This window comes from Micromonospora arida (genome assembly GCF_003857035.1).
Classification (GTDB): Bacteria; Actinomycetota; Actinomycetes; order Mycobacteriales; family Micromonosporaceae; genus Micromonospora; species Micromonospora arida.
Genome location: NZ_QGSY01000270.1, coordinates 1 through 45,349, shown reverse-complemented (window position 1 = coordinate 45,349; position 45,349 = coordinate 1). Strand labels below are relative to the sequence as shown.

At 72.6% G+C, this 45,349-nt stretch carries 41 protein-coding genes and 2 riboswitches; of the genes, 21 read left to right on the top strand and 20 right to left on the bottom strand.

Annotated features, from left to right (window positions below; genetic code table 11):
• Positions 1 to 147: 147 nt before the first annotated feature.
• The 5 genes from DLJ58_RS26835 to DLJ58_RS26815 all read left to right on the top strand — a co-directional run bounded on the left by DLJ58_RS26835 (position 148) and on the right by DLJ58_RS26815 (position 3,315).
• A complete protein-coding gene (locus DLJ58_RS26835; protein ID WP_124860414.1) occupies positions 148 to 786 on the top strand; it encodes a hypothetical protein in 639 nt (212 codons plus the stop codon).
• Entirely contained in the window at positions 783 to 1,178 is a 396-nt protein-coding gene (locus tag DLJ58_RS26830) for a phage holin family protein (RefSeq protein WP_124860412.1), read from the top strand. The genes DLJ58_RS26835 and DLJ58_RS26830 overlap by 4 nt, the downstream gene beginning before the upstream one ends.
• Positions 1,179 to 1,200: 22 nt before the next feature.
• Entirely contained in the window at positions 1,201 to 1,800 is a 600-nt protein-coding gene (locus DLJ58_RS26825; RefSeq protein ID WP_124860410.1) for a DUF3618 domain-containing protein, read from the top strand.
• Positions 1,769 to 2,656, top strand: coding sequence for a hypothetical protein (locus DLJ58_RS26820; RefSeq protein ID WP_124860408.1), 888 nt, complete (start codon positions 1,769 to 1,771; stop codon positions 2,654 to 2,656). Before DLJ58_RS26825 ends, DLJ58_RS26820 begins: the two co-directional genes overlap by 32 nt.
• A gap of 149 nt (positions 2,657 to 2,805) precedes the next feature.
• On the top strand, positions 2,806 to 3,315 hold the full coding sequence (locus DLJ58_RS26815) for a GNAT family N-acetyltransferase (protein ID WP_112674173.1): 510 nt from the start codon (positions 2,806 to 2,808) through the stop codon (positions 3,313 to 3,315).
• Positions 3,316 to 3,367: 52 nt separating this feature from the next.
• Here the strand turns inward: DLJ58_RS26815 and DLJ58_RS26810 are convergent, their stop codons facing one another.
• The 8 genes from DLJ58_RS26810 to DLJ58_RS26775 form a co-directional block, all read right to left on the bottom strand.
• On the bottom strand, positions 3,368 to 4,300 hold the full coding sequence (locus DLJ58_RS26810; protein WP_124860406.1) for an SMP-30/gluconolactonase/LRE family protein: 933 nt from the start codon (positions 4,298 to 4,300) through the stop codon (positions 3,368 to 3,370).
• A gap of 93 nt (positions 4,301 to 4,393) precedes the next feature.
• Positions 4,394 to 6,607 carry an AAA family ATPase gene (locus DLJ58_RS26805; RefSeq protein WP_124860404.1) on the bottom strand — a complete coding sequence of 738 codons (2,214 nt, stop codon included), beginning with the start codon at positions 6,605 to 6,607 and terminating at the stop codon, positions 4,394 to 4,396.
• A gap of 36 nt (positions 6,608 to 6,643) precedes the next feature.
• Positions 6,644 to 7,144, bottom strand: coding sequence for a hypothetical protein (locus DLJ58_RS26800; RefSeq protein WP_124860402.1), 501 nt, complete (start codon positions 7,142 to 7,144; stop codon positions 6,644 to 6,646).
• A gap of 38 nt (positions 7,145 to 7,182) precedes the next feature.
• Positions 7,183 to 7,938 (bottom strand): GTP-binding protein, encoded by a 756-nt coding sequence (locus DLJ58_RS26795; RefSeq protein WP_208741346.1) that lies wholly within the window; start codon positions 7,936 to 7,938, stop codon positions 7,183 to 7,185.
• Positions 7,916 to 8,404, bottom strand: coding sequence for a DUF742 domain-containing protein (locus DLJ58_RS26790; protein WP_124860400.1), 489 nt, complete (start codon positions 8,402 to 8,404; stop codon positions 7,916 to 7,918). The genes DLJ58_RS26795 and DLJ58_RS26790 overlap by 23 nt, the downstream gene beginning before the upstream one ends.
• A complete protein-coding gene (locus tag DLJ58_RS26785) occupies positions 8,401 to 8,874 on the bottom strand; it encodes a roadblock/LC7 domain-containing protein (protein WP_091402960.1) in 474 nt (157 codons plus the stop codon). The genes DLJ58_RS26790 and DLJ58_RS26785 overlap by 4 nt, the downstream gene beginning before the upstream one ends.
• Entirely contained in the window at positions 8,871 to 11,489 is a 2,619-nt protein-coding gene (locus DLJ58_RS26780; protein ID WP_124860398.1) for a sensor histidine kinase, read from the bottom strand. Before DLJ58_RS26780 ends, DLJ58_RS26785 begins: the two co-directional genes overlap by 4 nt.
• Positions 11,476 to 12,654, bottom strand: a complete 1,179-nt coding sequence (locus DLJ58_RS26775; RefSeq protein ID WP_124860396.1) for a hypothetical protein — start codon at positions 12,652 to 12,654, stop codon at positions 11,476 to 11,478. Before DLJ58_RS26775 ends, DLJ58_RS26780 begins: the two co-directional genes overlap by 14 nt.
• Positions 12,655 to 13,026: 372 nt before the next feature.
• On the opposite strand from DLJ58_RS26775, the gene DLJ58_RS26770 reads away from it, so the two are divergent.
• Together DLJ58_RS26770 and DLJ58_RS26765 are read left to right on the top strand one after the other, a co-directional pair.
• Positions 13,027 to 15,891, top strand: coding sequence for an alpha/beta fold hydrolase (locus DLJ58_RS26770; protein WP_124860394.1), 2,865 nt, complete (start codon positions 13,027 to 13,029; stop codon positions 15,889 to 15,891).
• On the top strand, positions 15,891 to 16,757 hold the full coding sequence (locus tag DLJ58_RS26765) for an ABC transporter permease (RefSeq protein ID WP_124860392.1): 867 nt from the start codon (positions 15,891 to 15,893) through the stop codon (positions 16,755 to 16,757). Before DLJ58_RS26770 ends, DLJ58_RS26765 begins: the two co-directional genes overlap by 1 nt.
• Here the strand turns inward: DLJ58_RS26765 and DLJ58_RS26760 are convergent.
• Positions 16,747 to 17,349 (bottom strand): DUF4232 domain-containing protein, encoded by a 603-nt coding sequence (locus tag DLJ58_RS26760; protein ID WP_167493741.1) that lies wholly within the window; start codon positions 17,347 to 17,349, stop codon positions 16,747 to 16,749. The two genes, DLJ58_RS26765 and DLJ58_RS26760, sit on opposite strands and share 11 nt — an antisense overlap.
• A gap of 289 nt (positions 17,350 to 17,638) precedes the next feature.
• On the opposite strand from DLJ58_RS26760, the gene DLJ58_RS26755 reads away from it, so the two are divergent.
• A complete protein-coding gene (locus tag DLJ58_RS26755; protein WP_124860388.1) occupies positions 17,639 to 18,094 on the top strand; it encodes a DoxX family protein in 456 nt (151 codons plus the stop codon).
• Between the two features lie 401 nt (positions 18,095 to 18,495).
• Here the strand turns inward: DLJ58_RS26755 and DLJ58_RS26750 are convergent, their stop codons facing one another.
• Positions 18,496 to 18,801 carry an ArsR/SmtB family transcription factor gene (locus DLJ58_RS26750; RefSeq protein WP_124860386.1) on the bottom strand — a complete coding sequence of 102 codons (306 nt, stop codon included), beginning with the start codon at positions 18,799 to 18,801 and terminating at the stop codon, positions 18,496 to 18,498.
• A gap of 91 nt (positions 18,802 to 18,892) precedes the next feature.
• Between DLJ58_RS26750 and DLJ58_RS26745 the strand changes: the two genes are divergently transcribed.
• The 4 genes from DLJ58_RS26745 (at position 18,893) to paaN (ending at position 24,463) form a co-directional block, all read left to right on the top strand.
• Positions 18,893 to 19,855 (top strand): DMT family transporter, encoded by a 963-nt coding sequence (locus tag DLJ58_RS26745; protein ID WP_124860384.1) that lies wholly within the window; start codon positions 18,893 to 18,895, stop codon positions 19,853 to 19,855.
• Positions 19,856 to 19,923: 68 nt separating this feature from the next.
• A riboswitch (SAM riboswitch) is annotated at positions 19,924 to 20,059 on the top strand.
• 10 nt (positions 20,060 to 20,069) lie between these two features.
• Positions 20,070 to 21,356: a threonine synthase gene (thrC, locus tag DLJ58_RS26740; protein WP_124860382.1), complete on the top strand. Its 1,287-nt coding sequence runs from the start codon at positions 20,070 to 20,072 to the stop codon at positions 21,354 to 21,356.
• Between the two features lie 263 nt (positions 21,357 to 21,619).
• Positions 21,620 to 22,639 carry a GNAT family N-acetyltransferase gene (locus tag DLJ58_RS26735; protein WP_124860380.1) on the top strand — a complete coding sequence of 340 codons (1,020 nt, stop codon included), beginning with the start codon at positions 21,620 to 21,622 and terminating at the stop codon, positions 22,637 to 22,639.
• A gap of 150 nt (positions 22,640 to 22,789) precedes the next feature.
• A complete protein-coding gene (gene paaN, locus DLJ58_RS26730) occupies positions 22,790 to 24,463 on the top strand; it encodes a phenylacetic acid degradation protein PaaN (protein WP_208741344.1) in 1,674 nt (557 codons plus the stop codon).
• A 261-nt stretch (positions 24,464 to 24,724) separates the two neighbouring features.
• Here the strand turns inward: paaN and DLJ58_RS26725 are convergent, their stop codons facing one another.
• A complete protein-coding gene (locus tag DLJ58_RS26725; protein ID WP_124860376.1) occupies positions 24,725 to 25,255 on the bottom strand; it encodes a GNAT family N-acetyltransferase in 531 nt (176 codons plus the stop codon).
• Positions 25,256 to 25,579: 324 nt separating this feature from the next.
• Here DLJ58_RS26725 and DLJ58_RS26720 point away from each other — a divergent pair, with 324 nt between their 5' ends.
• From DLJ58_RS26720 to groL, 3 genes are all read left to right on the top strand, one after another.
• The gene (locus tag DLJ58_RS26720; RefSeq protein ID WP_091402914.1) at positions 25,580 to 25,783 is read left to right on the top strand and encodes a cold-shock protein; all 204 of its coding nucleotides are present in this window, start codon (positions 25,580 to 25,582) and stop codon (positions 25,781 to 25,783) included.
• A gap of 94 nt (positions 25,784 to 25,877) precedes the next feature.
• The gene (locus tag DLJ58_RS26715) at positions 25,878 to 27,029 is read left to right on the top strand and encodes a hypothetical protein (protein ID WP_124860374.1); all 1,152 of its coding nucleotides are present in this window, start codon (positions 25,878 to 25,880) and stop codon (positions 27,027 to 27,029) included.
• Between the two features lie 272 nt (positions 27,030 to 27,301).
• On the top strand, positions 27,302 to 28,924 hold the full coding sequence (groL, locus tag DLJ58_RS26710) for a chaperonin GroEL (RefSeq protein ID WP_124860372.1): 1,623 nt from the start codon (positions 27,302 to 27,304) through the stop codon (positions 28,922 to 28,924).
• Positions 28,925 to 28,980: 56 nt separating this feature from the next.
• Here groL and DLJ58_RS26705 read toward each other — a convergent pair whose 3' ends face one another.
• The 3 genes from DLJ58_RS26705 to DLJ58_RS26695 all read right to left on the bottom strand — a co-directional run bounded on the left by DLJ58_RS26705 (position 28,981) and on the right by DLJ58_RS26695 (position 32,916).
• Entirely contained in the window at positions 28,981 to 29,229 is a 249-nt protein-coding gene (locus DLJ58_RS26705; protein ID WP_124860370.1) for a hypothetical protein, read from the bottom strand.
• Between the two features lie 78 nt (positions 29,230 to 29,307).
• Entirely contained in the window at positions 29,308 to 30,243 is a 936-nt protein-coding gene (locus DLJ58_RS26700; RefSeq protein ID WP_124860368.1) for a GNAT family N-acetyltransferase, read from the bottom strand.
• Between the two features lie 69 nt (positions 30,244 to 30,312).
• Positions 30,313 to 32,916: a S8 family serine peptidase gene (locus tag DLJ58_RS26695; RefSeq protein WP_124860366.1), complete on the bottom strand. Its 2,604-nt coding sequence runs from the start codon at positions 32,914 to 32,916 to the stop codon at positions 30,313 to 30,315.
• 199 nt (positions 32,917 to 33,115) lie between these two features.
• Here DLJ58_RS26695 and DLJ58_RS26690 point away from each other — a divergent pair, with 199 nt between their 5' ends.
• Positions 33,116 to 34,981 (top strand): glycerol-3-phosphate dehydrogenase/oxidase, encoded by a 1,866-nt coding sequence (locus DLJ58_RS26690; RefSeq protein ID WP_124860364.1) that lies wholly within the window; start codon positions 33,116 to 33,118, stop codon positions 34,979 to 34,981.
• Between the two features lie 88 nt (positions 34,982 to 35,069).
• On the top strand, positions 35,070 to 35,606 hold the full coding sequence (locus tag DLJ58_RS26685) for a hypothetical protein (RefSeq protein ID WP_124860362.1): 537 nt from the start codon (positions 35,070 to 35,072) through the stop codon (positions 35,604 to 35,606).
• A gap of 10 nt (positions 35,607 to 35,616) precedes the next feature.
• Here the strand turns inward: DLJ58_RS26685 and DLJ58_RS26680 are convergent, their stop codons facing one another.
• Positions 35,617 to 37,017, bottom strand: coding sequence for an FAD-binding oxidoreductase (locus DLJ58_RS26680; RefSeq protein WP_124860360.1), 1,401 nt, complete (start codon positions 37,015 to 37,017; stop codon positions 35,617 to 35,619).
• Between the two features lie 68 nt (positions 37,018 to 37,085).
• Between DLJ58_RS26680 and DLJ58_RS26675 the strand changes: the two genes are divergently transcribed.
• Positions 37,086 to 37,370: a DUF4031 domain-containing protein gene (locus DLJ58_RS26675; RefSeq protein ID WP_124860358.1), complete on the top strand. Its 285-nt coding sequence runs from the start codon at positions 37,086 to 37,088 to the stop codon at positions 37,368 to 37,370.
• Here the strand turns inward: DLJ58_RS26675 and DLJ58_RS26670 are convergent.
• The gene (locus DLJ58_RS26670; protein ID WP_244219140.1) at positions 37,342 to 37,998 is read right to left on the bottom strand and encodes an HD domain-containing protein; all 657 of its coding nucleotides are present in this window, start codon (positions 37,996 to 37,998) and stop codon (positions 37,342 to 37,344) included. The two genes, DLJ58_RS26675 and DLJ58_RS26670, sit on opposite strands and share 29 nt — an antisense overlap.
• A 106-nt stretch (positions 37,999 to 38,104) precedes the next feature.
• Here DLJ58_RS26670 and DLJ58_RS26665 point away from each other — a divergent pair, with 106 nt between their 5' ends.
• The gene (locus tag DLJ58_RS26665) at positions 38,105 to 39,340 is read left to right on the top strand and encodes an FUSC family protein (protein ID WP_124860354.1); all 1,236 of its coding nucleotides are present in this window, start codon (positions 38,105 to 38,107) and stop codon (positions 39,338 to 39,340) included.
• 24 nt (positions 39,341 to 39,364) lie between these two features.
• On the opposite strand, the gene DLJ58_RS26660 is transcribed toward DLJ58_RS26665, so the two are convergent.
• Positions 39,365 to 40,633 carry an aminotransferase class V-fold PLP-dependent enzyme gene (locus DLJ58_RS26660; RefSeq protein WP_425271349.1) on the bottom strand — a complete coding sequence of 423 codons (1,269 nt, stop codon included), beginning with the start codon at positions 40,631 to 40,633 and terminating at the stop codon, positions 39,365 to 39,367.
• A gap of 46 nt (positions 40,634 to 40,679) precedes the next feature.
• Positions 40,680 to 40,800, bottom strand: a riboswitch (SAM riboswitch).
• A gap of 23 nt (positions 40,801 to 40,823) precedes the next feature.
• On the opposite strand from DLJ58_RS26660, the gene DLJ58_RS26655 reads away from it, so the two are divergent.
• Entirely contained in the window at positions 40,824 to 42,314 is a 1,491-nt protein-coding gene (locus tag DLJ58_RS26655) for a PrsW family intramembrane metalloprotease (RefSeq protein ID WP_124860352.1), read from the top strand.
• Positions 42,315 to 42,355: 41 nt separating this feature from the next.
• On the opposite strand, the gene DLJ58_RS34135 is transcribed toward DLJ58_RS26655, so the two are convergent.
• Both DLJ58_RS34135 and DLJ58_RS26650 read right to left on the bottom strand, forming a co-directional pair.
• On the bottom strand, positions 42,356 to 42,523 hold the full coding sequence (locus tag DLJ58_RS34135) for a hypothetical protein (protein WP_167337262.1): 168 nt from the start codon (positions 42,521 to 42,523) through the stop codon (positions 42,356 to 42,358).
• 93 nt (positions 42,524 to 42,616) lie between these two features.
• Complete coding sequence (locus tag DLJ58_RS26650) at positions 42,617 to 42,955, bottom strand: GroES family chaperonin (protein WP_091402887.1); 339 nt, start codon at positions 42,953 to 42,955, stop codon at positions 42,617 to 42,619.
• A gap of 105 nt (positions 42,956 to 43,060) precedes the next feature.
• On the opposite strand from DLJ58_RS26650, the gene DLJ58_RS26645 reads away from it, so the two are divergent.
• The gene (locus DLJ58_RS26645; RefSeq protein ID WP_244219139.1) at positions 43,061 to 44,425 is read left to right on the top strand and encodes an AI-2E family transporter; all 1,365 of its coding nucleotides are present in this window, start codon (positions 43,061 to 43,063) and stop codon (positions 44,423 to 44,425) included.
• A gap of 155 nt (positions 44,426 to 44,580) precedes the next feature.
• Here DLJ58_RS26645 and DLJ58_RS26640 read toward each other — a convergent pair.
• The coding region (locus tag DLJ58_RS26640; RefSeq protein ID WP_244219138.1) for an ATP-dependent DNA helicase at positions 44,581 to 45,349 on the bottom strand (769 nt) is incomplete at its 5' end.

Here is a 45,349-nt window from a genome sequence, read left to right as displayed (position 1 = left end):
GTCTTTGTCGGGGCAGAAAATGCAAGGTCGCGGAGGTGGTCGGCCGGCCGGGCGGGCCCGCCGCGGTCGCATGGGGGCTGGCCCGGCGGGTACGCGGGAGGCGTTCCGGGGTCGCACGCGACCTCGGGCCCAGGAAGGGAGCGGGGTATGACGGCAACGAACCAGAGCGGCAGAGGTCAGCAGGCCCGCCAGGAGGCCTCGCGCGTCGGCCAGCAGGCCGCGCAGGCCGGAGGTCAGGTCGCCCACACCGCAGCTGAACAGGGCGGGCAGGTGGCCGCAGAGGCGCGGCGACAGGCCCAGCAGTTGACCGGTGAGGCCACTGGGCAACTTCGGGACCAGGCGCAGACGCAGCAGCGGCGGGCCGCAGCGGGCCTGCGCGACCTGGGTCAGAACCTCAGTTCGATGGCCGAACGGGACGGCGATTCCGGGTTGGCCGGTCAGGTGGTACGCAAGGCGGCCGACGCCGCCCAGCATGCCGCCGGTTGGCTCGACGAGCGCGAACCCGGCGAGGTGCTCGACGAGGTCCGCACGTACGCGCGGCAGCACCCGACGACGTTCCTCGCGGGCGCGGCGGTGGCCGGGCTGCTGGTCGGACGGCTCACCCGTGGCCTGACCGCGCCGGCCTCGGGCAACGGTCGGTCCGCAAGCGCGTCCGGTGCCCCGTCATCCGCGCAGGGTGCACCGGCGGACGCCGGTCAGCAGCCGTACGTGGGTACGGCGCGGGCGCAGAACGTCTCGCCCTCCGGCGCACAGGCGCGGGACCTGCCCGGCGGGGTGGCACCGTGAGCGCCCCGGAGAAGGAGCGGACCCAGGCCTCGGTCGGCGAGCTGATCGGCGACGTGACCCGGGACATGTCCACTCTGGTGCGCAAGGAGGTCGAACTGGCCAAGGCCGAGCTGCGCGAGGAAGCCAGCCAGGCGGGCAAGGCCGGCGGGATGTTCGGCGCCGCGGGGCTGGCCGGGTTCCTGGCGGTGCTCTTCGTGTCGTACGCCGTCTGGTGGGGGCTTTCCAACACGATGGACCAGGGATGGGCGGCGCTGATCGTCGCGGTCCTCTGGGCCGCCGTGGCCGGTGGTCTCTTCATCAACGCCCGGACCCAGCTGAAGCGGGCTCGTGCGGTTCTGCCCCGGACGAAGCAGACTGCCCGGGAGCTACCGGACGCCCTGCGGGGTCGGTGAACGAGTCGGGAGGGAACAGGTCATGTCCACTGATCCGGATCGGATCCGGCGGGAGATCGAGACCACCCGCAACGAGTTGAGCAGTGACGTCGACGCGCTGACCGACAGGGTCAACCCGCGTCGGATCGCCGGTGACCGCGTCGGGCAGGCCCGCGGGGCGTTCACCCGAGCGAAGGAGAAGATGATGGGCAGCTCGAATCACCTTGGCCAGGAGGCTGGCCAACGGATGTCGCACGCGGCCGGTTCGGTACGCGACGAAACCCGTTCACTCGGGCAGCACTCCCGCGAGCAGGCTCAGGGCAACCCGATGGCCGCCGGCCTGGTCGCCTTCGGAGTCGGTCTGCTGGCCGCCTCACTGATCCCGCCGAGCGGGCGTGAACGGCAGCTCGCCGGGCGCGCGCGAAGCATGGTGAGTGAGCACTCCGGTGAGCTGCGCGAGCAGGCGAGCCGGGTCGGCCACCAGATGCAGGACAACCTGCGGGAGCCTGCGCAGCAGGCTGCGCAGTCGGTCCGGTCCAGCGCCCAACAGGGCGTGTCCGCGGTACGCGACCAGGGCCGTTCGGCCGCCGGTCAGGTGCAGGGGGAGACGCATGCGGCCGTCGACGACCTTCGACAGCGCTGATCGGATCGGTGCGCCGGGGCCGGTGTCGCTGATGCGGGTACGCTCCGCGTCCGCGTCGGCCCCGGGTCGGCCGGTCAACGAGGACCTGGTCTTCCGGTTCGGCCCGCTGGTCGGTGTCCTGGACGGCGCGACGGTGCCGGACGGCTTCGACACCGGCTGCGTGCACGGGCCCGAGTGGTACGTCCGGCACCTGGCCGCCCGGATCGGCGTCGCCGAGGCGGTACGCCCGGCTGCACGGCTGACCAGCAACCTGGCCGCGGCCATCCTCGCCGTACGCGCCGACCACGGCGGGCAGTGCGACCTCGACCATCCGGGCACCCCGTCCAGCACGGTCTGCCTCCTGCGGGACTGCGGCGACCAGGTGGACTACCTGGTGCTCTGCGACAGTCCGCTGGTCCTCGACGTCGGCGGGCAGGTCAGCGTGGTCACCGACAACCGGCTGGACGCGGCGATGGCGGAGCTGCGGGAGACCGTGGCCGTCGTGCCGGGCGGTGCGGCGGACCCGGTCACCCGGTTCCGGCACGCGGTGAGCGTCCAGCGGGAGCGGATGAACCGCACCCACGGCTACTGGGTGGCGGCCTCCGACCCGGACGCGGCCTTCCACGCGGTCACCGGGACCGTGCCCCGGCGCGGTCCGGGGGCGCTACGGCGGGCGGCGCTGCTCAGTGACGGCGCGTCCAGCGCGGTGGAGCAGTTCGCGCTCACCGACTGGGCCGGTCTGCTGGACCTGCTGAGCGTCGACGGTCCGGGCGCGTTGATCGACCGGGTGCGGGACGCCGAGCGCGACCACCCCGATCGGCTGCGCCGACACAAGTCCACCGACGACGCTTCGGTGGTGTTCTGCGAGTTCGGGTAGGCGTTTTGGTGCAGTGACACCCGGTCAGGTGACAACAGAGCGTGATGTGGAACACCCGGGCCGCCCGACCGGCCGGTACCGCTGTCCGGACCGCCAGTGGATGGCCAATGGGGTGGACTTCGGCCGATGAGGGCGGCAGACTGCGGCACGTGGCGGGTGCGGTCCGGCTGGAGCCGGTGGACGAACGGAACCTGGAGCCGTTGCTCTCCGTAGCGGCTGCGGAGGCGGAGCCGGGTGATGTGATGCCCCCGGTCGAGGCCCCCGCCGGCTGGTCGCTCGCCCGTCGCGAGGCGTTCCGCGAATTCCACCGGGCAAGCTTCGGCGGGCTGGACGGCCCGACCGGTTCGCAGATGTACGCCATCCTCGTCGGTGGCGAGGTGATGGGCATGGTCCGGATGACGCGCTGTGACGAGCCGCGCACGGTGGAGACCGGCATGTGGCTCGGCCGGTCCGCCCGCGGGCAGGGAATCGGCGCGGCTGCCTTACGGGAGCTGCTGAACGCCGCCGCTCGGGCGGGCATGCGGGCCGTGGTCGCCGAGACGACCCCGGACAACATCGGCGCGGTCGCCGTATTGCAGAAGTGTGGCGCGAAACTGCGCGAGGACGGCGGCAAGGTGCGCGCCGAAATCTGCCTCGATTCGACGCCGCCCGCTCTCTGAGCTGCCCGTCGGGGCCGGCGGCGACCACAGGGGTCGCCGCCGACCGCCTGGGTCAGGCCGGCAGCCGAACGATGTCGTAGTCGGTGCTCGGCGTCGACTCCACGTCGAACCGGCCGTTGACCACGTACAACGCCGAGCCGAGCAGGTCGCCGGTGGCCGGCGAACGCAGCTGCGGGCCGGTGATCTCCCGCTGCACCACTCCGGCGGTGTACCCGGCGTTCAGCCGGACCACCGCGATGACGTTGGTCAGGTTCCGGATCACGTAGAGGGTGCGTCCGCGCAGCACCAGTCCGTCGGCCCGTTCCACCGAGTAGCCCCCGAGGTCGACGAGGCGGCTGCCGCCGGTACGCGGGTCGACGCGTACGAGCTGACCGGTCAGCATCTGCGCGACCAGCAGATCGCCGTCCGGCAGTGCCACGATCCCGTTGTGGTAGACGTCCGGAGTGGCCGCCGGACCGCTGAGCTGCAGCACCCGGAAGGCGGTGGGGGCCGGAAGGCGACCACCCGGGCCCAGGGGCACCACGTACAGCACCTGCCGTGCGGAGTCGGTGAAGTAGACCGCTCGCTGGGTGATCACGAGGTCGTTGACGTAGCTGCCCGGCACATCGGTGAACTGGTAGTGGGCCAGCCTGGTGCCGGTGTCCGCGTCGTACACGCTCGCGCCCCCGCCGGAAAAGTCGGCGGTCCAGAGCCGGCCCTGCGGGTCGAGCTTGAGGCCCGCCTTGTCGGTGCCGGGTGTGCCGGGGATCAGCACCGAGCCGCGCCCGGTGCGTAAGTCACCCCGCCACACGGCACCGTCAAGAATGGACCCCACGAAGACGGTGGTGCCACGACCGATCGTCAGTCCTTCCGGAGTGAACCCGTTCGGCAGCGCGATCCGGGCGGGGAACGGCTTCGCCGGATGAGCCGCCGCCGGTGCACCAACCGAGACCAGGGTCGCCGCCGCAACGAGGGGGACGATGAGAAGAGAGAGCAGCTTGCGCAAGGAACACCACCTGACGTCGCAGTGGATAACTCCACTGAGGAATGTGACGCCTTAGGAACGTCCTGGGCGCGACGAAAGGTTGTGCTGGTCTGATCACTCCCGGCCGGCGGCGTACGCGGCCAGGCTGGCGACCTGGGCCGGGTCCAGCGACGGTCGTACCCGGGCCCGTGCGGTCGACACGTGCTCAGCGGTGACCGTGGCGGCGGCGAGCGACTCACGCATCGCGGCCAACGCCGCCTCGCGGATCAGCGCCGCGCAGTCCGCGGCGGAGAAGCCGGTCAGCTCGTCGCCGAGAGCCGGCAGGTCGACGTCCGGTGCCAGCGGCACCTGCCGGGACGCGGCCCGCAGGATCTCCGCGCGGGCGGGCCCGTCCGGCGGCGGCACGTAGACCAGCCGCTCCAATCGGCCCGGCCGCAGCAGCGCCGGGTCGACCAGGTCCGGCCGGTTCGTCGCACCGACCACCACCACGTTGCGCAGCGTCTCCACCCCGTCCAGCTCGGTGAGCAGGGCGGCCACCACCCGGTCCGTGGTGCCCCCGTCGGTGGCCTGGCCGCGTACCGGCGCCAGCGCGTCCACCTCGTCCAGGAAGATCAGCGTGGGGGCCGCCTCCCGGGCCCGACGGAACAGCTCGCGGACCGCGCGTTCGCTCTCACCGACCCACTTGGAGAGCAGTTCGGCCCCCTTGACCGACAGCACGTTGGCCCGTCCCGACCCGGCCAGTGCGGTGACCAGGTAGGTCTTGCCGCAGCCCGGCGGCCCGTAGAGCAGCACGCCGCGCGGCGGCTGCACGCCGAGCCGGGCGAAGGTGTCCGGGTAGGTCAGCGGCCACAGCACCGACTCGGTCAGCGTCTGCTTGACCTCGTCGAGGCCGCCCACGTCGTCCAGGGTCACCGAAGCCAGATCCAGGGTGGATGCCGCCATCGTGGTGGGCCGGACCACCTCCCGGGCGGCGGTGAAGTCGGCCATCGACACCGTCGGCGTCTCGGCGGACTTCTGCCGCAGCGCCGCGCGTACCCCGGCCTCCCGGACCAGCGCGGCCAGGTCCGCCGCGACGAACCCGGGGGTACGCGCGGCCACCTCGTCCAGCCGGACGTCGTCGGCCAGCGGCACCTGCCGGGTCAGCACGGTGAGCTGTTCGCGGCGCAGCGCCTGATCCGGGAGCGGGACGCTGATCCGCAGCGACAGCAGGTCGGGGGCGCGCAGTGCCGGGTCGACCGCCTCCGGCCGGCCGGTGGTGCAGACCACGGCGACGCCGGCGCGGATGCTCTCCGCGAGGACCTGACGGAACACCGTCGCCACCGGACCGGGATCGTCCGCGGGGGCGAGCGCCTCGACGTCGGTGACCAGCAGTACCGCCGGCCCTTCGGCCCGGGCCGCCGACGTCGCGACGCGCAACCGGTCGGCGGCGGCCGGACTGGCCAACGCGGCCACCTCCGGCGCCCAGAGCGGGTGGACGCGGGCACCGACCCGCGCGGCCACGGCCCGGACCAGCGCCGACTTCCCGGATCCCGCCGGGCCGACGAGCAACACCCCCAACGAGATGGTGGTGCCGAGTCGGCCCAGCACCTCCCGGTGGTGGAAGCCGAGGTCCAGCAGCTCGGTCAGCTCCTCGGCCTGGGCCCGCAGCCCGGGTAGCTCGTCCACGTCGGGCGCGTCCTCAGTCGGAACGGCGTCGGCGCTCCTACCCGGCCGGGTCGACGCGGCACCGACCGGGGCGGGCCCACCGTGGGTCGTCGCACCGTGCTCCCAGGCGACCGATGTGCCCATGGTGACCAGCGCGCCGGCCGCCGGCTCGACCGTTACCACGCTGAGCAGGGTGCTGGTCCAGGCGAAGCCGACGGTGTTGGCGAGGCTGCGTCGCGCCGCCTCGACCAGGCTGCGGACCGAGGCGTCCGGCAGCACGTCCTGCGGCAGCAGCGACACGTCGTCCCCTGCGGTGAGCACCTTGCCCAGCAGGGCGAGCCGGAGCATCTCCGGGCTGACCGCCGCGACGACCCCCACCGGCCCGGCCAGGACGACCCGGCTCGCCGAGACCAACGGCACCGGGCTCACCCGCACCTGACCGCCGTCGCGCAGACCCAGGTTGCCCAACGTCAGGTCGTCGGCGTACAGCAGGGCGCTGCTCGCGCCCGGCCCGGCCGCCGCCGCGATGCCGGCCGTCTCCCGGCGGCCGACAAGGCGGACCGGGTCGCCGGGGCGCAGCCCCAGCGCTGTCAGCGCCTCCGGGTGCAGGCGCACGATGCCCCGTCGGGCGTCCAGTGCCGCCGGCCGCAGGCTCGCCGTCAAGGTCAGGTCGGGTTGCGCCACTGCCCGACCGTAGCCGCCGGCAGCCAGCCCCGCCGGTCAGCGCCGCGGATCCAGCTCGTCCAACAGCGTCGGGTCGCGTCGGATCAGCTCGGCCAACCGGGCCGCCGGGTCCGGGGCCAACCCGTCCGGACCGGGTGCCCAGGCGGGCACCGTCCGCCCGGAGAGCGGCCAGGCCGGCGGGGGTTCCACCGGCGTCGGTGGGGGAACCGGGCCGACCGTGACGGTGGGCCCGTTCCAGGAGACCTGCATCGGGTACGTCCGCCCGGCGTGCTCCACCTGCACGGTCACCGCCAGCCCTGGGTGGGCCCCGACGACCTGGCGGATCGCCTCGGCCACCTCCTCGACCGGCCCCCATCCGGCCACCTCGCTCGGGGCCTCCACCCCGGCGTGCCGGCCGGGACGGGCGTTGCGGGTGTCGCCGCCGAGGCCGGGCGGGCTCGACGGTGCGGTGGTGTCGTCACGGTCGGCGGCCCGACGGCGCGACGCCTCCTCACGTCGGGCCAGCCGGGCCAGCGTCTCGTCCAGGTCGCCCCTCACCAGATCACCTCTTCCCGCCACGGCCGGAGCTGGTCGGCTCAGGCCCTCCTGTCCCGGGTAGCGCGGTCCAGCGCGCGGTCCAGGACGACCAGTAGTGCGTCCCGCACCGAGAGCCGGTCGCGGGCATCGAACTGCACCAGGGGCACATGATCACCGATGGCCAGCGCCCAACGGATCTCGCCGAGCTCCAGGGCCAGTCGCCCGTCGAAGGCGTTGACCCCGACGACGAACGGCAGCCCGGCCCGCTCGAAGAAGTCGATGGCCGGGAAGCAGTCGTCCAGCCGGGCGCTGTCCACCACCACCAGCGCGCCGAGCGCTCCCCGGGCCAGGTCGTCCCACATGAAGCCGAACCGGGTCTGCCCCGGCGTGCCGAACAGGTAGAGCTTCAGGCTGCGGTCGATCGTCACGCAGCCGAAATCCATCGCCACCGTGGTGGTGGTCTTGGTGGACCGGGCACCCGGGTCGTCCACGCCGATCCCGGCGGTGGTCATCTCGGCCTCGGTGGTCAGGGGCGCGATCTCGGAGATCGCACCCACGGTGGTGGTCTTGCCCACCCCGAACCCACCGGCCACCAGGATCTTGACCGGGATCGGCGGTGCGGCCGGCTTACCGGTCGGAGGGATCGACCCCGCACCGGACGAGGGCTGGTACGGAGGCGGTGCGGTCGGTGGTGGGCCCGCCCGCCCGACTATCGGCCCGGTGCCCGGGGACATGCCGTAACGGGCGGTGGCGCTGTTCGCGGCGACCCCGCCGAGCGGGGCGACCGGCCATTCAGGAGATCGCACGGAGTCCATCAATCACTCGCAGGATGAGATCGGGGTCGACAGCGTCGTCGGTGTCGGTCACGTGCACGTCCAGGTGCCCGGCGGCCCGTAGGTCGCCGACCAGGACCCGCGTCACGCCGAAGTGCAGTCGGGCACGGGCCGAGATCTCGGCCACCGAAATCGGCTCGGCGCAGAGCGCGATGATCGTCTGAAGTTCCGGTGCCAGCAGGGCGCCGGGTGGGCCGGCCCACCAGCCGCTGTCCATGCGGACGGTCACCTGGGTCTCCAGCCCGATCGCCGGGTCGGCACCCGCAACCCGCCCGGAGGTGAGCACGAACGGACGGGGACCGGCCGGCTGGTCCCCGTCCGGCTCCGGCTCGGGCAGCGCCGGTGTCGCCGCCGCGCCCACCCCGGCCGAGGGTGACGTGCGCAGGTACGGGCGGATCCGAACGCTCGGGTCCGGATCCGGATCCTCGCCGGCGACGTCGGGGGTCACTGCTGAACGGCGTTCTTCAACTCGACGATCAGTCGCGGGGTCAGGGCGCCACCGGCCCGCCCGGCGAAGAGCGTCATCTCGTACGCGACGGTGCCCAGGTTCGCCGAACGGTCGGCGACCACCCCGAGCACGGAACCGCTGCTGATCGCGCTGATCAGCAGGTAGCCGTCGGCCATGTCGACGATCACCCGGTTCAGGCCGCCGAGGGCGTACCAACTGGCGGCCCCACCGGCGAGGCTGGTCATCCCGGACACGACGGCGGCCAACCGCTCCGCGTTGGACCGATCCTTGATCGCTGACATGGCCATCAGCAGACCGTCCGAGGAGACCGCGATCGCCTCCAGGACCCCGGCGGTGCTGGAGGTGAAGGAGTCCAGCAGCCAGTTGAACGTACGGGCCTCCGGGCTGAGGTCCCCATTGGCGCTGGGCTGACTCTGGTCGACATTGTCGTGCAGGAAGGGGCTGGTCACCGTGATGATCCTTCTTCGTTCCGGTGGTCGGGGCTGACTTCGCGGAGAGCGCGGGCGACGCCCGCCTCGAACTCGCTGATGAGGTCGCGGACCTCGGCCGGGTCACCGAGGTGGGTGCTGGGCGGTTGGCAGGCCGGGGTGGCGGTGAGGTTCGCTCCCGGCACCCGCCGACTCAACCGGGGCCGCTCCGGTGCGGCATCGGTCGAGCCACCACCACGCGGCACCGTGGGGCCGGCGCCTCCCGGGGTGCTGGGCAGGTCGACGGTCGTGCCCAAGTCCACCACGGCCGCCCCGGCGCTGGCCGTCGGGTCGCTGGCCGTCCGCGCCGTCGCGCCGTCGAGGCGCGGCGCCACCTGCAGCTCGGCGCGGCGTACACCTGCTTGGAAGGCCTCCACCAGCGCGCGGGCGGCGGCGGGGTCCGCGCCGGTGGCGTCCACCGGCCGGGTCGTCGGGGCGGTGGCGTGCAGCGTGGCCCCGGGAACCCGCTGCCGTACCCGTGGCCCGCCCGGTTTGCCCACCGGTTCGGGGCTCTGGGGTTCGGGAACGGCCTGCTCCGGCTGGCCCCGACCGAACGCGTTCCAGGACGGGCCGGCGTCCAGGCTGCGGGTGGCCCGGCTCAGCAGGTCCGAGTCGAAGCGGGCCGGCACGGCGACGGCAACCGCACTGGGCAACGCTTCCTGCTCGGGCTTGGGCGTCGCCGTCGTACGCCGGTCCCGATCCGGCACCGCGGCGCGGGCCACGGTGACCCCTGCGCGGTCGGCGCGGCGCAGCACCAGCGACGTCGACGGGATCTCCAGCTGTGCGGTCACCCCTCCGCCGCCGGTGGCGGCCAGTGCGACCTGCCAGCCGTGCCGACGGGCCAACCGGCCCACCACGAAGAGACCGAGCACCTCGGTCGGGGCCAGGTCGAGCCGTTCCCGGCGGGTGAGCCGGGCGTTCTCCTCAGCCAGCCGTTGCTCGCTCATGCCGATGCCGTGGTCAACCACGGTGATCCGTGCGCCGAGGCCGGACGTCTCGGCGGCCACCAGCACCCGGGTGTGCGGCGGCGAGAAGACGGTGGCGTTCTCCATCAGCTCGGCCAGCGCCAGGACCAGGTCACCGACCACCGCCGGCGCGGCCGAGACGCCCGCCGGCACCTGCACCTCCACCCGGGTGTAGTCCTCGATCTCACCGAGCGCCAACCGGACCACGTCGGCCAGCGGCACCGGCGCGGTGTGCGCGTCGGCCCCGGCCGAGCCGGAGAGCACCACGAGGCTGCCGGCGTTGCGCCGCAACCGGCTGGAGATGTGGTCGAGTCGGTACAGGTGCTCCAGGCGGCCCGGGTCGGCCTCCTGCTGCTCCAGCCGGTCGATCAGCGCGATCTGCCGACCCACCAGGTTCTGGGTACGTCGTCCGACGTGGCCGAACATCTGCGCCACGTTGCGTCGGCCGGCGACCTGCCGCTCGACCAGTTGCGCCGCGGTGTTCTGCACCCGGTCGAAGGCCCGCGCCAGGTCGCCGATCTCGTCGTTGGCGCGGATGTCCACCGGCTCCAGCCGGACCGCTTGAGGTCTCTCCGCCTCGTCGTCGGTGACCCGGACCAGCTCCGCCTCGGCGACCCGGGCGACCCGGTCGGCCGAGCGGGTGAGTCGGGTCAGCGGTCGGGCCACCGTCCGCGCCACCGCCACGCTGAGCAGGACCACCAGCGTCAGGATCAACGCCGCCGCGGCACCGACCAGGTACGCGGCGGTCAGCGCGCGCCGCTGCTCGGCCGTCACCTCGGCGAGCACGTCGGCGACCAGCTTCTTCTCGACGAACTGACCGAGCCGGATCATCGTGCGGACGGCCGGGAAGAGCGCCTCCAACGACACGTCGCGGACCGCGGCCGCCGGGTCCCGGGCGCTCCTGACCAGGAAGTCGGGGCTGGTACGCGCGGCCACGGCGGCGTCGTTGAGCTGGGCCACAGTGAGCTGCTCGGGCGTGATCAGGCTGCGGTAGCGCGAGTTGTCGACCATGAGCGCGGCGATGCACGCCACATACCCGGCAGTGGTGTCCGGGGTGCCGATCGCCTTGACCAGCAGGCTCAGGGTGGCGCAGGCGCCCAGGCCCTCGTCGGCGCGGAGCAGCCCGTCGAGGGCGAGCACCTGCCGGCCCGCCCGTGTGTCGGTGTCCACTCCGACCACCAGCCGCAGTGACTCGATGATCCCCTTGTTGACCGGGCCGAACGCGTCTATCACCTGACCCGGGTTGGCGGCCCGGGCCAGGACGGCCGTGCGCAGGTCGATGAGGCCGGACACGCCGTCGAGGGCGCGGTCGACCTGGTCGGTCAGCGCGTCGCTCCGCGCCGCCCGGAGGTCGGCCACCCGGTCGTCCACGTCGGCGGACTTGAGGACCAGCTCACTGCGTTCGACCCGACCGAGCAGGAAACCGACGGAGAGGATGCGTTCCTGCTGGAGGTCCTGGACCAGGCTGCCGACCCGGCTGGCGAGCCGGACCCGTTCGGCGGTGTCGCCGGCCCGCTGTGCCGCGGTGACCCGGTCGAGCATCACCGGCACGGCCAGACCGACCATGCTGAGCAGCGGAATCACCACGAGCAGCGCGAGCTTGCCGCGGATCCGGAGCCTACCGAGCAGCATCGAACGCCCCCCACTGTGCGGTCTCCGGGTCACGGGCCGCACCGACCGGTTGCAGCGCACGCTGCTCGTCGGCCGGCGGCTGCCACGGGTCGCGGTGTGGTGGGGTGTCGGGACTCTCCGCGTGGGTCGCGGCCAGGGCGGCCCGACGCTGGGCCCGGCGAGCGGCGGCGACCAGCAACGCGGCCAGCCAGCCCAACAGCAGGACGGCGACGACACCCGCCCCGGCGGTCAGCCAGCGGTCCCGGTCGAGCCGGTCGATGCGCTCGGCCAGCACCGCGTCCAGTTCGGTGAGGATGACCGGCTGAAGTTGGCGGGCGGAGCGGTGCGAGTTGAGCGCTGCGGCACTCAACTGGCCGGGGTTGACCACGCCGGTTTCCTTGCCCGGCAGGGAGTACGCGGAAAGCGCCTCCACCGAGCGCTGGTAGGTGTCCAGCGGGGTCAGAACGTTGGCACCGAGGTCGGTGCTCTCGGAACCGTCCACGGCCGAGCGAAGGTTGTCGACGAGATCGGTGGCGGGGGCCAGGGCGGACACCCGCAGGCCGGTCAGCTCCAGCAGGCCGCGCGGTTGCTCGGCGGCCGGCCGGCGGGAGACCAGCGTGGCCAGGTCGGCCAGCCGGCCGGCGGCCACCACCGCCTCGGGCAGTTCCTGGCCGGCGCTGTCCTGGAGGAAGAAGGAGTCGGCCTCGGGGTCGCGGACCAACCCGGAGCTCTCCCGAACCTTTCGGTGCAGGGCCAGCAGCAGGTCGGAGACCTCGCCGTAAGCGGTGTAGGCGGCCTCGGGGTCGGCGGCACTCCGGCCGCGCAGCGCCTCCAGCTTGGCCCGTACGCCGGCCCAGCGTTCCTGGCTGAGCAGCTCCCCGCCGATGCGGGCGTCCACCTCGGCGGCCTTCTCGACCGCCTCGTTCAACGCCTCCCGGGCGACGGGGCGACCGTTGACCGCGTTGGACTGGGCCTCCACGAGGGCGTCGGTGACCGCCGCCAGAGCGGTGAGGTACTGCACGCCGAGCCGTTCCCTGGCGGCGAGGTCCCGATCGTCGGTGACCTGCCGCCAGTTCGACGTGACGAGCAGGCCCAACGGTGCCAGCAGTGCTCCGATGAGCAGCAGGGGCAGCAGCCGGCCCAGCGTGGACGGCCGTCGACGGGCCCGCGGCGCGGGGACTGTCATGTGTGTCTCCTCCGGCGTGGGGCGCTGATCGGCGCGGCGTCGGGCTGGCCGACAAGTCCCGTGCACCGGACCGGAAAACTAATCGAAGCCCCGCCTGGGCAGACCCAACTCGCTTAGTCAGGTTCGCGTCACTTCGAGCCATGTCACCATTTGTCCGCGTCATCGGCACGCTCCGTGTCAGCTGTGGGTGTGACATGGAGGGATCGAGGCGGATATCCGCGGAAGATCGGAATTCACAGGATCCGAACTCAACTCACTGTGCCGCGTCGATCGATGCGCGCTCGCACCCCACCGCGCACCGATCGGGGCAACCGGACGGACGTACGGCGGATCTCAGCCAACGCTCAGGCTGCGGGCCGTACCGTGTGCCGCATGACATCGCCGTCGCCGGCCGCGTGGTTCCGGCGTGCCCTTCCCACCCGCCGCCGGACGATCGCCGCCGCGGTGGTCGTCGTGCTGTTGGCCGCCGCCGTGAGCTGGGCGGTGTGGCCACAGGGACCGGGCGTACGCACCGAAAGCGCGATGCTCACCGTCCGCTCCGGACCGTCCGGTGACCAACCGGTGAACCTGGACACCACTCTTTACCTGCCGGACGACGCCTCGTCCGGTCGGAAGGTGCCGGCGGTGCTGCTGGCGCACGGGTTCGGCGGCACGAAGGAGTCGGTGCGCTCCGACGCGGAGGAGTTCGCCGGGCGCGGCTACGCGGTGCTCACCTGGACCGCGCGGGGTTTCGGCCGCAGCGGCGGTGAGATCCACCTGGACAACCCGGACTACGAGGTACGCGACGCTGAGCGGCTGCTGGACTGGCTGGCCGCGCGGCCCGAGGTGCGCACCGACGCCCCCGGCGACCCGAAGGTCGGTGTGGTCGGCGGCTCGTACGGCGGTGGGTTGGCGTTGCTGTTGGCCGCCCAGGACCGTCGGGTCGACGCGATCGTGCCCATGATCACGTGGAACGACCTGTCCCGCGCGTTCCTGCCGGAGAGCACCGGCGGAGCGCCGACCGAGGGTGTGTTCAAGAAGGGCTGGGCCGGCCTCTTCTTCGGCGGGGGCGGCAACGTGGGCTCCGGCCCGGCCGGGCTCTCCGGCGCGACCGCCGCCCAGCCGCAGGGCGCACCGGAGTCCGCCGGCCCGCCCAGCCCCGGGCCGGGTGCCGGCCCCGGCACCGGTCCCGGTGCCACCCCGGCCGGTGCCGCCGACCCGTCCTGCGGCCGGTTCGCCGCCGACGTCTGCGCCGCGTACCTCCGGATCGCCACGACCGGTCGCGCCGACCAGGCCGCCGTGGACCTGCTGCGCCGCTCCAGCCCGGCCGGTGTGCTGGACCGGATCAAGGCCCCCACCCTGCTGGTGCAGGGCGAGGCGGACACCCTCTTCCCGCTCGGTGAGGCGGACGCGAACGCGCGCGGCATCGCCGCCACCGGCACCCCGGTACGGGTCGCCTGGTTCACCGGCGGGCACGACGGTGGCAGTGGACCCCGCTCGGACTCCGACCGGGTGAAGTTCCTGACCGTCCAGTGGCTCGACCACTACGTCAAGGGTGAGGGCGACGCGCCCGGCGACGACTTCACCTGGTCGCGGATCGCCGGCTTCGACGCGCTCGACCGGGGTCTCGTCGCCACCGGTTTCCGCCGCGCCGACTACCCGGGCCTCACCGGCAACGCCCGGCGGGAGGTGACGGTCGCCGGCCCGGCACAGCCGATCGCGAACCCGCCGAACGGCAACCCGGCTGCCATCTCCTCGATCCCGTTCGCCGGCGGGCTCGCCTCGCTGCTGGACGGCGTGGCCGGTGACGTGCCCGGCCAGCACGCCCGGTTCGAGTCCACCCCGCTGACCGAGGCCGTGGACGTGGCCGGTGCGCCCACCGTCACCCTGCGGGCCGCGTCGCCGACCGGCGAGGCGGTGCTCTTCGTCAAGCTCTACGACGTCGACCCGGACGGCGCGGCCACCCTGCCGAACGGCCTGGTCGCCCCGATCCGGCTCACCGGTCTACCGCAGCAGGTGCAGGACGCCCGCCCGGTCACCGTGACGCTGCCCGGGATCGTCCGCCGGGTGGAGGCCGGGCACCGGCTGCGGCTGGTGGTGGCCACCTCCGACCAGGCGTACACCACGCCGGCCGCGCCGACCGTCTACACGGTGGCCGCGGACGGTGCGGTCAGCCTGCCCACGGTCAGCGGTGAGCCGATCCCCACCGCGGCGACGATCTGGCGCTGGGTGCTCGCCGGCCTGCTCGCCGCCATCGTGATCGGGCTCGTCGTGGTCGTCGCCCTGGTCCGCCGCCGGCATCGCCGCCAGGACCGGTCGGTGCACCCGGAGTACGCGGACACCCCGCTGGCCGTGCGCGCGCTGCGCAAGGAGTACGCGGACGGCTTCGTCGCCGTGTCGAACGTGGACTTCGAGGTGCACCCCGGTCAGGTCGTGGGTCTGCTCGGGCCGAACGGTGCCGGCAAGACCACCACTCTGCGGGTGCTGATGGGGCTGACCCAGCCGACCGCCGGGGAGATCTACGTCTTCGGTCGTCGGCTGGTGCCCGGCTCGCCGGTGCTGTCCCGGATCGGGGCGCTGGTGGAAGGGCCGGGCTTCCTGCCGCACCTGTCGGGTCTGGACAACCTGAAGGCGTACTGGCGGGCCACCGGGCGACCGTGGGAGGACGCACAGTTCGACGCGGCGCTGGAGATCGCCGGGTTGGGTGACTCGGTGCACCGGAGGATCAAGAACTACAGCCACGGGATGCGCCAGCGGCTCGCCATCGCCCAGGCCATGCTCGGTCTCCCCGAACTGCTGGTGTTGGACGAGCCGACCGACGGGCTCGACCCGCCGCAGATCGCCGAGATGCGCCGGGTGCTCCAGCGGTACGCCACGGACGGCCGGGCGGTGCTGGTCTCCAGTCACCTGCTGGCCGAGGTGGAGCAGACGTGCACGCACGCGGTGGTGGTGAACAAGGGCCGGATCGTGGCGTCCGGGCCGGTGGAGGAGATCGTGGGCGAGTCGCCGAGCGTGCTCTTCGACGTCACCGACCCGGTGGCGGCGCGGGCGGTGCTGGACCGGCTGCACGGGGTCCGCGTGCTGCCGGAGAGCGACGGCCAACTGGTTGTCGACACCAACGGCACGGCCCGCAGCGAGGTGGTGGCGGAGCTGGTGCGCGCCGGCATCGGGGTGGACCGGGTGGTGCCTCGGCGGCGCCTGGAGGACGCGTTCCTCGCCCTGGTGGGCGAGAATTCTCGGGGAAGCGGTGACCGGTGATGGTTGTTACTGACGCGGGTGAGGCCCGTGGCTACCGGCCGTCGGCCACCATGCCGTTCGTGGCGGAGTTCCGTCGGCAGGCGTCCCGGCGGCGGACCCAGTTGGCGCTCGGGTTCATGGTGTTGCTGCCGCTGATCATCCTGATCGCGTTCCAGTTCGACTCGGGCGGCGACGACGACAACGGTCGCAACGAGTTCGCCAGCCTGGTCGAGCTGGCCACCTCGGGCGGGCTCAACTTCACCCTGTTCTCGATCTTCGTGTCGGCGTCGTTCCTGCTGGTGGTGGTCGTCGCACTGTTCTGCGGCGACACGGTGGCCAGCGAGGCGAGCTGGGGCAGCCTGCGGTATCTGCTGGCGATCCCGGTGCCCCGGGCGCGGTTGTTGACGGTGAAGCTGGTGGTCGCGCTCGCGTACTCGGGACTGGCCCTGATCCTGTTGGCCGGCACCGCGTTGCTGGCCGGCACCCTGCGCTACGGCTGGTCGCCGCTGCGCAGCACTGTCGCCGCCGAGCTGGAACCCACCGAGGGGCTGCTCCGGTTGCTGGCCGTGCTGGGCTACCTGGCGGTCGTCCTGCTGGTGGTGGCCGGCCTGGCGTTCCTGCTGTCGGTGATCACGGACGCCGCGCTGGGCGCGGTGGGTGGTGCGGTTCTGCTCTGGATCCTGTCCAGCATCCTGGACCAGATCACCGCCCTGGGCGCGCTGCGCGACTTCCTGCCCACCCACTTCAGCACCGCCTGGCTGGGTCTGCTGTCGACTCCGGTGCAGACCGACGATGTGGTGCGCGGCTGCATCTCGGCGATCAGTTACGCGACGTTGTTCTGGGGGTTGGCGTTCTGGCGCTTCACCCGCAAGGACATCACGTCGTAGCCTTCTTCCAGGCGCTGACGCCGATCCGGCCGGTGTTGCCGAGGTCGATCGGCCCGTCCGGGTCGACCTCGTCGGCCGGCTGTCCGGCGGCGGGCGCCACCGTCAGGAACTCGCCGTTGTTGGCCACCACTGTCGAGTCGGTGACCAGGTTGCGCCAGAGCACCACTGCGGTGGCCCGCTCCCCGGCGGCGAGGATGACCTGCCGGGGTGGCTGGTCGAAGCCCGAGGTGATCTCCTTGGCACCGTTGACCACCCGCAGCATGATCGGCTCGCGCGCTTCGTCGAACACGTGCAGCACCGGGTACCCGTCGAGCTGGTAGGGGCGCTCGCCGCAGTTGACCAACTCCAGGCCGAGGGCGCGCAGGCCCATCGCGGCGTCCCCGCCGGTCGACCGGATCCGAACGCCGCTCGTCGGGCACTCGGCCGGCGGCTCGGTGCTGGCGGTCGGGTCTGCTTGCGCCCTCGAAACGGGGGGTGGCTGGCTCGGATCTCCGGACTGGCCGCGATGGTCGAGAGTGCAGCCGCCGAGCACGAGCGTCATCGCGACCGTCGCGGTGATGCGTCGCAGTGCTGCCGTGTCACGGAAGATCATCCGTTGATCCTCGCCCACCTGCCCAGCACGCCGCCGCCCGGCCCCGGCGCGGCCCCGGCCCCGGCCCGGCCTCGCCGGCTCTTCCTGCGCCGCCACCCGAACTGGCGGGGATCATCTCCTGCTGCGCCTTTGGAGCTGAATCGTTTGCGACATCACCGGGGGAGGTGCGGGCGTCCTCGTTCACACCGTTTTCAGGAGGGATTATCCCACCAGCAAGGAACTTATGATTTTCGATGCCCTCGTGCCTCAGGATCGACGAGACCCATTCGCTCTCTTCGATGGAGGTGCCATGAACTTCTCTCGGCTCGGCGGGCCGACCCTGTCCCTGTTCCGCATCGTGATCGGCCTGTTGTTCACGTTGCACGGCCTGTCCTCGGTATTCGGGTTGTTCGGCGGCAACCCGATGACTGGCAAGGCGGTACCGTTCGGCACCTGGCCGGGCTGGTGGGCCGCCCTGATCCAGCTGGTCTGCGGCGTACTGGTGCTGGTCGGGCTCTTCGCCCGACCCGCCGCGCTGCTCGCCTCCGGCTCGATGGCGTACGCCTACTTCGTGGTGCACCAGCCGGATGCTCTGCTGCCGCTGCACAACGGAGGCGAGCGGGCGGCGCTCTTCTGCTGGGCGTTCCTGCTGGTCGCGGCTCTCGGCCCGGGTGCCTGGGCACTCGACACGCTGCTCGCCCGGCGTCGCACCGACGCCCCCTCGGCATCGGCTTCGGCGGCCGAGCCCGACGCGGTGTCCGTCTGACCACACCGGAACCACGCGTCGCCGGAGCCTCGACGAGGCGGCTTCGGCGACGCGCCCGGTCGGGGCCGGTCGATTTTGTCCCGGCCCGGGGCCCGGTCGGCACTCCCGGTCAGGGTCGTCCGTTGCGCCGGGGCCCGGGGTCGGCACTCCCGGTCAGGGCCGGCCGATGCGCCCGGGCCCGGGCCCGGGGTCGACACTCTCGGTCAGGGCCGGCCGATGTGCCCGGGGCCCAGGGCCCGGTCGACGCTCCCGGGGGCGGCGTTACCTCTTCGCTGATGTCGTAGACGATTCAGCTCCAAAGCGAGCGTCGGTGGCAGGCCCCAGCCGAGGGTGACGTGCCGCCGGCGGACCGGTTAGCGCGGCCACGCGGGCCGCAGCCGGCGGGCGGGGGTGAGGCGGGATCAGGCCGGCGGGCGCTGGGTGAGGACCGCGTCCAGCAGGCCGGGGTAGAGCTTGTCCAGCTCGTCCCGGCGGAGCCGGACCAGTCGGCTGGTGCCGGCGGCCCGGGTCCGGGTCAACCCCGCCTCGCGCAGCACCTTGAGGTGGTGGCTACGGGTCGCCTTGGAGACACCGAAGTCGAAACTGCCGCAGGCGGACTCGCCGCCCTCGGCGAGCGCCCGGACGATCTGTAGCCGCACGTCGTCGGCGAGTGCGGCCAACACGCTGGTGACCGGTACGACGGTCAGGTCGGGCTCGTGCGGCTCCATGTGACCAGTGTAACCCTTGTTCGACAACTATCGAACAACACCCTATGGTCGGTGTCGTTGGTTCGACGATACTCGAACATTGGAGTTGCCGATGCGATCCCGCGCCACCGCGTACCCACTGGTCGCCGTGCTCGGTTGGGGCGTGATGTTCCCGATCCTGGCCAGTGCCCTCGACCGGGTCGACCCGCTCAACCTGACCACCGCGCGCTACCTGCTGGCCGCCGTCGTCCTGGTCGCCATCCTGCTGCTCCGCGAGGGTGCCGGCGCGTTGCGGCACGGTGGCCGGGCGCTGGAGGTGGTGGTGCTCGGAGTGGTCGGCTTCGCCGGCTTCAACCTGCTCACCAACCTGGCGCTCGAACACGCCGCCCCGCAGCAGATCTCCCTCTTCGTTGCCACCACTCCGGTGATCACCCAGCTGGTCCGCTGGGCCCGCGACGGCGTCCGCCCGAAGCCGCTCCTGCTGGGCCTCTCCCTGGTGGCGCTTCTCGGCGTCGGGCTGGTGATCACGCGCGGCAGTCTGGCCGGGCTCGGCCAGTTCGGCCTCGGCGGGCTCATGATGATCGGCGCGGTACTGGGCTGGGGCATCTACACGCACGGCGCCAGCCGGTTCGGCGAGTGGTCGCCGCTGCGCTTCACCACCCTGACCGCGCTCGCCGGTACGGCCGCGATGCTCGTCCTGAGCATCGGCGCCGACGCCGTCGGCTGGCAGCACGCGCCGGCCGCCGCCGACCTCGTGGCGGTCGCCCCGCAACTGGCGTACGCCGTGCTGGTGGGTGCCGTGATCGCGGTCCTGGCCTGGAACACCGGCGTGCAGCGACTCGGCGCCGCCAACGCCGCGCTGTTCATGAACCTGGTCCCGGTGACCACGTTCGCGGTGCAGATCGCCCGCGGCTACCGCCCGGAGCCCGTCGAACTGGTCGGGGCCGCCATCACGATCGCCGCCCTGATCGCCGCGAACCTCGCCGCCCGGCCCCGGGCCACGGCGCTGCCCCGGCCGAGCGCGGTGACGGACCCGATCGCGGTGACCGACCCCGAAGCGGTGAGTTCCCGCTGACCCAATAGCTGGGATCTGCGGTAGCAACGACCGACAGCGTTGTCCTAGACTCGACGGCACAACTGAATACCTCATCCAGAGGGGCTGAGGGATACGGCCCGACGACGCCCCGGCAACCACCCTGCGCGCTCACCGCTGAGCGACCCGCGGGGCAGGTGCCAATTCCGTCCCCGCCGCACCGTGCGATGCGGGGAAAGATGAGAGGACCCTCGACATGACGTCGACGCTCGTCGCCTCCGGCATCGACACCTCTGCCAGCCCCGCCCGCGCCCTGGTCTGCCGTGCCTGTTCGGCCCGCTACCCGCTCGCCGCCCAGCACGCCTGTTACGAGTGTTTCGGCCCGCTGGAAGTCGACTACGACACCGCAGCACTGGCCACCGTCACCCGCGAGCAGATCGAGGCCGGCCCGAACAACATCTGGCGGTACGCCGCCCTGCTCCCCGCCGGCCAGGACCCGGCCAGCCGGGTCACCCTCGACCCCGGGCTGACCCCACTGGTGGCGGCCCCGCACCTCGCCGCCGAGCTGGGCATCACCGCGCCGCTCTGGGTCAAGGACGACAGCGCCAACCCCACCCACTCGTTCAAGGACCGGGTCGTCTCGGTGGCGCTCACCGCCGCCAAGGCGCTCGGGTTCAGCCGGTTCGCCTGCGCGTCGACCGGCAACCTGGCCAACTCGGTGGCCGCCCACGCCGCCCGCGCCGGGGTGCCCTCGGTGGTCTTCATCCCCAGCGACCTGGAGCAGGGCAAGGTCATCACCACCGCCGTCTACGGCGGCGAACTGGTCGCCATCGACGGCTCGTACGACGATGTCAACCGGCTCTGCGGCGAGCTGGTGGAGACCGACGAATTCGAGGACACCGCGTTCGTCAACGTGAACGTCCGGCCGTACTACGCGGAGGGCTCCAAGACCCTCGGCTACGAGGTGGCCGAGCAGCTCGGCTGGCGGATCCCGGCGCAGGTGGTCATCCCGATGGCCAGCGGCGAGCTGCTCACCAAGATTGACAAGGCGTTCTCCGAGCTGGTGGAGATCGGCCTGGTCGAGGCGCCCGCCGACGGCTGGAAGGTCTTCGGCGCGCAGTCCGCCGGCTGCAACCCGATCGCCGTCGCCCTGCACACCGAGACCGACACGATCGTCCCGGTCAAGCCCACCGGCATCGCCAAGTCGCTCAACATCGGCGACCCGGCGGCCGGCCTCTACGCCCTGGAGGCGGTCCGCCGCACCGGCGGCTGGATGGAGTACGCCGACGACGACGAGATCCGCGCGGGCATTCGCGATCTGGCCCGTACCACCGGGGTCTTCGCCGAGACCGCGGGTGGGGTCACCGTGGCCGTGCTGCGCAAGCTGGTCGAGTCCGGTCGGCTCGATCCGACGGCCGAGACCGTCGTGTTCAACACCGGCGAGGGTCTGAAGACCATCGACGCGGTGGCCGGCCAGGTCGGGCCGACCCACCACATCAAGCCCTCGCTGCGCGCCGCCCGCGACGCCGGCCTCCTCGGCTGACGGGCTCGCTCGGACCGGGGCCGAGTCGATCAGTCGGTAACTGGGTTTTCGCTGTGAGTGTGGAAAACCCGCCGCTACGGACTTGACGGCAGGAACCGGACGGCGCAAGATGCTCCGTGCGGGAGGGCATTTCGCCGAAGACTTTTGAAGTTCTTGCGACCCAACGCCGGAGGCGTTGTGCGAGTGTCCCTCCCGACCACGTTCGATCGGGCCAGCGATTTAATCGCTGGCCCGATCGCTTTCCCGGGTGCACCCTCAGCGGCATGAGCATCACGATCGCGTCGTTCGACGGCGCCGACCGGACGTCGGTCGACGAGGCGTACCGGATCGGGTCGGCGGCCAACGACGCCGATCTCCCGGACTTCCCGCCCTTCTGCCGGCGCCGCTTCGACGCGTTTTTCCACACGCCGATGCCCGGCACCCGGTCGCTCTGGGCGCTGGCCCGACTGGACGGCGTGCCGGCCGGCTACCTCCAACTGGACCTGCCGCAGCTCGACAACACCGACAACGCCACCGCCGAGCTGCTGGTGCATCCGCAGCTGCGGCGTCGGGGCGTTGGCCGGGCCCTGCACGAGTACGGGCTGCGCCTGCTCCGCGAGCACGGCCGCAAACGGGTGGTGGCGATGGCCGTCTCCGCGCTGCCCGGTGGGCAGGCCCGAAGCGTGGCCGGTGACGCGTTCGCCGCCGCGACCGGCGCCCAGCCCGCCCTCACCGAGGTGCGTCGCCGGCTCGACGTCAGCGAGATCGACCGCGTCGCCCTGCGCGCGGCGCTCGCCGAGGCCCGACCGCGAGCCGAGGGCTATCACTCGGTCTGCTGGCAGGGCTCCACCCCGGAGGAGTACGTGGCGGACATCGCCTACCTGGACGGCCGGTTGCTGATGGACGCGCCCATGGGCGACGTGCAGTGGGAACCGGAGCAGGTGGACGCCGAGCGGATCCGCGGCAACGAACGGGCGCTGGACGCCCGGGGCCGGCGGCGCTACCACCTCGGGATGCGACACGAGGCGTCCGGTCGGCTGGTCGCCTGGACCCTGCTGGACGTGGGCCCCTCCGCCGACTGGCACGCGTATCAGCAGATCACCCTCGTCGACCCGGCCCACCGTGGGCACCGGCTCGGCCTCATCGCCAAGGCCGAGAACCTGCACCACCTGCTCACCCACGAACCGGCAGTACAGGTGATCGACACCTGGAACGCGGCCAGCAACAGCTACATGGTGTCGATCAACGAGCAGCTCGGCTTCCGCCCGGTGGACTCCTGGACCGACTGGCAGCTCACCCTCTGACAGGTATCGGCGCTACTGCTCGCGGGCCTGACTCAGGCATGCGCCGCTGCCGGGCATTCGCGCTACTGCTCGCGGGCCTGACTCAGGCATGCGCCGCTGCCGGGCATTCGCGCTACTGCTCGCGGGCCTGACTCAGGCATGATGGCGGGCATGACGGAGACCCCGCATCCCCTGTACGACAGGCACGCCGACACCCTCAACCGTGCGCTGACCGCGATCACGGAGCGGGGCTACTGGTCCGCCTATCCCGAATCCCCCAGCCCCCGGGTGTACGGCGAGACCGCCGCTGCCGACGGTAAGGCCGCCTTCGAGGCGTACCTCGGCGGTGACTTCCCGCTCGACCAGCCCGGCTCCGGCGTTCGGGTCGCCACCGAGACGAGCCCGTTCGGGGTGGAGTTGGCGGTGCGTTACCCGCACGCCGGCACCGGCGAACTGGTCGGCGCCGCCTCCGCCGCGCTGCCGGCGTGGCGCGATGCCGGCCCGCAGGCCCGGGTGGGCGTCTGCCTGGAGATCCTCGACCGGCTGCACAAGAACATCTTCGAGCTGGCCAACGCGGTGCAGTTCACCAGCGGGCAGGCGTTCGTGATGGCCTTCCAGGCCGGTGGCGCGCACGCGCTGGACCGGGCGCTGGAAGCGCTGGCGTACGCGTACGCCGAGATGACCCGGCACCCGGGCACGGCGGGCTGGGAGAAGGCCGCCGGCAAGGGTGACCCGCTGCGGATGACCAAGACGTTCCACGTGGTGCCGCGTGGGGTGGCGTTGGTGATCGGCTGCAACACCTTCCCGACCTGGAACTCGTACCCCGGGCTGTTCGCCTCGCTGGTCACCGGCAACCCGGTGATCGTCAAGCCGCACCCGCGTGCGGTGCTGCCGCTGGCCATCACCGTGAAGTACGCCCGGGACGTGCTCGCCGAGGCCGGCTTCGACCCGAACCTGATCATGCTGGCGGCCGAGGCGCCCGGTGAGAAGCTCGCCAGCGACCTGGCCCTGCACCAGGCCATCCGGATCGTCGACTTCACCGGCTCCACCGAGTACGGCGACTGGCTGGAGACGCACGCTCGGCAGGCATCGGTCTACACCGAGAAGGCCGGCCTCAACACCGTCGTCATCGACTCCACCGACGACTTCGCCGGCATGTGCCGCAACCTCGGGTTCACGCTGACCCTCTACAGCGGGCAGATGTGCACCACCTCACAGAACATCCTCATCCCGGCCGGGGGCATCGAGACCGACCAGGGGTACAAGAGCTTCGACGATGTGGCCGGCGGGATCGCCGCCGCAGTCGGCAAGCTCACCGCGGACCCGGCCCGAGGTGTGGAGCTGACCGGCGCCATCGTCAACGACGGGGTGCTGGAGCGGCTGGCCGAGGTGACCAAGGTCGGCGAGCCGGTGCTGGAGTCGCGGGCCGTGGCCCATCCGTCGTACGCCGACGCGGTGGTGCGTACCCCCACGATCGTGAAGCTGACCGCTGACGACGCGGAGACGTACGGCCGGGAATGGTTCGGGCCGATCTCGTTCGCCATCGCGACCGACTCCACCACGCACAGCCTGGAGCTGCTACGCCGGACGGTCGGCGAGAAGGGCGCGCTCACCGCCGGGGTCTACTCGACGGACGAGGCCGTGTTGGACGCCACCGAGGCGGTGGCGGTCGAGGTCGGGGTGCACCTGTCCTGCAACCTCACCGGCGGTGTCTTCGTCAACCAGTCGGCGGCGTTCTCCGACTTCCACGGCAGTGGGGCCAACGCGGCGGCCAACTCGGCGCTGACCGACGGGGCTTACGTCGCCAACCGGTTCCGGATCGTGCAGTCTCGGCGGCACGTCTGAGTTTCGGTTGCGCTTGGGGTTTCCGGGGCGGTCCCGTTCCTCGCGGTTCGGGCTGCCCCGGAAACCCCCCGTGGGCGCGGTGGTCGCCGGCGTCTCTGGTCCGGAGCTTCTGCTGTACCCCATGATCGTGCTCGATCCAGGAAGTAGTGGTCTCTCGTCGGATGGTTACCACTAAATCCTGGATCGAGCGTGATCATCAGGGCTGGCGGCAGCGCGGCGGCTACCCGCGCGCCGGCGGTGATCGTTGGGTGGTTCTGCGGGTCAGGCTGTTCGGCGCATCTGTAGCTCGGTGAGGGCTGGGATGTTCGGGTGGGGGACTCGTACCCCGGTGTCCTTGAAGCCCAGGCGCTGGTAGGCGCGGTAGGCGCGGTCGTTGCCGACCACCACCTCCAGCAGCAGCTCCGGTCGGCCACAGGCTCGCGACCAGGCGGCCACCCCGTCGATCAGCTCGCCGAGCAGGCCACTGCCGCGCCAGGCCGGCGTGACGTACACGGCGTAGATCACGGTCAGCCCCGGTTCGTTCGGGTGGGTCGTACCACCGGCGTGTCCGACCAGCCGGCCGCCCGGATCGGCGACGAACTGCGCGTTACCGGCACCGGCCGAGGTGTACGCGACCCGGGCGGCGAACTCGTTGTGCGGTCGGGCCGCGGCGTCCGCCAGGGTCTCCAGGAAGGCCAACGGCGCGTCGGCCAGCATCTCCAGGCGCAGCGCCCGCATCCGGGCGGCGTCCTCCGGCCGGACACGGCGGATCTCCGCGAGCCGCAGGGCCGGCGAGCCCATGTCGGTGGTCATGCCCGCATGCCTACCACAGGGCAGGGATGGCGTTTCGCGAGCTGGGCCCGATCGCCGTCATCTCGGGGCCGCCCTGCGCCCCTCCCTCAATTCGCAATGACGCGGGCGAATCCGGTGGCTCCGGAACTCGGCCGATCAGCGCGGTCGGAACGCCTCGAAGTGTGTCTGATTTGTGGCCGTGCGCGGCCGTCACTCCTCGTGTAGCGTGCGATTTCGGTCACCTGCTTCAATGGCGGTCATCGATCGCTGAGTCGGTGCTCCGGGGCGCCCGGCCGTGCCGTGCGCCGAGTCAGGCAACGCCGCGCAGAGTGAGGGAAGTGCACCGTGGCACAGGGCTCAGTGAAGTGGTTCAACGCCGAAAAGGGCTACGGCTTCATCGCCGTCGACGGCGGTCAGGACGTGTTCGTCCATTTCTCCGCGATCGAGATGGACGGTTACAAGGCGCTGGACGACGGTCAGCGGGTCGAGTTCGAGATCACCCAGGGTCAGAAGGGCCCACAGGCAGAGCACGTACGCGTCATCGGCTGATCTTCCTGGCCGATCGGCCCCGCGAGTCGGGGCTGCGGCAGGGGCGCGCAGCCGGGAAGATCGTGAACCGTTCCAGCCGATGTGAGGAGCGTTCATGACCGACCAGCCGCCCCCGCCCACTCCGTCCCCCGGGTCGGGGGAGCCGGACCCGTCCTCGCCCGCAGGCAGCCCCGGCCCCGCCGGTCCGCCGCCCGGCTGGGGGTCGGGCATGCCTCCGGCCGGCCCCGCCGGTCCGCCGCCCGGCTGGGATCCCGCGCAGAGTGCCTGGGGTGCGGCCCCGCCGCCGCAGGGATGGGCGTTCCCGCCCACCGGGGGCTACCCGCCCGGGTCGGGTCCCTACGGGGGGCAGCCGTGGTACCCGGGGCCGCCGGTCGGCTGGTACCCGCCGGGTTACGGATTCGACGCGAACGACGCCCTGGTCACGCCGCCCGGTGCCGGCATCGGCGGCTGGTTCAACCGGTGCGGGGGAGCGCTGCGTCGGGGCTGGCGGCAGTTGGTGCCGATCATGCTGCTCACCCAGGTGCTGCCGGCGGCGGTGCTCTCGGTGGTCTCCCTCGGTCTGGACCCGTCGGCGAAGTGGGCCGCCCAGGCCGAATCGACGTCGGCCCCCGCGCTGCCGGACAATTTCGCCGCCGAGTTGCTGAGCCTCCTGGTCCTGCTGGTCGGCGGCAGCCTGGTGGTCGGGTTGGTGCAGGCCGTCGGGTGGGCCGCCGGCACCTGGGTGATCACCCAACAGGCGGCCGGTCAGCCGGCCAGCCTGGAGTCGGCGCTGCGCTACGGCCTGCGTCGGGCACTCGGGCTGTGGGGCTGGACCCTGTTGGTCAGTCTGCTCGTCGGCGTCGGTGTCTGTTTCTGCGTGCTGCCGGGCATCTACCTGGCCTTCGCGCTGAGCATGGCCGGCCCGGTCTATCTCTTCGAACGGCACAACCCGATCGGTCGATCGTTCCGGATGTTCCACGACCGGCTCGGCCTGCTGCTCGGACGGGTGGCCCTGGTGGCCGTGGCGGTGCTGGTCGGCACCCTGATCCCCGGTGGCCTGGAGGGGATCGGCACCTCCGCGCTCGGAACGGATCCGTTCTCGTCGGCGGGCACCGCCGCCGGGACGGTGGTGGTGATCGGGATCACCGCCGTGCTGGCCCTGCCGGCCCACCTCGCTCAGATGATCGGTCTGCTGGTGACGTACGCCGAACAGCGCGCCCATGAGGCACCGGTGAACACCGCTGGACTGGCTGCTGAACTCGGCTGAGCGGCGGCATCGTGCTTGCACTCGGCAGGGGAGAGTGCTAAACAAGTCATTGGCACTCGCATACCGTGAGTGCCAATGGTCGGGACGGTGGGGCCAGGTTGCACCGGCGTGGAGACGCCGGGGCGGCACATGGCCGGTCGTCGCGGGCTATCCGGCCCGGCCGAAGGACGTCGTCGTCGCCAGGTGGCGACGTCCCAAGGTGCGTACACCAGGCGGCCCATCCGGGGCACACATCTCGGGTGGCCCGTGAGTGTCCAGGAGGACAACGCCGTATGGCCAAGATGATCGCGTTCGACGAAGAGGCGCGCCGCGGCCTCGAGCGGGGCATGAACCAGCTCGCCGACGCCGTAAAGGTGACCCTCGGCCCCAAGGGCCGCAACGTCGTGCTCGAGAAGAAGTGGGGTGCCCCCACCATCACCAACGATGGTGTGAGCATCGCCAAGGAGATCGAGCTCGAGGACCCGTACGAGAAGATCGGCGCTGAGCTGGTCAAGGAGGTCGCCAAGAAGACCGACGACGTTGCCGGTGACGGCACGACGACGGCGACCGTCCTGGCCCAGGCCCTGGTTCGCGAGGGCCTGCGCAACGTGGCCGCTGGCGCCAACCCGATGGCCCTGAAGCGGGGCATCGAGGCCGCGGTCGCGAGCGTCTCGGAGGAGCTGTCCAAGCTCGCCAAGGACGTCGAGACCAAGGAGCAGATCGCCTCCACCGCCTCCATCTCCGCTGGCGACAGCACCGTCGGCGAGATCATCGCCGAGGCGATGGACAAGGTCGGCAAGGAAGGCGTCATCACCGTCGAGGAGAGCAACACCTTCGGGCTGGAGCTGGAGCTCACCGAGGGTATGCGCTTCGACAAGGGCTACATCTCGGCCTACTTCATGACCGACCCGGAGCGTATGGAGGCCGTCTTCGACGACCCGTACATCCTGATCGCCAACAGCAAGATCTCGTCGGTGAAGGACCTGCTCCCGATCCTGGAGAAGGTCATGCAGTCGGGCAAGCCGCTGCTGATCATCGCCGAGGACCTGGAGGGCGAGGCCCTCGCCACCCTGGTGGTCAACAAGGTCCGTGGCACCTTCAAGTCGGTCGCCGTCAAGGCGCCGGGCTTCGGTGACCGCCGCAAGGCCATGCTGACCGACATCGCCATCCTCGCCGGTGGTCAGGTCATCAGCGAGGAGGTCGGCCTCAAGCTCGACGCCGCCAGCCTCGACATGCTGGGCCGCGCCCGCAAGGTCGTGGTGACCAAGGACGAGACCACCATCGTCGACGGTGCCGGTGACGCCGAGCAGATCCAGGGCCGGGTCAACCAGATCCGGGCCGAGATCGACAAGAGCGACTCCGACTACGACCGGGAGAAGCTGCAGGAGCGGCTGGCCAAGCTGGCCGGCGGCGTTGCGGTGATCAAGGTTGGCGCGGCCACCGAGGTCGAGCTCAAGGAGCGCAAGCACCGCATCGAGGACGCCGTTCGCAACGCGAAGGCCGCCGTCGAGGAGGGCATCGTCCCGGGTGGTGGCGTCGCGCTGGTCCAGGCCGGCAAGACCGCCTTCGACAAGCTCGACCTGGTCGGCGACGAGGCGACTGGTGCGAACATCGTCAAGGTCGCGCTGGACGCCCCGCTGCGGCAGATCGCCGTCAACGCCGGCCTTGAGGGCGGCGTCGTGGTGGAGAAGGTCCGCAACATCGAGGCTGGCCACGGCCTCAACGCCGCCAACGGCGAGTACGTCGACCTGCTGGCCGCGGGCATCATCGACCCGGCCAAGGTGACGCGCTCGGCGCTGCAGAACGCCGCTTCCATCGCGGCGCTCTTCCTCACCACCGAGGCTGTCGTCGCGGACAAGCCGGAGAAGACCCCGGCTGCCCCGGCTGGCCCGGGTGGCGGGGACATGGACTTCTGAGTCCAGTTCCGACACCGAACGGGGCGGGCCGCTGACGCGGTCCGCCCCGTTCGTCGTCAGGTCGGTAGTGGGCGCTGGTTGCGCCGCTTGTGTGCCCGGTTGTACGGCGGAAGCAGTTGGATCGGCGCGTCCACCATCTCCTGCGGCTCCTCGACCAGCGACGGCTCACCGTCGGTGGTCATCTCGGCCAGTTGCTCTGCGTCGCCGTAGTCGAGCCGGTCGAACGGCAGTTGGCCGGGGAGTTCACCCATCGGTTTCCAGGTGATCGGCGTGCCGTCCTCGGTCTGGTTGTCATCCGTGGTCATGGCTGCCTCCTCTACCGAAACGGTAGGGGGCGTCGATGGCCGATGCGGGCGAATGGATCTATGTCCTGTTTGCCCCGGTTATGCCCTGGGCAGGGTTCGCCGGTACAGGAAGAAGACCCGCTCGATCCACGCACCCGCGCTGCCCGAATAGAACGGCACCGGCCCTACCCAGCCGATCTGTGCCCGATCCAGCCCCGTCGCCCGCTGGTCGCGCAGGCAGCGCCGCAACAGCACCCCACCGATGCCCGACCCTTCCGCGGCCGGCGCGGTGCCCATCGGCCCGAACCAGCTCGGCCGGGACGACCCGTACGCGGCGAAGCCGAGCACCTCGCCGTCCCGCTCCGCCAGGTGGCAACCGGCGTCGACGCGCCCCACGGACCCGGCCAGCTCGCCGTCCCACGTTCCGCCGAAGGTGGACCGAGCGAACGCGGTCAGCGCCGGCAGGTCCGCCGGCTCCGCCCGGCGTACGGTGACGCCCTGGTCGGCCAGCCGCCGCTCCGTCGCCTCGGTGGACCGCAGTGCCGGCGACCCGTCGTACGACAGGTCCGCGGTCATGTTCCAGGCGGTCCGGTCCTGCTGGTAGCCGAGCGCGAGGGCGGCGCAGACCGCCGGCGTGTAGCGGACGTCGATTCCCGGCCACGCGTAGTACGGCGGGTTTCCGGCCAGCAACACCTCGGTCGCCCCGCGCTCGGCGAGCACCCGCTCGGCCCGCTGGAGCAGCGCCCGGCCGACGCCCCGACGCCGCTGTTCCGCAAGGACCGCCACCAGATCCACGTGCCCGATCCCCGGCTCGGTCGACGACACCGAACAGATCAGCACCCCCACCAGGTCCGCACCCCGGTACGCGCCCAGCCCGACCACCGGCCGGTCGGCGGTGGCCCGGGTCCAGAGCACGTCCACGATGGCAGCCGCCTCGGCGGCGTCCTCGGGCAGGTCGAGAGCCTGCTGGCAGAGCTGTACGACGCTGGGGACCAGGTCGGCGGTCAGCTCGGTGACGGTGATCTCGGCGTCCATGGTCGCCGACCCTAGATCACCGAGTGTCGGGTCGCACCCTCGGATCAGCACTTCAGGAAGGAAACCTGCCTATTGCTGGGCGGCGCGAACGGCGGCGTAGGCGTCGACCTGACCGGCACCGGTGACGTTCGACGGAGCACCGCAGGCGTCGGAGGGGCTGTCGGAGCGATAGGTGGGCGTCGCCGCCGTGGCGGTGTCCCGCAGGATCTGCCGGGTCCGGGTCACGTCGCCGACCAGTGCCGGGTTCGCCGACCACATCAGAGCGACCACCCCGGCCACCTGGGGGGTCGCCATCGACGTGCCGTCCAGCGCGGCGTACGTGCCGCCCGGCATGGCCGACACCACCTCCACCCCCGGTGCCAGCACGTCCGGTTTACCCGAGCCGCCCGGTACCGGCCCGCGCGAGGAGAATTCGGCGACGCGCCGCTGGGAGTCCACCGCACCCACGGTCAGCACGTCCGGGTACGGGGCGGGCGGATCGTCGATCGACGCGCACCACGGGCCGGTGTTGCCGGCCGCGGCGACCACGAAGATCCCGGCGGCGTCGAGGGCGGCGGTGGCCGGCCGCAGAACCCGCTGGTCGCAACCCTCGATGGGCGGGCAGCCCCACGAGTTGGTCAGCACCTGCGGGGCGCGCTCCGGACGGCCGTCGGTGAACGGGTCGCCCCCGGCCGGGAAGGGCGCCAACATGAACTGGAGACAGTCCAGGTAGTGCGCGGGGCTTCCGAGGTTGCGATCCAGGTTGACGCAGCCCACCCACTGCGCGTCCGGTGCCACGCCGATGCCGTCCCGCCCGACCGCGCTGCCCACCGTGTGGGTGCCGTGCCCGCCCTGGTCGGTCGGGCTCCGGGTGTCGTCCCACGGGTCGTACCAGGAGTCGTCCCCACCACGGAACCCGGCCCGCAGCGCCGGATGGGTGCCGTCCACCCCCGAGTCGGAGCTGCCGACCACGATGCCCGCGCCGGTGACCCGGAGTTGGGACCACACCCGGTCGGCGCCGATCTGGCGAATGTTCCACTCCGGGCCGGTGGGCTTGGGTGCGCTGCCCCGGTTCTGCCCGGCCGGGGCCGGCAGCGGTCGCAGGCGCTGGCTGACCAGCACCCGCGCCACCTCCGGCCGGCGGTCGAGCCAGGCCCGCACCGCCGGGCCGCCGTCCACCTCGATCGCGTTGACCAGGTAGTACGACACCGGGTCGAGGCGCAGCCGGTTCAACCCCCGGAGCAGGTCGCCCTGGCTCTGCTCGGCGGTCGTCACCAGCCGTCGGTAGACCTCCGCCGCGCGGGCGTCCCGCCCGGCCCGACCCGGCGCGGCGGCTGGAAGATCGCTCAGGTCGGCCTGCGTACGCAGCACCACGAACAGTCGCTCTCCGTACAGGCCCGGCTGACCGGGGCCGAGGTCGACCACCCCGAACGCCACCAGCAGCACCACGGCCGCCACCGCGGCGACCCGCCTGTTCGGGGTGCGTGCCGCCGGCCGGGCGAGCAGCACCGCGTACCCGATGGCGACCAGGACCGCGACGGCCAGCCCGACGCCGGCGGCGGTCGCCACCCAGAACGGGATGTCCCGGGTGCCGACCAGCAGCAGGGAGATCTCCTCCGGGTCGGTGAAGGCCAGCGGGCCGAGCGCGGCCAGGCCCACGAGCCAGCCGGTCGCCGTTGCGCCGGCGCGGATGGCCTCGGCCGGGTCGGTGGTGGGCCGCCAGGTCGCGGCCCAGAGCGCGGCCAGCGCGAAACCCACCGGCGGCACTGTCAGCAGGGCGGGCAACTGCGCGCCGGACTGCCCGGTCCCGGCCGCGAGCAGCAGCAGCGCCACCCCGGCGACCAGGCCGCCGACCAGCACCAGCCGAGCCGGCCGGGGCGGTCGCCCAACCGCGAACGGGGACCAGAAGGGGGCGTCCAGCAGAGTCGCGGCCAGCACCCCGAGCGCGGCGGCCGCCAGCAGCGCGAGCACGGTCTCCAGGAGGCCGCCGAGCGCGCCCAGCCAGGCCCACGGCAGCAGCAGCGCCAACCCGGCGGCGACCGCGAGCAGCGGCACCGGGCCGGTTCTGCGCCCGCGCCGGCCGACCGGCTCCGAGTTCCCGGTGGCTGCGGGCCGCGTGGCGTCGCCGTCTCCGGTGGCTGCGGGCCGCGTGGCGTCGCCGTCTCTGGTGGCCTCGGGCCGTGTCGCGTCGCCGTTCCCGGTGGCTGCGGGCCGTGTCGCGTCGCCGTCTCCGGTGGGTGCCGGGCCGCCGACCGAGCCAACCAGCCTGGGGTACGCCCACCGGCGCGCCGACCAGCGCACGGCGAGCGCGCTGAGCAATGCGGCACCGGCCAGCGCGGCGAGGTACGCCTCGTGGTGCACCGGCGGCACGACCCGCAGCAGTGTGAGCACGCCGAGTGCGAGTGCCCCGATCAACCAGGCCCGCCCGGTGGCCCGGACCGCGCCCGACCGGGGCAGGACGGCCAGCAGCAGGGCGGGCGTGCCGGCCAGCACCACGGTGGCCAGGCCGAGCACCGGCCAGAGCCAGCCGAGCCGGTCCCGTCCGAAGCTCAGCAGCACCTGGTCGGTGAGCCAACCACCGGTCTGGGTGCCCACGGTGACCGCAACCGTCCAGCAGCCGACCAGCACGGCCGCGACCACCGGCCACGGGGAACTGCGGTCGCTGAAGCCGGGTTGCGCAGGTTGACCTTGCATCCGAGAACCTTACGACTACGACGAAGGGTTTCGACCCGACCGTCGGGTTCCGGGGCTTCGAAGACCGTGCAGATCTTGGACAGTTTCCGTCAGGCGATGACGGAAACTGTCCAAGGTCTCCGAACGGTGGGCCTGGCTCGGGTGGCGGGACGTGTCGTGCGCTTCGGAGCAGGTGAGCGCGGTGCGGTGCGGGCGGCGAATGTCGACACGTTGGCTCGACGGTTACGGTGGACGGGTGCGCGACCCCAATGTCTCCCGATCCGTCGCCGGTCAGCTCTCACCGGTCCGCCGTGCGTCCGACCTGCGTCGACTGCGTGCCGAGCGCTTCGACGTGCTGGTCATCGGGGGCGGTGTGACCGGAGCCGGTGCCGCCCTGGACGCGGCGTCCCGTGGCCTGAAGGTGGCGCTGGTCGAGGCGCGTGACCTTGCCGCCGGGACCTCCAGCCGGTCCAGCAAGCTCATCCACGGTGGCCTGCGTTATCTGGAGCAGTTGGAGTTCCACCTGGTCCACGAGGCGCTCACCGAGCGCGGCCTGCTGGCCACCCGGCTCGCGCCGCACCTGGTACGCCCGGTGCCGATCATGGTGCCGCTGCCGGCGGGGCGGGGCCTGCGGGACCTGCCGGCCCGGGTCTTCCGCCGCTCGTACTACGGAGCCGGCGTGGCCGCGTACGACGCCTTCGCCGGGATCTTCGGTGGTGGCCGGGGCATGCCCCTGCACCGGCACCTGACCCGGGAGGGCGCCCGGCGGATCTTCCCGAGTCTGCGGGCCGACGCGCTGGCCGGGGCGATCCGCTACTACGACGGGCAGGTCGACGACGCCCGGCTGGTGGTCACCCTGGCCCGCACCGCGGCCAGCCTCGGCGCCACGGTGGTGAGCAGTGCCCGCGCCGTCGGGCTGATCCGGCAGGCGCGGGAGGTGACCGGCGTCCGTGTCCGGGACCTGGAGGCGCCGTCGGGCTCGCCGGACGCGGAGTTCGAGGTGCAGGCCCGCACCGTCATCGCCGCCACAGGCGTGTGGAGCGACGACATGTCCCGGATGCTCAACGACGTTGGCCTGCGGCCCGGCATCCGGGTGCGCGCCTCCAAGGGGGTGCACCTGGTGGTGCCCCGCTCGGCGATCACCGGCGAGACGGGGCTCATCCTGCGTACGGCGAGTTCGGTGCTCTTCGTCATCCCGTGGGGCGGGCACTGGATCATCGGCACCACCGACACCGACTGGCGGCTGGACCGCTCCCACCCGGCCGCCTCGGCCCGCGACATCGACTACCTCCTCCAGCAGGTCAACACCGTGCTGGACCGGCCGTTGACCACCGCCGACATCGAGGGGGTGTACGCCGGGCTACGGCCGCTGCTGGCCGGCGAGGCCGACTCGACCTCGAAGCTCTCCCGCGAGCACGCGGTCTTCGAGCCGATGCTCGGGCTGCTGCTGGTCGCCGGCGGCAAGTACACGACGTACCGGGTGATGGCGTCCGACGTGGTCGACCGGGCCGTTCGCCGGCTCGGCGGCGCCCGCTCGTCGCGCACCGCCGACCTGCCGCTGCTCGGCGCGGACGGGTACCCGGCCATGTGGCGGGACCGGGCCGACCTGGCGCGCCGGCACGGCGTGCCGGTGGGCGTGGTGGAGCACCTGCTGGAGCGGTACGGCACCCTCACCCTGGACCTGCTGGCGCTGATCGACGCCGATCCTCTGCTGGCGTCCCCACTGGCTGGTGCTCCGGAGTATCTGGCGGCGGAGGTCGCCTACGCGGCGCGGGCCGAGGGCGCGCTGCACCTGGAGGACGTGCTGACCCGGCGGACCCGGATCTCGTTCGAGACCAGCCACCGGGGGCTGGAGTCGGCGGAGCACACCGCCGAGTTGATGGGCGCGGTGCTCGGTTGGGACGCGGCCACCCGGGTCCGCGAGGTCGAGCACTACCGGGCCCGGGTGGAGGCGGAGCGGCAGTCCCAGTTGATGCCGGACGACGCGGCGGCGGACGCGGCTCGCCTCGGTGCTCCGGACGTCCGGGGTTACGCGGCCGACCGGGGCGACGACGATCAGGCGGAGCTGCGCTCGTCCGCTCGATGACGAATTGCGACGTTACCGATGGGTAACCATCGATACCGACCCGGATGGTGGTTTCGAACGCTACCTACGGTGGGGTAGGTTTCCGCGCGTGCTACCCCGCGCGCGCCCTCGTCTGCTCTTACCCCTGCTCGCCGTCGCACTCGTCGGCGCCCTGACCGGGTGCTCCCTCTTCGACGGAGACAAGCCGAGCACCCCGGTGGCGCAACCGACAGCCGGCACGGCGGGTGGCAGCTCGCAGCCGGAGGTCCCCACCACGGTCGCCGCCGGTCAGGTCAGCCTGCTCCAGCGGCTCGGCGAAGACGGGCCGATGCGCAGCCTGAGCGTCGAGCGGAACGGCGCGTGGCAGTGCGTCGACTGCGCCGGCGACGGCGTGACCTCCCGGGGCACCCTCGCACCGGAGCTGACCGAACGGCTCCAGGTGCTGCTCGCCAACCCGAAGCTGGCCGACGAGACCGATCAGGCCCGGCGGTACCGGACAACCTGCATCGACGCGCTGACGTCCAGCCTCATCACCTCGACCGGGCTGATCACCTCGCAGGACTGCCCGGGTGAGGAGCTCACCCCGGTCGCCGGGGAGATCCTGCTGCTGCTCACCCAGGCGACCCCTGCCGAGGTCGAGGGCTGACCGCAGCCGGTCAGAGGACCTTGCCCGGGTTGAGCAGGCCGGCCGGGTCGAGCGCCGACTTGATCGCCTGATGCACCCGGACACCGACCGGCCCGATCTCCCGGGCCAGCCAGTCCCGCTTGAGCAGCCCCACCCCGTGCTCGCCGGTGCACGTGCCGCCCAGGTCCAGGCCGAGGCGCATGATCTCGTCGAAGGCCCGCCGACCCCGCTCCACGCTCGCCGGGTCGGCACGGTCGACAACGATGTTCGGGTGCATGTTGCCGTCCCCGGCGTGCCCCACCACGCCGATCGGCACCTCGCACTCGGCCGCGATCCGGGCGACCCCGTCCAGGAGCGCGGCGAGCGCGCCGCGCGGCACCGCCACATCGTCGATCACCAGACCGCCGTTGCCGCCCGGGTAGGCGTCCGCCGCGAACTTCTCCATGGCCGGGTGGGCCAGCCGGCGAGCCTGGAGCAGGGCCGCCGCCTCCACCGCGTCGGTGGCCGCGTAGACCTCGTCGGCGCCGACGGCCTCGCACACCTCGGCCAGCACGGCCAGGTCGTCCGCCGCCCGGGTGCCGGTGTCGGCGGCGGCCAGCAGCAGGGCCTGCGCGTCGGTCCGCAACCCCATCGGCTGGTACGCCTCGATCGCCCGCAGGTGGGTCTGGTCCAGCAACTCCAGCAGGCTGGGGGTGAGCCCGCGAGCCGCGATCTCGGCCACCGCCGCGCCGGCAGTGGCGGTAGAGGGGAAGACCGCCACCAGGGTCAGCGACTCGGCCGGAGCGGGCCGCAGCGCCACGGTCACCTCGGTGATCACGCCGAGGGTGCCCTCCGAGCCGACGAACAGCCGGGTCAGGTCGTAGCCGGCCACCCCCTTGGCCGTACGCCGGCCGGTGCGCAGCACCTCACCGGAGGCGAGCACCACCTCCAGGCCGAGCACGTACTCGGTGGTCACTCCGTACTTCACACAGCACATGCCGCCGGCGTTGGTGGCCACGTTGCCGCCGATGGTGGACGACTCCCAGGAGCCGGGGTCCGGCGGGTACCAGAGGCCCTGTCCGGCCACCGCCCCGGCCAGCGTCGCGTTGACCACCCCCGGCTGGACCACCGCGATCCGGCTCACCGGGTCGATCTCCCGGATCTCGTTCATCGCGACGGTGCTGAGCACCACCGCGCCGTCCACCGCGTTCGCCGCGCCGGCCAGCCCGGTCCGCGCGCCCTGCGGCACCACCGGTACGCCGTGCCGCGCCGCCGCCTGGATCACGGCGACCACCTGCCCGGTGTCGCGCGGGCGGGTCACCACCAGCGGGACGCCGGCGGCGCACAGGTCGGCCTCGTCCCGCTGGTGCATGCGCAGCAGGTCCGGGTCGGTGAGCACGGCGTCGTCACCGAGCGCGGCGCGCAGGTCGTCGAGGAGCGCGGTGGGGGCCATGCAGCCGAGGCTAGGTCGCCGACCGGCGATCATCAACATGATCGACTGGGCGGGATAACTTGGGCACCATGCTCTACCTGGACCGGCCGGCCTGGCCGTGGCGCGGTCGGCTCTGGTCGCACCTGATCAGCGACGTCTCGTACGCCGAGCTGCACGCCTTCGCCGAGGCGCTCGGCGCGCCCCGGCGCGGCTTCGACCGGGACCACTACGACATTCCGGCCGACCGGTTCGCGGCGGCGGTGTGGCTCGGTGCCCAGGTGGTGCCGAGCCGAGAGCTGGTCCGGTTGCTCCGCGCCGCCGACCTGCGTCGGCCGAAGCACCTGGTCAGCCAGCGTTCTCCGGCTCCCCGGTGAGGGCGGCCAGCTCGCGGCGCACATTGTCCCGGGCGGGCTCTTCCCACCGGCTCGCCAGCGGTGGCGACCGGAACAGCGCGGGCAGTGCCAGCAGGCCGGTCAACACGGCGGCCCGCCCAGCCTGGAAGGCCGGCTCCGGCACATGGGCGTACTCCCGGCGGATCGCCGCCGCGTAACGCTCGTAGCGAGCCGGCGGCGCGGCCAGCACGGCCAGGTCCGCGTCGCAGAGCAGCGCACCGTCCCGGTCGCCCGGTGCCACAGTGTGCCCGGCGGTGAGCAGCACCAGCCGGCGCACCTCGGCCACCGTGGGCGCCGGCACCCCGAGCCCGGTGAGCACGCTCTCGGCCAGCGTGGCGCTGTCCCGTTCGTTGGCGTCGCCGGGGGCCCGGGGGTCGTATACCGCGTCGTGGAACCAGGCTGCCAGCCGGACGGCGTCGGCCCGCGCGGCCAGGTCGGCGTGCTGGTCCACCACATCGAGCACCGCCGTCAGGTGGGTCAGCGTGTGGTAGTGCCGGTGCGGCTCCCGCCACCGGGCGATCACCTGCTCCCCGGCCCTGGTCGTATCCGGGTCGGGCCTCGCGCCGGCACCCCGGGCCGCCGCCCGCCACCGGTCCAACAGATCAACCACCGCCCGAGTCTGCCGCATCGGCCGGTGACGCGCGGGAAGGGAGGGTTCAGCGGGCCCACCACGGGTAGTCGCGCCCATGGCCGTGGCCCGGGACAAGCGACCTCGAATGGTGCGACGTACCGCGCTGCGCAACGGGTTGGTGGACATCGACGGCGCGCGGATCGCCGAGGCCACCGAACAACTGCGTCACCGCGGCCGGGCCACCCTGCACGACCGGCTGCACCGGGTACGGATGGCCGGCGGACTCGCCGTGCAGGCCGGGCTGGCCGCCGGGCTCGCGTACCTGATCTCGCACAAGGTGCTCGGCAACCCGCAACCGGTCTTCGCGCCGATCTCCGCGGTCGGCACCCTGGCCGCGTCGGTCGGTCAGCGGTTCCGCCGGACGGTGGAGCTGATCGTCGGGGTGGGGGTCGGGGTGTTCGTCGGCGACCTCCTGATCTACCTGCTCGGCACCGGGGCGTGGCAGCTCGGCCTGGTGGTCACCGTGGCGATCCTGCTCACCATCTTCGCCGGAGCGAGCGTGGCCATCGTCATCCAGGCGGCGGCCACGCCGGTGCTGATCGTGACGCTGAGCCCGTCGACCCAGAACCTGGAGATCCCCCGCTTCGTCGACGCCTTCCTCGGCGGTGGGATCGCGCTGCTGGTCACGGCGGTGCTGCTGCCACTGAACCCGCTCCGAGTGATCAACCGGGCGGCCCGCCCCGCCCTGGACCTGCTCGCCGCCCAACTCGACGCCACCGCCGACGGGCTGCGCAACCGGGACCGCGCCGCCATCCAGGGCGCACTGGAGAGGCTGCGCAACAACAAGGAGGAGTTGGCCACGTTGGGCGAGGCCATCGAGGGGGCGAAGGAGACCGCCACCCTCTCCCCGGCCCGGTGGCACCGCCGCGACGAGCTGACCCACTACGCCGAGGCGGCCGACCCGATCGACCGGGCGATGCGCAACAGCGGCACGCTGATCCGCCGGTCCGTCACGCTGGTCGAGGACGAGGAGCCGGTGCCCGATCCCATGCCGGACGCGATCGCTCACCTCGCCGAGTCGGTCCGGCTGCTCAAGCACGAGTTCGCCGCCGGCGAGGAGCCGGAGAAGGCCCGGGAGCGGTCGCTGCGGGCGGTCAGCGAGGCCGGCCGGGGATACGGCGCCGGGGTTGGCTTCTCCGGCAGCGTGGTTATCGCCCAGATCCGGACGACCGCGAGCGACCTGCTGGTGGCCTCCGGGATCGAGCAGGAGGAGGCGAACCGGTGGATCCGTACCGCCTTCGGGGAGCAGGAGCGCCCGGTCGGTGAGCCCGCCGAGCCCGGCGAGACACCGAAGCCACCCACCGCCCCGCCGGTCGGCTGAGCGGGGGCCACCGCCGGGCGTGCCTCAGCCCAGCTCGGCCAGCGCCGCGAGCAGCCGGTCCACCTGAGCGGCCGTGCTGCCCAGCCCGATGCTGGCACGCAGCGCGGTGGGCGGCAGGTCCCGCCGGCCGGTACGCCCCGCCGCCTCGGCGAGCAGACGCCGGGCCAGCGGGTGGGCACAGAACAGCCCGTCCCGTACGCCGATGTGGTGCTCGGCGGCCAGCCGCGTGGCCACTTCGGTGGAGTCCCATCCGGCGACCACGAACGAGACGATGCCGACCCGGGGCGCGTCCGGGCCGAAGGTGCGCAGCTCGACGACGTGCGGCAGGGCGGCGAGGCCGGTCCGTAGCCGGGCCAGCAGGGCCTGCTCGTGGGCGGCCAGCGCACCCTGGTCCGCCTCGTCGAGCGCCTTGCACACCGCCGCCAGCGCGACCGCTCCGAGCAGGTTCGGGGTGCCGCCCTCGTGTCGGGCCGGGCCGGTCGCCCAGGTCACGTCGTGGGTGGCCGGCCCGACGTGACTGGTGGCCCCACCGCCGGCCAGGTAGGGCGGGGCGGTGTCCAGCCAGTCGGCCCGACCGATCAGCACTCCCGCCCCGAACGGCGCGTACAGCTTGTGGCCGGACACGGCCAGGTAGTCGACGTCGAGCGCGAGCAGGTCGACCGGGGCGTGCGGGGCGAGCTGCGCGGCGTCGAGCACGATCCGGGCACCGTGCCGGTGCGCCACCCGCGCCAGTTCGGCGACCGGCCACCGCTCACCGGTCACGTTGCTCGCACCGGTCACCGCGACCAGCACCGGCAGCGCCGGGCTGCTGCCCCGGCGCAGCTCGGTGAGGGCGGCGGCGAGATCGCGTACCGCCCCGTCGGGGTGGCTGGGCACCGGCAGCCGCACCGACCCGCGCGGCCAGGGCAGCAGGTTGGCATGGTGTTCGCCTGCGAACGTGACCACCGTGGTGCCGGCCGGCACGGCCCGCGCCAGCAGGTTGAGCGCGTCAGTGGTGTTGCGGGTGAAGATCACATGATCGTCGGCGCGAGCGCCGAAGAAGTCGCCGATCGTCTGCCGGGCCTGCTCGTACTCGAGGGTGCAGCGCCGCGACAGCGCTCCCGCTCCGCGATGCACGCTGGCGTACCAGGGCAGCAGCTCGGCCACCGCGTCGGCGGCGGCCCGGGCGCACGGCGCACTGGCCGCGTAGTCCAGGTTGATCTCGCCGGGCACGCCGAGGACGTCGAGCGGCGCGGACGGCGCCGACGGCACGGTCGGCAGGCTGGGCAGCGAGGGGACGAGAGTGACGGACACGCCGGAACCTCCGGGGTCAGGGACCCCGGGTGCGACATCGGGACGGGGTCCGCGCTTGCCCAGCACACCGATCGGGCTGGGCCCGGTCATCACCCGGGGCACCCCACCGCGAACTCGACGAGGGTTGCCGGCCAGCAAGCCGGGGCTGAACGCTGGCACTCGTGACCTGCCGGCAGCATAGCGGCTACCGATGCGACCGAACCAGCCGGCGGCGGATGGCTACGCTGACGGCATGGCCGACACCCCGCCCGGTTCACCGCTGCCGCCGTCGCCCGCCGCGCCGCCTGCGTCCGCCGCGCCATCCGTGGGCGAGCAGCCCCGGATGCCGCTGCGCCGACTGGGCTGGCGGCGGTTCCTGGCGCTGGCCGGGGTGGTGCTGTTGATCGCGGCGTGCGCGGTCTTCATGGTCTTCACGCTCGGCCAGTCGCTCGGTGTGCAGGCCCTGCTGATCGGGGTCGTCGCCGCCATCCTGCCGGTGCCGGTGCTGGTCGCCTGCTTCCTCTGGCTGGACCGGTACGAACCGGAGCCGTTGAAGTATCTGATCTTCTGCTTCGCCTGGGGGGCGTTCGTCTCCACCGCCGCCTCGCTCACGGTCAACGACTTCGCGGCCAACCGCTTCGCCGACTGGGGCCTGCCGTCCGCGCTCACCGGGGTGCTGGTGGCGCCGTTCATCGAGGAGCTGACCAAAGCGCTGGGCCCGATCCTGCTGCTGGTGTTCCGCCGCCGCGAGTGGTCCGGGATCACCGACGGCCTGGTCTACTGCGGGCTCTCCGCGGTCGGCTTCGCGATGGTGGAGAACATCCTCTACCTGGGCGGGTTGGGGTACGCGTCCGGCGCCGACCGGTACGGCCCGGCCACCGGCATCCAGCAGGTCATCGCGATCTTCATTCTGCGGATCCTGCTGTTCGGGTTCGCCCATCCCCTTTTCACCTCGATGACCGGTGTGGGGTTGGGTATCGCCTCCCGGACGGCTGACCGGCGCATCCGGGTGCTCGCCCCGATCGCCGGCCTGCTGCTGGCGATGATGCTGCACGGCACGTGGAACCTGCTGCCCACGCTGACCCAGGCCACCGGCGAAGCCATGATCATGCTGTACGGCTTCCTGGGCCTCATGGTTCCGGTCTTCTTCGGCACCGTGGGGCTGGCGCTGTGGTTGCGCGCCTGGGAGGGGCGGCTCACCGAGCGGGTCCTGCCCGACTACGTCCGCGCCGGTTGGCTCAGCCCGCCCGAGGTGGCCGCCCTGAGCGGTCTCGGCCGGCGGCACGCCGCCCGCAGTTGGGCGCGGCGCGTGGCCGGCGACGCCGGGGTGCGGGCGATGCGGGGCTACCAGTCCGCCGCGACCCGGCTGGCCCTGCTGCGCGACGGGGCGCTTCGCGGCCTGGACCGCAAACCCGCCGACCAGGAGCGGACCGCCCGTGAGGAGCGGGAGCTGCTGGACGCGATCACCGCGTACCGGTCGTTCTTCGTGGGTCGGGACCCGCAGGCACCGGCGGGGGTCTGGGACGGCAGCCGCTACCACCTGCGCTTCCCGGACGGCACGCAGCGCGCCGTCGACCCGCCGGACGAGCCGGTGGTGCCGATCCCGGTGGTGCTGGCGCCCGCCCCGGCTCCGGCGGGGTACGCCCCGCCCGGTTGGCCCGGCCTGCGCCCGGCGTCGCCCTGGCCGCCGACGCACCCCTGACAGCTGGGGCCTGACGGCTGCCGGCAGGCCAGCAGTGCCGCTCAGGTCATCAGCGAGGTGAGGAAGTCACCGAGGCCCTGGAACATCGCGATCAGCGCGGCCCCGATCGCCCGGAACATCTGCGCGGCGCCGTCCGGCCGAAAGGCCATGAAGTAGATCAGGAACGCGACACTGCCCCAGGTCAACAGCTTCTTCACGAATACCGGCATCGTCCCTCCCCAGGGCCACGGTCGCCGGATGGCTTCCCGTCGTGCGGCTGGGCAAACGGTGCGCGACGTGCCCTGGTGGCCGGGGGAGGTGCGTCAGAGGTAGAGGCCGGTCGAGTCGTTCTCGATCCGCTCGGCGGCCACGGCGTGCACGTCCCGCTCCCGCAGCAGCACGTAACCGCGGCCGTGCAGCTCGACCTCGGAGCGCTCGTCCGGGTCGAAGAGCACCCGGTCGCCGGAGACGATGGCGCGGACGTTCGGCCCCACCCCGACCGCGGTGGCCCAGGCGAGGCGCTTGCCGACCGCTGCGGTCGCCGGAATGACGATGCCAGCGGTGGAGCGGCGTTCGCCCTCACTGCCCTCCATCCGCACCAGCACACGGTCGTGCAGCAGGCGGATCGGCAGGCCGGCGTCGAGATCGTTGTCGGCGGTCACGTCGCAGACGCTACCGTGTGGCCGACGGCGGCCGGCCGGTGGTTACGCCGGAGGTGGTCGGGGCATTGTGTGGCGCAACCGCCCTACGGTGTCGGGAACGGACGTATGCTGTCCGACCTGTCGCCGTCGGCAAGCCGGGTTTTCTGCCAGGAGGTGCGCTTGAGCCGCTTCGAGCGGGTACGCGGGCGGCTTCGCCGCGCCTACCAGTCACGACAGGAGTCGGCGCGCGCCGACGAGGGCGTCTCCAGCGACGCGCTGAACGACGCGTCGGAGGCGGTGCGGGTGGCGTCGCCGGCCGTGCCGGGGCCGACCGCGCCGTCGAGCGCCACGGTCTACGGCGCGGAACCTCCGGTGGACCTGCACAGCTCCACCTCCAGCCGGGACGACGCCGACGTTCCGCACGGGCTGCGGATCGCCGCCGCGTGGTGTTGGCGACTGATCGTGATCGGCGTGGTGGCCTGGGCGCTGCTGCGGATCGTCGGCACGATCAAGATCGTGATCATTCCGCTGGCCATCGCGCTGCTGCTCTCCGCACTGCTCGCCCCGGCGGTGGGCTGGCTGCTGCGGGCCCGGTTCCCCCGGTCTCTGGCGACGGCGGTGGTGCTGGTCGGCGGCTTGGCCGCGGTGATCGGCACGCTGACGCTGGTGGTCAACGAGTTCATCCGTGGTGTGCCGGAGCTGAGCGAGAAGTCCTCGGAGGGCGTCCGGCAGATCCAGAACTGGTTGAAGACCGGCCCGCTGCACCTCTCCGACGGGCAACTCGACCGCTACATCGAGGAGGCGCAGGGCTGGATCAACAACAACACCTCGAGGTTCACCAGCGGCGCGTTGAGCACCGCCGCGACGCTGGCCGAGGTGCTGACCGGCACGCTGCTGGTGCTCTTCGCGACGTTCTTCTTCCTGCGTGACGGCAACCGGATCTGGCGTTTCCTGGTGCGGCTGCTGCCGGTGGCCGCCCGGTGGAAGGTCGACGACGCCGGCCGCGCCTCCTGGCAGACGCTTGTCGCCTACGTTCGCGCGACAGTGCTGGTCGCCTTCATCGACGCGGTCGGCATCGGCATCTTCCTGGTCATCTTCGACATCCCGTTCGCCTTCCCGCTGGCCGCGCTGGTCTTCCTCGGCGCGTTCATCCCGATCGTCGGTGCGGCGCTCTCCGGTGGCGTGGCGGTGCTGGTGGCACTCGTCGACAGCGGCCCGGTCACCGCGTTGATCATTCTCGGTGTGGTGATCGGCGTCCAGCAGATCGAGGGGCACGTGCTCCAACCGCTGATCATGGGCCGGGCGGTGGCCCTGCACCCGCTCGCGGTGATCATCGGTATCGCCGCCGGTGTCGTACTCGCCGGGATCACCGGCGCGCTGGTCTCCGTGCCGCTCATCGCGGTGCTGAACACCGCGGTCCGCCGGCTTGCCGCCCGCAGGGTCCCGGACACCCCGCCCGACGCCGTGGTCGTCGCCTCACAGGCCCCCTGAGCAACACGACGCCGCGCTCGCCCGGCCCGCTCGATCACGCACGATCCTGGAAAGAGTGGCCTCCCCGCAGCGGGAGACCACTCTTTCCTCGTTGTAGTGCGATCTTGTCGCCGTGCCGTCGCCGTGCCGTCGCCGCGGCGTCGCCCCCGGGGGCGTCAGGACTTGGCCAGGCGTTCCAGGGCGCCTCGGGCCACCTCGGGGCGGGTCGTGTACCAGAACGGGGGCAGCGAGCGGCGCAGGAACGGCCCGTAGCCTCGCGCCGTCTCCAGCCGGGAGTCGAGCACCGCGACCACGCCCCGGTCGCCGGTCGCCCGGATCAGCCGGCCCACGCCCTGCGCCAGCCTCACCGCCGCGATCGGCACGCTGACCGCCGAGAAGCCGGAGCCACCGCCCGCGTCCACGGCCGCCGCGCGGGCCGCCGCCAGCGGTTCGTCCGGGCGAGGGAAGGGCAGCCGGTCGATGACGACGAGCTGGCAGGCGTCACCCGGCACATCCACCCCCTGCCAGAGCGACATCACCCCGAACAGGCAGCTGGCGCGCTCCTCGCGGAAGCGACGCACCAGCAGCGGCAACGCCTCCTCGCCCTGGAGCAACACCGGCAGGTCGGTCCGCGCGCGCAACAGCTCCGCCGCCTGCTGCGCGGCCCGCCGGGAGGAAAAGAGCCCGAGAGTACGACCACCGAGCGCCTCGACCAGCCCGAGCAGTTCCTCTCCGGCAGCCTCGGGCAGCCCGGAAACGCTGGGGCGGGGAAGGTGCGCGGCGACGTACAGGATGCCCTGCCGGGCGTAGTCGAACGGCGAACCAACGTCCAGTGACCGCCAACCGGGGCCCTCGGTGGCCGGGACGAGGGCGTTCGGGGTGACGTCGCCGGCGAGGCGACGGCCCGGCGCCTCGGCAGCCGGCCGGCCGGGGCCGGTGCGGGCG

Bases quoted from the DNA above. Each gene is read 5' to 3' on its own strand.
- DLJ58_RS26700 (WP_124860368.1), bottom strand. From the start codon at position 30,243: ATGGACGCCGAGATCACCGTCACCGAGCTGACCGCCGACCTGGTCCCC.
- DLJ58_RS26755 (WP_124860388.1), top strand. From the start codon at position 17,639: ATGAACTTCTCTCGGCTCGGCGGGCCGACCCTGTCCCTGTTCCGCATC.
- DLJ58_RS26835 (WP_124860414.1), top strand. From the start codon at position 148: ATGACGGCAACGAACCAGAGCGGCAGAGGTCAGCAGGCCCGCCAGGAG.
- DLJ58_RS26680 (WP_124860360.1), bottom strand. From the start codon at position 37,017: ATGGCCCCCACCGCGCTCCTCGACGACCTGCGCGCCGCGCTCGGTGAC.
- DLJ58_RS26690 (WP_124860364.1), top strand. From the start codon at position 33,116: ATGTCGACACGTTGGCTCGACGGTTACGGTGGACGGGTGCGCGACCCC.
- DLJ58_RS26760 (WP_167493741.1), bottom strand. From the start codon at position 17,349: ATGATCTTCCGTGACACGGCAGCACTGCGACGCATCACCGCGACGGTC.
- DLJ58_RS26675 (WP_124860358.1), top strand. From the start codon at position 37,086: ATGCTCTACCTGGACCGGCCGGCCTGGCCGTGGCGCGGTCGGCTCTGG.
- DLJ58_RS26665 (WP_124860354.1), top strand. From the start codon at position 38,105: ATGGTGCGACGTACCGCGCTGCGCAACGGGTTGGTGGACATCGACGGC.
- DLJ58_RS26735 (WP_124860380.1), top strand. From the start codon at position 21,620: ATGAGCATCACGATCGCGTCGTTCGACGGCGCCGACCGGACGTCGGTC.
- DLJ58_RS26795 (WP_208741346.1), bottom strand. From the start codon at position 7,938: ATGGACTCCGTGCGATCTCCTGAATGGCCGGTCGCCCCGCTCGGCGGG.
- DLJ58_RS26820 (WP_124860408.1), top strand. From the start codon at position 1,769: ATGCGGCCGTCGACGACCTTCGACAGCGCTGATCGGATCGGTGCGCCG.
- DLJ58_RS26645 (WP_244219139.1), top strand. From the start codon at position 43,061: ATGCTGTCCGACCTGTCGCCGTCGGCAAGCCGGGTTTTCTGCCAGGAG.
- thrC (WP_124860382.1), top strand. From the start codon at position 20,070: ATGACGTCGACGCTCGTCGCCTCCGGCATCGACACCTCTGCCAGCCCC.
- DLJ58_RS26705 (WP_124860370.1), bottom strand. From the start codon at position 29,229: ATGACCACGGATGACAACCAGACCGAGGACGGCACGCCGATCACCTGG.
- DLJ58_RS26725 (WP_124860376.1), bottom strand. From the start codon at position 25,255: ATGACCACCGACATGGGCTCGCCGGCCCTGCGGCTCGCGGAGATCCGC.
- DLJ58_RS26775 (WP_124860396.1), bottom strand. From the start codon at position 12,654: ATGACAGTCCCCGCGCCGCGGGCCCGTCGACGGCCGTCCACGCTGGGC.
- DLJ58_RS26745 (WP_124860384.1), top strand. From the start codon at position 18,893: ATGCGATCCCGCGCCACCGCGTACCCACTGGTCGCCGTGCTCGGTTGG.
- DLJ58_RS26750 (WP_124860386.1), bottom strand. From the start codon at position 18,801: ATGGAGCCGCACGAGCCCGACCTGACCGTCGTACCGGTCACCAGCGTG.
- DLJ58_RS26825 (WP_124860410.1), top strand. From the start codon at position 1,201: ATGTCCACTGATCCGGATCGGATCCGGCGGGAGATCGAGACCACCCGC.
- paaN (WP_208741344.1), top strand. From the start codon at position 22,790: ATGACGGAGACCCCGCATCCCCTGTACGACAGGCACGCCGACACCCTC.
- DLJ58_RS26780 (WP_124860398.1), bottom strand. From the start codon at position 11,489: ATGCTGCTCGGTAGGCTCCGGATCCGCGGCAAGCTCGCGCTGCTCGTG.
- DLJ58_RS26770 (WP_124860394.1), top strand. From the start codon at position 13,027: ATGACATCGCCGTCGCCGGCCGCGTGGTTCCGGCGTGCCCTTCCCACC.
- DLJ58_RS26715 (WP_124860374.1), top strand. From the start codon at position 25,878: ATGACCGACCAGCCGCCCCCGCCCACTCCGTCCCCCGGGTCGGGGGAG.
- DLJ58_RS26655 (WP_124860352.1), top strand. From the start codon at position 40,824: ATGCGACCGAACCAGCCGGCGGCGGATGGCTACGCTGACGGCATGGCC.
- DLJ58_RS34135 (WP_167337262.1), bottom strand. From the start codon at position 42,523: ATGCCGGTATTCGTGAAGAAGCTGTTGACCTGGGGCAGTGTCGCGTTC.
- groL (WP_124860372.1), top strand. From the start codon at position 27,302: ATGGCCAAGATGATCGCGTTCGACGAAGAGGCGCGCCGCGGCCTCGAG.
- DLJ58_RS26765 (WP_124860392.1), top strand. From the start codon at position 15,891: ATGGTTGTTACTGACGCGGGTGAGGCCCGTGGCTACCGGCCGTCGGCC.
- DLJ58_RS26695 (WP_124860366.1), bottom strand. From the start codon at position 32,916: ATGCAAGGTCAACCTGCGCAACCCGGCTTCAGCGACCGCAGTTCCCCG.